Genomic DNA, 56,063 nt, shown 5'->3' with positions numbered 1-56,063 from the left:
ACGACTGGTCGGCCGTCGCCCTGTTCACCGCGGCGCTCTGCGTCCCGCCGGTCATCGCCGCCGTCACGGCCCGCGAGACGCACCGCGTGCCGACCGAAGAACTCGGCGTACGGGTCCCGAACGAGGCCTCGCAGCCCGCACCCGTCTCCGCCTGAATCCCACCGGGGCCGCCCAAGTCCCGCCGCCGGAAGGGTCGTTCGAGGCCCTGCCCCCCTCCGGCCCGCCCAAGTCCACTGCCGTGGAGCACAGTTCCGCACCCGGCGTCCGGCCGTCCGGGAGCCCGGCCCGACGAGCCGCCCCAGGGGTCCCCACAGGCCGCGGCGCCGGGTCACGGGACGATCAAGGCACGTGGACGGGCGGACACCGCCCGCCGGGCGCCGTAGAGTTCACCTTCGCGCACACCGGCCGGATTCAGGGACGGCCGGTGTGCGCGGAGCGCCCCCGGTGACGGCCGTGCCTCGGAGCGCCTTGACGGCGCGTGTCTCCCGCGCGGGGACCGGCATCCTGGCGCGCACGGCGTCCAGGTACTCGCCGATGGCGTCCCGGTTGCGAATCAGGCAGTCGATGCGCTCGGTCATCCGGTCGCGTTCGCCCTCCAGGGTGGAGAGCATTTCCGGCGTCGCGTCCGGGAAGTGGATGACGCGCGGCTTGTCGAGACACGGAAGGATCTGCTTGATGATCCGGGTCGGGAGCCCGGCGTCCAGCAGGCCGCGGATCTGCAGGACCCGGTCGGCACACGACTCGTCGTAGGAGCGGTATCCGTTCGCACACCGAGCGGCGACAATGAGGCCCTGCTCCTCGTAGTAGCGCAGCAACCGCCGCGGGGTGCCGGTGCGTTCCGACAGCTCTCCGATGCGCATGTGACCGCCCTCACACCATCTCGCGTTGACCTTCACACCAATGTGAGGGTTCGAGCATACGCGGCATGCACAGCGAACTGACGCCAACAGACCACGCCGGCACGGGAGTCGGGACCGGAAGGCTGCCCCGGTCCGCGCTGCTCGCGCTGGCCACCTCCGTCTTCGTCACCAGCCTCACCGAAACCCTGCCGGCGGGCCTCCTGCCCTCGATGAGCGGGGATCTCGGCGTGAGCCAGTCCGCGATGGGGCAGTCGGTGACGATCTACGCGGCCGGTACCGCGCTCACGGCGATCCCGCTGTCCGCGGCCACGGCTCGATGGCGGCGCAAGCGGCTGCTCCTCACCGCCATGACGGGGTTCGCCGTCGCCAACACGGTCACGGCGGCCTCGACGTCCTACGCCCTGACGATGGCCGCGCGGTTCGTCGCGGGTGTCGCCGCCGGTCTCGCCTGGGCCCTGCTCGCCGGTTACGCCCGCCGACTGGCGCCCGTCCCGCTGCGGGGCCGGGCGGTCGCCCTCGTCATGACGGGCATCCCGGTCGCCCTGTCGCTGGGCGTTCCCGCGGGCACCTTCCTCGGTGAAGCGGTGGACTGGCGGGTGACGTTCTTCCTCATGACGGCCCTCGCCGTCGCCCTGCTCGGCTGGATCGCCGCGGCGGTCCCCGACCGGCCGGGGCAGCCGAGTGCGCAGGGGCCGGCCCTGCGCCGGACCCTCGCGGTGCCGGGTGTGACTCCCGTCCTGTCCGTCACCCTGGTCTTCGTCCTGGCCCACACGGTCCTGTACACCTACATCGCCGGCTATCTGGACCATCTCGGCATGGGCGGCTCGACCGACCTGGTCCTGCTGGTCTTCGGTGCCGGGTCCCTCGCGGGCATCTGGGGCGTGGGCATGTGCATCGACCGCGGGCTGCGCGGCCCGATGATCGCGAGCACCCTGCTCGTGGCCGTCGCGGCGGCCGTCCTCGCCGTCATCGCCGACAGCTCCGTCCTCGCCCTCGTCGCCGTCGCCCTGTGGGGGCTCGGCTGGGGCGGCGTGCCCACGCTGCTCCAGACCGCGGCGGCCGACGCGGGCGGCGAGGCGGCCGACGCCGCGCAGGCGGTGCTGGTGACGCTGTGGAACGCGGCCATGGCCGGCGGCGGCGTGGCCGGCGGGCTCCTCCTCGACGCCTTCGGGCCTGTCGCCCTCCCGTGGAGCGTCCTCGCCCTGATGCTCCCGGTGCTGGCCGTCGTGGTCGCCGCGCGCGCTCACGGATTCCCCGCGCGGCGCTCCCCCTGACGGACCGAGTGGCCGTCACGGGCCTCAACCGGACAGCGGATCACGGGAGTTCACGCAAAACCCTTGCGCAATGGTCAAGAGTCATTGACCATTGAGGGCATGCCAACCGACGACCTCCCCGAGACGTTTCACGTCACCACCGACGACCAGCTGCGCGCCGTCTCCAATCTCACGCGCCACCGGATCATGGCCATGCTCCGCTTCGAGCCCGCGACGATCACGCAGATCGCCGAGCGGGTGGGCCTCGCGAAGGGGAGTTCGAGCTATCACGTACGACTGCTGGAGCGGGCCGGCCTGGTGAAGGTGGTGCGGACGCGGAAGGTGCGGGGCGTCCACGAGCGGTACTACGCGATGGCCGCGCGGTCCATCACGCTGCCGGATCCGGGCGAAGGAGGGCCGGACGTGCTGATGCGCCACGCGGTGGCGGACCTGGAGGCGTCGGCGGCGGACGGCGAGCGGCACGTACGGATGGCGCATCTGCGGCTCACCGACGAGCAGTTCGCGCAACTGGGGGCGCGGCTGCAGGCACTGGCGGACGAGTACCGGGAGCTCTCCGACCCCTCGCTGCCGGACACCTCGCTCGTCTTCGCCCTGTTCCACCCGGCACCGCGTCGGCAGACCGAAGGAGACGCCAAGTGAAGGCAGAGATGCGCAAGTTGCCGACCGGGTTCGGACGGCTGTGGACCGCGCAGACGATCTCCTCGTTCGGTGACGGAGTGACGCATGCCGCGCTGCCGCTCCTCGCGCTGACGCTGACGCGCGATCCGATGGCGCTCGCCGCCGTCGCGGCCGCCGGGACGCTGCCGTGGCTGCTCTTCGGGGTGCTCGGCGGTGCGCTGGTGGACCGCTGGGACCGCCGCCGCACGATGTGGGTCGCGGACACGGCACGCGCGGTGCTGCTGGCGCTACCGGCGGTGGCAGCCGTGCTTGACGTGCTGAGCATTCCCCTGCTCACGGCCGTCGCCTTCCTGCTCGGCCTCGGCGGACTCTTCTTCGACACCGCCGCCACGGCCTACCTGCCCGACCTGCTCCACCGCGACCCCGCACTCCTGGAGCGCGCCAACTCCCGCCTGCGCGGCGCCCAGACCGCGATGTCCGGCTTCGCGGGGCCGCCCGCGGGCAGCGCCCTGCTCGCGCTCGGACGGGCGGTTCCGCTGCTCACGGACGCGGTGTCGTTCCTGCTCTCCGCACTGCTCGTACGGACGCTGCCCGCCATGCCCCGGCCCGTGCCGGAGGTCCGCGAGTCGCTGCTCAAGCAGGCGCGGGCCGGGGCCTCATACGTCTTCCGGGACCGGGTGCTGCTCGGGCTCGCGCTCCGCCCGGCGGTCGGCAACATCTCCTTCCTCGCCGTGGAGACCGTCCTCGCCCTCTTCGCGCACGACCGCCTCGGCATCGACACCTACGGCTTCGGTCTGCTCCTCACGGCGGAGGCCACCGGGGGCCTGCTCGGCGCGGCCATCGCCTCCCGGCTGGGCCGGCACCTCGGCACCGGCACCGCACTGACCACCACGGCCGCCGTCGAGGGGCTGGCCATCCTGGGTCTGGCCGCTGCCCCGAACCCGTACGCGGCCGGGCTGGCGCTCGCCGTCTGCGGCGCCGGCATGGGCGCCACGATGGTGCTGGCGCCCTCCCTCCGGCAGGCGATCGTCCCCGCCCACCTCATGGGCCGGGTCGCCTCCACCTCCCGCATGCTGGCCATGTGCGCCGCCCCCGTCGGAGCCTTCCTCGGCGGCTGGCTGGCCACCACCTACGACATCCGCACCCCGCTCTTCGCGGCCGCCGCCCTCCTGCTGGCGATGACGGCCGTCACGGCATCCATGACCAGCAACCGCCGGGTCGAAGCGGCACTGCGTGCCGCCGCCCCGGCCGACCGCCCGGATCACCCGGCACCCGAGGATCCCGCCCGGGAAAGCGCACCCGACCCGGTGTGACGCCCGGCCGCGAAGACGGCGCGACGGGTCGGGCGGGAAGCCCCCGCGGGGCGCGACGACCGGCCGGAGCGGCCGGGCGCGCCGACCGACCCGGCCCCTCCTCCCCCTCGGAGGCAAGCAGGTCACGGACTTGACGCCCCGCCCGCACTCACCGACCCCGGTCGACGGCGCCGTCCAGCAGGGGGCCGAGTTCGCGGACGACGGTCGTCAGCGCGCGGACGTCCCGTTCGGCTCTGGCGATCAGGAGAGCCCCCTCCAGGGCGCTGATCATGAGCGTGGCGAGCGGTTCGGCGCGGCCGGCCGGGACGCCCATGTCCGTCAGCGCCTCGGCGACCGGACGGTTCCAGCAGGCGAACGCGGCGGCCGCCGCGGCCCGGGTGGACTCGGTCGCCTCCGCACAGTCCGCCGTCGCGGCGGCGACGGGACAGCCCGCGTCGAAGCCGGAGGACGCGTACTCGTCGGTCCACTGCCGCACCATCTCGGCGAACAGGCCGCTCGGTGCCGGTTCGTCGAGTGCGGCCAGAAAGCGGGCGACGCGCCGGTTCGCGTAACGGCCGGCCCACTCCACCGCCTCGTTGACCAACTGCTCCTTGCCGCCCGGGAAGTAGTGCTGGAGCGACCCGCGGGGTGCCCCCGCGTGCACCGCGACCTCCCGCATCCCCGTCGCGGTGACCCCCTGGCGCCGAATCAGCTGGGCCGCGCTGAAGACCATCCGCTCCCGCGGCCCCCGCCCGGAATCCGCCATGTCCGACCTCCCGCCGTCCCCGCACCGTCGCCCGCCGGGGGCGTCCCGCGATGTGTGGTCCCCGACCGGAGGGAGTCCGCTGCGAGCGGCCCGCCCGGACGGTCCGCCCTCCACTATGACAGGCGTCATGGCGCGGGCTACTATGACAGCCGTCATAACCAGCGAACGGCGGCGGCTTCACGGGTGCGCCGGCCAGAGACGGCGGTGCGTCGTGCAGGTGGGCTTCCTGGGTCTCGGAGTGATGGGGCAGCCGATGGCGCTGAACCTGGCCCGGGCCGGTACTCCCCTGATCGTCTGGAACCGCACCGCCGCGAGGGCCGAACCCTTGCGCGCGGCGGGCGCGGAGGTCGCCGGAACCCCGGCCGCGGTCCTGGCGCGTGCGGACGTCACGTTCCTGATGCTGGCCGACGAGAACGCCACCGACGCCGTCCTGGGCCGCGGCACCCCGGACTTCGCCGCCCGGGTCGCCGGGCGCACCCTCGTGCACATGGGCACGACGTCACCGGAGTACTCGCGCGGCCTCGGGGCCGACGTCCGGGCGGCGGGCGGACGGTACGCGGAGGCGCCGGTGTCCGGGTCCCGGGTGCCCGCGCAGGACGGCCGGCTCGTGGCGATGCTGGCCGGGGAGGACCCGGTCGTGGCGACCGTGCGCCCCCTGCTCGAACCGATGTGCCACGAGACGTTCGACTGCGGTCCGGTCCCGAACGCGCTGCTGATGAAGCTCTCGGTGAACCTCTTCCTCATCACGCTGGTGACCGGCCTCGGCGAGGCCTTCCACTTCGCCGACCGCCAGGGCCTGGACCGCGGGCTGTTCCTCGACGTACTGGACGCCGGGCCGATGGCCAGCGGGGTCTCCCGGATGAAGGCACCCAAGCTGCTGAGCGGGGATTTCAGCGTGCAGGCCGCCGTCCAGGACGTGCTGAAGAACAACCGGCTCATCGCCCGGGCCGCCCGGCAGGCGGGGCTCGCCTCGCCCCTTCTCGACGCCTGCCACGCCCTGTTCGGCGAAACCGTCGCACTCGGGCACGGCGGGGCGGACATGATCGCCGTCCTGCGCGCCATCGAGGCCCGGACCGCCACCCTCGGGGCCGGGGCCGGACACGAGGCCGAAGCACGGACGGGTGCCGGGGCCGGGTACGACGCCGAACCCCGGCCGGGGGCCGAACCCCGGACCGACGGTGCCGGCGGGGCCCCCGCGGAGCGCCGGGAGTCCTTCTCCGCCGACGCCTCAGCGCCCGCGCGGGATGCCGTACGCGCGCTCCACGCGGAGCCGTAGGACGAGGCGGCGGTCCCGGACCATGGCGGCGCGGTAGTCGTCCCAGTCCGGATGCTCGCCCTGCACGTCCCGGTAGAGCCGCACGAGCTCCTCGACCGTCTCGTCGTGCGGATCCCGGGCGACCGGTGTGAGGTCGGCCGTGCCCTCGGCGACGGTGTACGCCCACCGGTCGTCACTGGTCACGTGGTACGAAGCCCGGGGGTCCCGGCGCAGGTTGCGGGTCTTGGCCCGGTCGTCGGTGAGGGAGACCCGGACGGTGCGCTCCTCCGGGTAGTAGGCGTGGTTGACGTTCGACAACTGGGGCCTGCCGTCCCGCTTGAGGGTGACCAGCACGCCGCCGTCGTGCTCGGAGAGCAGTGCGAGCAGGGCCTCCTGCGCCCGCTCCTCCCCGGCGGGCCGCGCGGTGTTCGCCTCGTCGACGTCGTTCGCGTCGTTCGTGTCGTGCGCCTCGTGAGTCATGCCCTGGGCAACGCTTTCCGCCGCTCGGAGCATTCCGGGCGGCAGCCGAGCACCAGCGATTCCCGCCATCGCGTAGACACTGTCTACCCGGCCTGGTAGACAGTGTCTATGGATGCACCGGAACCAGGGCTGCGGGCCCGTCTGATCCAGGTCGGCGTCGATCTGGTCACCACCGAAGGGGCGCAGGCACTGTCCCTGCGCGAGATCGCCCGGCGCGCGGGCGTCTCCCACGGCGCCCCGCGCCGCTACTTCCCGACCCATCTGTCCCTGCTGTCGGCCATCGCCCGCCACGGCTTCGAGGACCTCGGGGCCCGTGCCGTGCGGGCGGACGACACCGGTGCCGCCCCGCGCACCCGCCTCACCGGGTTCGGGCACGTCTACCTGGACTTCGCGCTCACCCAGCCCGGGATGTACGCGCTGATGTTCCGTCACGACCTGTTGCGCAGCGACGAGTTGCGGCTCCGCGACACGAGCCTGCCGCTCTTCGGTGTGCTGGTCGACCTGGTCGGGCAGGCCCGTCCCGGGGCCGACGCCCGGCTGGTCGCCGGCGCACTGTGGGCGAACCTGCACGGCATCGCTCAGCTGTGGACTTGGGGAAGTCTCCAACTCGCATCGGGAGCCGAGGACTTCGAGCCCCTGCTGCGTACGGCGCTGGACGCGCACCTGGGGGCGGAGGCCCGATGACACCGCATCGCCTGCTCACCCTCACGAGCAGCGTCGCCGGCGCCGCGATCGTCGCCCTGGACGGGACCGTGCTGACCGTCGCGCAGCCCACGCTCCGCCGTGACCTGCACGCCTCCTTCGCCCAGGTGCAGTGGACGAGCACCGGCTATCTCATCGCGGTGGCCGGCCTGCTGGTGTTCTCCGGGCGGCTCGGTGACCGCTACGGCCACCAGCGGGTCTTCGCCGCCGGAGTCATCGGCTTCGGCGCGGCCTCCGCGGGCATCGGCCTGTCCTCGGGCATCGGCTGGGTGATCGGGCTGCGCGTGGCCCAGGGGGTCTTCGGGGCGCTGCTCCAGCCGGCCACCCTGGGGATGCTGCGCGCGGCGTTCCCGCCCGACCGGCTCGGAATGCCGGTGGCGCTGCGCACCAGTGCCATCGGGGTCGCGGCGGCGGCCGGCCCCCTCGTCGGCGGCGTGCTGGTCACCCAACTGGGCTGGCGGGCCGTCTTCTTCCTCAATGTCGTCCCCGCGCTGGCACTGGGCGCGCTGGCGCTCGCCGTCCGCGTGCCCGCACCGGCCGCATCGGCCGCGGCGGGCGCGGCGGCACCCGGAAGCGGGGACACCCGCGACGCCGACGACGCGGCCACGCCTCCGGGCGCGGGGAGCGGGCCCACCCCGCTCGACGTCCCCGGCGCCTGTCTGCTCGCCGCCGCCCTCGCCTGCCTGGTCCACACGCTCGTCGGTACCCCCACGGCCGCGGGCGCCGTCCTGGGACTGTCGGTCGTCATGCTCCTGGGCGCGGCCTTCGTCCGCCACGAGCGGCGCACCGCGAGTCCGCTGCTGCCGGCCGCGATCCGCGGCTCGGCGACCATCGGCGCGGCGCTCGGCATCCTGGTCACCGCGTCGGCGGCGATGTTCGGGGCCCTGTTCGCCGGCACGTACTTCCTGCAGGACGTCCTCGGCCTGAACCCGCTGCAGAGCAGCCTGCGCGCCCTTCCCGGTCCGGTGATGATGATCGTCGGCGCACCGCTCACCGCGATGCTGATGCGCCGGTTCGGGCCCCGGCGGACAGCCGTGTCGGGCATGGCCCTCCTCACCCTCGGCATCGTCGTCCTGTCCCTCCTCGGGCCCGACTCGACGGCGGTGCCGATCGGCCTCGGCTTCCTGCTGCTGGGAGCCGGCTTCGGGTCGGTGATGGTCACCGCGACGGCCGTCGTCGTACGCCACGCGTCCGCCGGTACGGCCGGGGTCGCGGGCGGACTCCAGCAGACGGCGATGAACGTCGGCCCGACGGTCGGGGTGGCCGTCGCGACCACGATGATGACCCGCACGAGCGTGGCGATGGGCCCCGCGCTGACGGTGCTCGCGGTCGTCGCCGCGCTGGGGATGCTGCTCGGCCGCGCCCTGCCCGGGCGGCCCGAGGCGGTCGCGCCTCCGCCCTCCGCGCCCGGGACCCGGGAGGCCCCGCAGGTGGAGGGGGTCCCGTAGGACACGGTGATCCGCGGGTACGAGACCATGAGGGTGAGCCAGTCCACGAGCCGCAGTCCGGAGGAGAACCATGGGACTTCTGGAGCAAGAGGTCGAGCCGGACGAGGCCGGACTCGACCCCAAGGCGCTCGCCCGGCTGGACGAGCACTTCGCGCACCTGGTCGACGAGGGCCGGCTGCCCGGGTACCTCGTCTCGGTGGCCCGGCACGGCCGCGTCGCCCATCTGACGGCGTACGGCAGCCGCGACCGCGCGGCCGGCCTCCCCGTCACCGCGGACACCCTGTGGCGGATCTACTCGATGACCAAGCCGGTCACCTCGGTCGCCGCGCTGATCCTGGTCGAGGAGGGGCGCATCGGCCTCGACGACCCGGTCGCCCGCCACCTCCCGGCGTTCGCCGACCCGCAGGTCCACGTGTCGGGTGAGGGCGCGGGGATGCGGACCCGCCCGGCCGCCGGGCCCCTGCTGGTCCGGCACCTGCTGACCCACACCGCGGGTCTGACGTTCGGGTTCTACCACGCGCATCCCGTCGACGCGCTCTACCGGGAGGCGGGCCTGGAGTCGTCGGTGCTGGAGGGTTCGGACCTGGCCGGGACCTGCGAGGTGTACGCGCGCCTTCCGCTGCAGTTCGAGCCGGGCACCCGGTGGAACTACTCGGTCGCCACGAACGTCCTGGGCCGCCTCGTCGAGGTCGTGTCGGGGCGCGACCTGGACGAGTTCTTCGCCGAGCGGATCCTCGGCCCGCTCGGCATGACGGACGCCGGATTCCACGTCACCGAGGAGCAGTCGGGGCGGCTGGCGGAGCTGTACGGGGAGGACGGAGAAGGGGGCATCACGCCGATCGCCGGGCTGCCTCTGCACGGCCGGCCGCGGCTGCTGTCCGGGAGCGGCGGCATGGTCGCGACCGCTCGCGACTACCACCGCTTCATGGAGTTCCTGCGGCGCCGCGGTGAGCTCGACGGCGTCCGGCTGCTGGCTCCGCGGACCGTGGACCTCATGACCTCCAACCAGCTCCCGGGCGGCGTCGACATCCGCACCCACGGCAGTCCCGCCCACGACGACCCCGGCAACGCGGGTCTCGGCTTCGGCCTCGGTGTCTCGGTCGTGATCGACCCGTCCGTCACCGCGACCCCCTCCAGTGCGGGCACCTACGGCTGGAACGGCGTGGCCAGTACGACGTTCTGGGTCGACCCGCGCCGGGACCTGACCGTGCAGTTCCTCACCCAGCTGCGTCCCACCGGCTCGCACACCGTGTTCCCGGACGTGCGGCGGCTGGTGCACGAGGCGGTCGTGGACTGAGGTGCGTGGGCCCGGGTCCGGGGGCCGGACGAACCGGCCCCCGGGACGCCCGGGCCGGGGGCCGCCCCCGGCGTACCGCGCCCGGTGCTCACTCCTCGGTGGCCGCCGTCTGCACCGATCCGCAGAACACCGCCTCCGCCTTGGCGCCGTCCAGGTGGGGCAGGTAGTGGTCGAGCCGCTCCCGCTTGGTGAGCAGGTAGCCGAGGTTCTCCTCGCACGGCTCGATCAGCAGGGGGACCTGCTCGGCGACCCGGATGCCGTGGCGCAGCAGCGCCTCCCGCTTGCGCGGGTTGTTCGACAGCAGCCGCACCGAGCGCACCCCGAGGTCGTGCAGCATGTCCGCCGCCACCCGGTAGTCGCGGGCATCCACCGGAAGGCCGAGGGCCAGGTTCGCCTCGACCGTGTCCAGGCCCTCCGCCTGGAGCTTCATCGCCTGCAACTTGCCCAGCAGGCCTATCCCCCGGCCCTCGTGCCCCCGGAGGTAGACGAGCACGCCACGCCCCTCCGCCACGATCTCGCGCAGCGCCGTGACGAGTTGGGGACCGCACTCGCAGTGCGTGGAGCCGAACGCGTCGCCCGTCAGGCACTCCGAATGCAGCCGGGTGAGAACCCGTTCCTCCCCGATGTCCCCGTAGACCAGGACCATCTGTTCGTCGCCGCGGTGGTGATCCAGGTATCCGACGGCCTGGAAATCGCCGTACACCGTGGGCAAAGGGGCGGTCACGACTCGGGTGACACCCGTGGAGTGGGCATTGCCGCCGAGCACGCCGACGTTCTCTGTCATGATCTGGTTCCTATCTGCTTGAGCGCAAGCGCGGGCGGTACGAGACGAAAGGCCGGGAAACAATGAGCACTTCGGGCATCGAGCCGACGGAGGCCGGGACAGCGCCGGCGGAGATCTCCTCGTCGGCGGCCGGAAATCCGCCGCCGGTCCGCGACTCCCTGCCGTCCCTGCACAACTGCCTTGCGCCGACGGACACTTCGCAGGACGTCCGCGAGCGCGGGGACGGTGCCGTACGGCAGGTCGCCGTCCTGCCGGTGGGGAGTTTCGAGCAGCACGGCGCGTATCTCCCGCTGGCCACGGACACGCTGGTGGCCTGCGCCGTCGCCCGCGAGATAGCCGCCGCCCATCCCGTCCACCTCCTCCCTCCGGTGACGATCTCCTGCTCCCACGAGCACGCCGCCTGGCCGGGGACCGTCAGCATCTCCTCCGTGACCCTGCACGCGATAGTGCGGGACATCGCCGATTCGCTGCGGCGTTCCGGGGTCGATGCCCTGGTTCTGGTCAACGGACACGGCGGAAACTACGTCCTGGGCAATGTCGTTCAGGAATCGGTCGGCACCGGTACCCGAATGGCGCTCTTCCCCGCCCCGGAGGACTGGGAGTCGGCGCGTGTCGGGGCCGGTGTGCAGACCTCCCTGCTGAGCGATATGCACGCCGGGGAAATCGAGACCTCCATCCTTCTGCACTCCCATCCGGATTCGGTTCGCCCCGGTTACGAGACCACCGATTTCCTCGCCGACGACCGCAGGCATCTCCTGACGGCCGGCATGTCGGCCTATACCGAATCCGGTGTGATCGGGCGGCCTTCCCTGGCTTCCGCCGAAAAGGGAAAGGCTCTCCTTGCGGCGCTGGTCGATTCCTTCGGCGCGTATTTCTCCCTGCTCACCTCGGCGGCGGAGCTTCCGGGAGACGCGCCCGCCGACCGGCGCCGGCCGTGACGCGCCGCCGGCTTCGGCCGCGCGGGGGGTGACCGGGGAAAGGGCGCGGGCGACGCGTGGTGGCCGCACGGCGTGCCGGGCGGTTCGTACGCCGGGACGTGCCGCCCCGGCCCGACGACCACGGCGGCACGGACGGCGACCGGCTCCGTGACGGCGTACGGGACGACGGGGCGGGCGCCCGCGGCGGCCGGACCCGGGAGGTCCACGGCGGCGACCGGACCGGCGCGGTCAGCCCCCGGGACCGGATCCGCTGGGTCCGCCCCCGGGACCGACTGCGCGAGGTCAGCCCCCCGGACCGAAGGCGCGAGGTCCGCCGCCGGGGCCGGGTTCGGGGCGGGCTCCCGTTCCGCGGAGGCATCCGCAGGATCCGCCCCGGTGCGGGCGGAATCCCCGCGTGCGCGCCGAACTCCCCCGTACCAGCGGGCGATCAGCACGAGGACACCCGGCAGGGCCGCGGCAAGGCTGAGTACGCCGTACACGACGGCGACGGTCAGTCCGGTGTCCGCGCCGAGTCCGGCCGCGCCGAAGGCCCACGCCGTGACGCCCTCCCGGGGACCCCAGCCGCCGACGTTCAGGGGCAGGCCCATGGCCAGCAGCGCCAGCAGCGCGAGCGGCAGCAACTCGGCCGCCGACGCGCCGGATCCGGCGACCCGGGCGGCGAGCAGGAACATCGCGAGATGGCCGGCCAGCACCACGGCCGAGGAGACGAGCACGCCGGGCCAGCTGCCGCGGGCGAGCAGCGCCCGGCGCGCCTCGGCGAGGGCGGCGCGCACGGCACGGCGCCGCGAGGAGGAACCCGGGGCCCGGCCCATCCGGACGGCGGCCACGACCGCCAGCGCGCCCAGCGCGGCGAGGGCGAGCAGTCCGGTGAGCCGCCGGGCGTCGGCCAGGACCGGCGACGGCTGCGTGAGGAGGACCACCGCGCCGACGGCGACCAGGACCGCCTGGCCCGCCGTCCGTTCGAGGACCACCGCACGGACCCCGCGGCCGATGTCACCGGCGCTCTGCCCGTGCCGCACCGCGCGGTGCACGTCCCCGAGGACGCCCCCCGGGAGCGCCGCGTTCAGGAACAGGGCGCGGTAGTAGTCCGCGACGGCCGCGCCGAGCGGCAGCCGGATGCCCAGACCCCGGGCGACCACGCACCAGCGCCAGGCGCTGAACACGGTCGTGAGCAGGCCGAGGCCGAGGCCCAGGAGGAGGGTCGGCCCGTCGACCCGCCGCAGCCCGTCCAGGAAGACACCGGTACCGAGCCGCCACAGCAGCACGGCGAGGATGGCCGCTCCGGCGACCGTGCCGGCGTGGGTCCGCACCGTCCGGGAGCCGATCCGGCGGCGGGCGCCCGGCGTGCCGGTCCGGTCCGCGCGGGCCGTCCGCGGTGCGCGCGGACCGAAGCCGGTGCCCACCGCGGCCGACGGCTTCCCCGTCCACTGCGCGCCGGGCGCCTCCTCGTGTGCCGGCGCCCCCGCCGGTCGCGTCGCGACGTCCGCCCCCGGCGCCCTCACGCGGTTCCGCCCACCGCTCCCGGCAGCGCCAGGAGGTCGCTGTGCTGGACCACCACGCGCAGCTCGCCCGCCTCGCACTCGGCCAGGCGGCGCCGCAGAAACGCTTCGGCGGGAGCGGCCAGTTCGGGTCGCTGCTCGACGGCCGCCGCTACCCAGCCGCGCAGCCACTCGGCGGTCAGGGCGGCGTGCGCGGCGCCGAGCCGCCAGGGGCTGGGGTGCACGCTCACGGTCGCGCCCCGGCGGGCGAAGGCCTCACGGGCCGCGGCGACGGCGTCAGGGCCGAGCAGTTCGCCGCGGCGCTGATGCGCGTTGAAGGCGGCGGCGATCTCCTCGTCCAGCGGATCGGCGGGGGTGAGCCGGACGTCGCCGGCGACGGAGAGCGTGAGCAGCGCCGGGCAGCCGGCACCGGCGCAGGCCGCGGCGAGCACGTCCACCTCGTCCCGGGTGAGCACGTCCAGCAGGGCGGACGCCGTCACCAGGGACGCGCCGGCCAGACCGTCCGCGGTCAGCCGTCCCAGGTCGCCGCGTTGCGTGGTGACGGTGACCCGGCTGCCGTCGGCGGAGGCACGGGGCGCTCCCACGGTCGCGAAGTGCAGCAGGTAGGGGTCGCGGTCGTGCAGCACCCAGTGCTGGGGGCCGTCCAGGAGGGGCGCGAGCCAGCGGCCCATGGATCCGGTGCCGCAGCCGAGGTCGTGGACGACCAGGGCGTTGCCGCGCCGCGGGAGGTTGGCGAGCCGCATCCGCAGCGGGTCCAGCAGGTCGTGCGCCCGGGCGTCCGCGTCGGCGCCCTCCCGCAACTGGAGCCAGCGGGGCGCGAATCGGGGGACCTCGACGGAGCCCTCTCCCACGGAGACCTCATCCCGGTCGGAGGCGTCGGCCGCCGTCGCCGGGTCCGGCGCAGGCGCGGACTCGCCCGCCGCCGACGCCGGAACCGCCGCACCGGCCCCGGTCGTCGGGTCCGGCGCACCGGCCCCTGCCGGGTCGTCCGTCGTGGCCGCCGCCGGCCGGCCCGTGGCACCCGCCGCCGGCGTCTCACCGGCGGTGGGAGTCCGGCCCGGTGTGTTCGCACCCGGCGTCTGTTCCGGTGCCCCGGACGGAGTCGTCGTCACGTTCATGCCGCCCTCCGCGGTTCCTGCCGAAGCCGTCCGAGGACACCGGCCAGACTCCGCGCCGTCGCGGCCCAGCCGCCCAGCGCGGCGCGGCGGGCCCGGGCGGCGGACTTCAGCCTGCGGCGCACGTCGGCCTCGCCGAACCAGCCGCGCAGCTCCGAGGCCAGGGCCGCCGGATCCTCCGGTGGTACGAGGATGCCGGGCACCCCGCCGTCGGGCGCCCGCCCGACCGCTTCGGGGACACCGCCGACGTCCGTCGCCAGCACGGGGATGCCACGGGCGAGCGCCTCGGTCACCGCCATGCCGTACGTCTCGGCGTACGAGGTGAGGACCATCAGGTCGGCGGCGGCGTAGCTCGCGTCGAGCTCGGCGCCGGCCCGGGGGCCCGCGAGGTGCAGCCGGTCACCGAGGCCGAACCCGTCGATCAGCCTGCGGAGTTGGGCGACGTACTCCGGATCGTGGCCGAGTCCGCCGACGCAGACGCAGTTCCAGGGCAGGTCGGTGACGGTGGCGAGGGCCTCGACCAGCCGGTGCTGCCCCTTGCGGGGGGTCACCGCCGCGACGCACAGCAGTTGCGAGACCCCGTCGGTGCCGGGGGCGAGCGGCGCGATGTCGGCGCCGGGGACGGCGACGTGCACGCGTTCGGGAGCGAGCCCGTGGTGGGCCACGAGCCGGCGGACCGCCCACTCGCTGGTGGCCACGACGGCGGACACGGCCCGCAGGGTGGTGCGCTCCAGGGCGTCGAGTTCCGCCGCGACGGAGGGGGCGAGGCCCCGCTCGTCGCCGAGCGGCAGATGCACCAGGACGGCCAGACGCAGCCGCCCGGCCTCCGGTACGACGACCTCGGGCACCCCGCAGGCGACGATTCCGTCCAGCAGGACGACGGTGCCGTCCGGCAACTCGGCCAGGGTGCGCGCGAGTTCGGCGCGCGCCGCGGGCTCCGGCCGGGGCCAGCTGCCCGCGACGGCGTGACGGCGGACCTGCCAGCCGAAGCCGGGGAGGTCGAGGCAGACCCGCCGGTCGTAGGCGTTGCCGCCGCTCGGCGCGGTGGGGTCGTCGACGCCGCCGGGCATGACGAAGTGCACGGAGCTCAGGGACATGGGGATGATCTCGGCGTTCTTGAGAGCCGTGTGCTGCACGGGCACGTAGTCCAGCGCGGCCGGGCCGGCGGCGGCCTGTTCCAGGGTCACGTCGGTCACAGGGCACGCTCGTAACTCGCCCAGGCGATGTGCGACTCGTGCAGCGCGACGGTGATGCCGGCGAGGCCGCGGGCTCCTTCGCCCAGCGCGCCGGCGTGCACCCGGTCGGCGAGGCGGTCGGCGATCACCTTGGCCAGGAACTCCGTCGAGGTGTTGGTGCCTGCGAAGTCGGGCTCGTTGTCGAGGTTGCGGTAGTTCAGCTCGCTCACCACGGCGCCGAGCTCCTGTGTGGCCAGTCCGATGTCGACGACGATGTTGTCGTCGTCCAGCTCGGGGCGGCGGAAGGTGGCGTCCACGAGGAACGTCGCACCGTGCAGGCGCTGTGCGGGTCCGAAGACCTCGCCGCGGAAGCTGTGGGCGATCATGAGGTGATCGCGGACGGTGATACTGAACAACGGACGACCCTCCAGGTGCGGTGCGTCTGATCCCCTGCCGGGGGCCATGCCGTGTAGTACGGCTGCCCCGTGCGCGTTGTTCAGCCGCCCATTCCTCTTCTTTTCCGGGGCCCTTGCGGGTTTCCCCTGAGGTCAGGCGGCTGTCCGGGGGCTCAGTCGGCGTGGTAGCGGACTCGGTGGCAGAGCCCCGGGATCTCGCCGGAGGCGAGCCGGGGCAGGACGTCGGGCAGCTCCTCGAAGGCGCACTCGCCGGTGATCAGCGCGTCGAAGGCGGGGTCGGCGAGCAGTTCGAGGGCGAGGGCGAGCCGGTCTGCGTAGCTGCGGCTGCCGCGCCGGGCCGGGGAGACGGAGCCGACCTGGCTGCTGCGCAGGACGAGCCGCCGGGAGTGGAAGGCCTCGCCCAGCGGCACCGCGACCCGCCGGTCCCCATACCAGCTCAGTTCGAGGACGGTCCCCTCCGTGGCGGCCAGCTCCAGCGACCGTGCCAGTCCGGCGTCGGTGGCGCTGGCGTGGACGACGAGGTCGCAGTCGCCCGCGGCCTCCTCGGGCCGGGCGAAGTCGGCCCCGATCGCCCGGGCGACGTCCGCGCGCGCGGGATCGGCGTCGACCAACTGCAGCCGTACGCCGGGGAACCGGGCGAGCAGCGCCGCGACGGACGAGCCGACCATGCCGCCGCCGACCACCGCGATCCGGTCGCCGATCAGCGGGGCCGCGTCCCAGAGGGCGTTCACCGCGGTCTCGACGGTTCCGGCGAGGATCGCCCGCTCGGCCGGGACCTCGTCGGGCACGACGGTGACGGCGCTCGCCGGGACGACGTACCGGGTCTGGTGGGGGGCGAGGCAGAAGACGGTCCTGCCGACGAGGGCGGCCGGCCCCTGCTCCACCTGCCCGACGCTCAGGTAGCCGTACTTCACCGGGCCGGGGAAGTCGCCCTCCTGGAACGGCGCCCGCATCGCTGCGTACTGGCTCTCGGGTACGCCGCCCCGGAAGACGAGGGTCTCCGTGCCCCGGCTCACACCGGAGTACAGCGACCGCACCAGGACCTCTTCCGCGGTGGGGCGGGACAGGCCCGATTCCCGGATCTCGCCGTGCCCCGGGGACCGGAGCCAGAAGGCGCGAGCTGTGGGTTCCATGTGCGTCCTCCTGAACGATCGGCCGACTCCCCACGTACGCAGCTACGAGAAGTCGCGCACAACGTACGCGGCGTTGATCGAATCTGTCACTCGGCCGGAGGGTGAGCGGTGGCCCTGAACAACACGTACGACGCAAGGCTCGCGCAACAGGAGACGGCGGTGGGGGCGGGCGCGCAGCTGCTGCTCCTCGCGCTCCTGGGGACGGCGATCGGGATGGGTCCGGCGGGCTGGCTCACGGGCCTGGCCTTCGGAATCGCCACCTGGGCCGTCCTCAACCGGGCCCTGCGCCGCTCGGGACCGCTGCCCTTCGGGCCCGCGAACCGTGTCACCCTCGGCCGGGCGATCCTGGTCGGCGGGGTCACGGCGCTGGTCGCCGACTCGTTCGAGAGTTCACCGCCGCTCACGCTGTTCGTCGGGCTGACGGCGGTGGCGCTGATCCTGGACGGCGTGGACGGCAAGGTCGCCCGCCGCACCGGGACTTCGTCCGCGCTGGGCGCCCGCTTCGACATGGAGGTCGACGCGTTCCTGATCCTGGTGCTGAGTGTGTACGTCGCGATGGCGCTGGGCCCCTGGGTGCTGCTGATCGGCACGATGCGGTACGTGTTCGTGGCGGCGGCGCGGGTGTGGCCGTGGCTGAACGGGGCGCTGCCGCCGAGCATGGCGCGCAAGACGGTCGCGGCGCTCCAGGGGATCGTGCTCCTGGTCGCCGGTGCCGACGTGCTGCCCCGCCCGGCGACCTTCGCGCTCGTGCTGCTGGCGCTGGCCCTGCTGTGCTGGTCCTTCGGGCGGGACATCGCGTGGCTGTGCCGGACGGCCGCCCGGGAGGGGCGGCCGACCTGGCCCGAGGCGGACGGGGCGGACGGGGCGCCGGAGGTCCGGCCGGTTGAGGTCAGCGCTGCCGGGCGAGGAAGGCCTTGACCTGCTCCCACACCGCCGGCTGCTGGAGCAGGATGTCGTTCCCGTGGGCGGCTCCCGCGACCAACTGCAGTTTCCCGCCAGGGGACTTCTTCGCCAGCTTGTGCAGGTCCTTCGCGTCCTGGCCGAACTGCCCGTCCCCGTCGGCCGCCAACAGGTAGAGGGGCATGGTCAGTTCGGGAACCGTCTCGGTGGCGTCCAGGCTGCGGTAGTAGCCGGGGCCCGACAGCGAGACCACGGCCGCGACCTTCGGCTCGATCTCCGCGGCGGCGACGAGCGAGGCGGTGCCGCCCTTGGAGGCGCCCATCAGGAGGATGTTCTTCGCCCCCTTGCCCCGCAGGCGGTCTGCGGCGGCGACGATCTCCGGCACCTCGGAGCCGCTGCTGTCGACGGCGAGCACGCGGTAACCGTCCGCGGCCAGTTCGTCGGCGGCGGGCACCCAGGAACAGACGTTGTTGTTCGACTGGTGCGCCAGGACGACGCCGGTGGTGCCGGTACCGGTCTCGTAACCGCCGACCTCGTTGCCCTCGGTGTCCTCGAACGTCACCGACCGCTTGAGCTGCTTGCCCGCCAGGCACCCGAAGTCGTCGGCCGCGCTCTGTGCCGCCGAGGCGCTCCCCGCCGGCGCCGGCGGGTCGCCGTCCTTGTCGCCGTCGCCGCACGCCGTCAGCGCCAGCGCTCCGGCACAGGCCGCCGTGACGGCAGCCAGAATCGATCGGTTCATGCCCTCTCCCCCCGCGCGAGAACTCGCCGCAAGCTAACGGCCTGACGGGACCGCGTCAACGGAATCGACGAGGGCCGGGCCTGGTGGCCGTACGGGGGCGGGGCTCGGCGGGCCGGCGCACCTCTCGCCCGTCCGCGAGCCGACCGCGCAGGTGCGCCCGAAGGCCCGTCCGGTGATCTCCGGGCGCCCGGAGATCACCGTGTCGAAAGCGGCGAGCCGGGTACCGGAATGGGTACCCAAGTGTCCATAACGGGCTCGGGACACGGAAACGGAGCAGCAATGACGCAGAACGCGGACGACGCCGCTCTCGACCAGCGGCAGATCACTCCTGAGCTGCGCCTGGCGGCGGTACGCCCCCACGAGGCCGGCCCCCTCGACCCGCACGAGCTGAACCTGCCCCGCGACCGCAATCAGGCGATCCTGGAGGCGGCCAAACAGGTCGGCGCTCTCCTCAAGAAGCACCAGTACGAGTTCGCCCTGGCCGGCAGCGTCGCCGTGTACGCGCACGGCGGCACGGGGAATCTCCAGCACGACGCCGACTTCTGCATCAAGCCGGAGGACGCCGAGCCGGTCGCGTCCGCGCTGCGCGCGGCGGGCCTGGAGGTCTACGCGCCGCCGGAGGACTGGCTGCTGAAGGCCAAGTGCCTCGGCCAGGACATCGACCTGATCTTCGAGCTGGCGCACCAGCCGGTGGACAGCGATCTGCTGAGCCGGGCCGGCGTGCTGTCGGTGGATTCGGTGCAGATGCCGGTGCTGGCCGCCACCGACCTGATGCGCAGCCTGCTCTCCGCCTTCTCCGAGCACCACTGCGACTTCGGCGCGGTCCTGCCCATCGCCCGGGCGCTGCGCGAGAAGGTCGACTGGGAACAGGTGCGCGAGACCTGCGGGAACGCGCCGATGCCGGACGCCTTCCTCTACCTGCTGGAACGCATGGAAGTGATCGCACCGCAGAAGGAGGGACGATGAGCGAGCACGCCGCAGAGCACGCAGGGCCCTCCCCGGCCGCGCCGGGCGGCGCCGCGGCGCAGAACATCGAGTACCGGGTCGCGCACCTGAGCGACCGGCTGGCGGCCGACGACCTGGGTGAACTGGGCGTACGGGCCGAGATCCGGTCCGGGGCGGTCATGCTCACCGGCACCGTCCCCTCGGCGCACTGCCGGGACGAGATCCTGCGGATCGCCCAGGACGAGCTGGCGGGGACGGCGGTGCACTGCGACATCGTGGTGGCCGAGGCCACCGCCCCCGACCACACGGAGGAGCTGGCATGATCCGGGTCGCAGCCGTCGGGGACATCCACATGGGGCCCGACAGTCGGGGCCTGCTCAGGCCGGCCTTCGACACCCTTCCCGAATGCGCGGACATCCTGCTGCTGGCGGGTGACCTCACCCGGCACGGCACGCCCGAGGAGGCCCGGGTGGTGGCCGACGAGGTGCGGGGACTCGGCGTCCCCGTCGTGGCCGTCCTGGGCAATCACGATCACCACGACGAACGGCCGGAGGAGGTCACGGCCGTCCTCCGAGAGGCGGGCGTGCAGGTTTTGGAGGGGGACGCCACCGTCGTGCCGGTCGGTTCGGCGCGCGTCGGCGTGGCCGGCACCAAGGGGTTCGGCGGCGGGTTCGTCGGCCGCAACGCCGGGGAGTTCGGCGAACCGCTGATGAAGGAGTTCGTCCGGTACTCCCGCAGGTGCGCGGACGGCCTGCGCACCTCGCTGGAGAAGCTGGCGCGGGAGGACTGCGACGTGCGGATCGCCCTGACGCACTTCTCGCCGGTGCCGGACACGCTCGCCGGGGAACCGCTGGAGATCTACCCCTTCCTCGGCAGCTATCTGCTCGCCGAGGCGGTCGACACCGCGGGCGCGGACCTCGCCGTCCACGGCCACGCCCATGCGGGCACCGAGCACGGGATGACCAGCGGTGGCGTGCGGGTGCGCAACGTGGCGCAGCCCGTCATCCGGCGTGCCTTCAGCGTGTACGAGCTGCACGCCCGCAGCCGGGCCGGCGAGGGCGTCCCGACCGGCACGCCCGTCTGAGCCCGCCGGTCCTCCTCCGGCGTACGGCGTCCGCCGCCGGGCCTCCTTCCGGGCCTCGGCTGCGGACGCCGTGATGTTGATCGCCGGTCGGTTCCGCACGGCGGACGGCTCGGGCGGAGCCTCGGTGAGCGCCGGGTCCGCGGCCGCGCGGAGCGCGCCGGGGCGGCGGCGGGTCCGCTGGACGGGCCCGGGCAGGGCGGCCAGGGCGGCGCCGAGGCAGAGCGGGACGAGCAGGCCGAAATCGTGCGTGTATCCGGAGGCGTAGGGCAGGCCCGAGGTTTGCGGCCGTCCGGTGACCAGTACGGCGTCCGCACCTCCCGCTGAGCCGGCCGCCGCGACGCCGTCGAAGCCGTCACGCCGGCCACCGGAACGGCCGTACCCCGCGGGGCAGTTGCGCGCCCGGCGTACGCACCCGGCGAGCCCGGCGCACGCGCCGTCGGCGGGCGCCCCGCACCCGTGCGGCGAACGCGGACCCGCGACCAGGGCGTTGATAACTTTCTGTTTTGATTCAGGTACGTTGCGTATATGAGTGCCCCAACTACAGCGGGAGCCCCCGGTCCTGGCACCGTCGCGGTCCTGACCGGCGTGGGCTCCTGGCTTCCGTCCCGCCGGGTGACCAACGAGGAGCTGTGCGCGCGGCTGGACAGCAGCGACGAGTGGATCCGGGAGCGGATCGGGATCCGGGAACGCCGTCGCGCGGAGGCGGGCATGTCCACCGGCGACCTGTCCGTGGAGGCCGGGCGCCGGGCCATGCGGTCGGCGGGAGTGGACACCGTCGACGCGGTGGTACTGGCCACCACCACCCCCGATCACCACTGCCCCGCCACCGCGCCCGCCGTCGCGCACCGGCTCGGGCTGCGGGAGGCGGTCGCCTTCGACGTGACCGCGGGCTGCGCCGGATTCGTGCACGCCGCGGCCGTGGCCGCCGGGCTGATCGGGGCCGGCAGCGCCCGCCGGGTCCTCGTCGTCGGCGCCGAAACGATGTCGGCCATCATCGACCCCGACGACCGCGCCACCGCCCCCCTCTTCGGCGACGGGGCGGGCGCCGTGGTCCTGGAAGCGGGCGTCCGCGGCCAGGACGGCGCCCTGGGCCCGTTCGCCTGGGGCAGCGACGGGGAACTCGGCGACGCGATCGCGATCCCGGCCGGCGGTGCCCGTGAGCGTCACCGGCGTCGGTCCGCGCCCGCCGGTGACTTCTTCGTCCACATGCGCGGGAACGAGGTGTTCCGGCACGCCGTGCGCCGGATGAGCCAGGCCGCCCGGGACGCGGTGGCGGCCGCCGGCTGGACCCTCGACGAGGTCGACCGGCTGATCGTCCACCAGGCCAACGGGCGGATCAGCGCCTGCGTCGGCGACGCCCTCGGCATCCCCGCCGAGCGCACCCCGTCCAACATCGCCCGGGTCGGCAACACCGCCGCCGCCTCCGTCCCGCTGCTGCTGGCCCACGCCGCGGACGAGGGGCAGGTGAAGCCGGGACACCGCGTCCTGGTCGTCGCCTTCGGCAGCGGACTGGCCTGGGCCGCGACGACCCTCGTCTGGCCCCCGGGGATCACCGCGGAGCTGTGACGCACGACCGTTCGGTACACAAGGAGACGCACACGTTGCTGGAAGAACTCAAGGGCATCCTCACGGCGCAGGCGGGCCTGCCCGGCGCCCCGATCACGCCGGACGCGACGCTGGCCGGCGCGGGCATCGACTCCATGGCGGTGACCGTGCTGTCCATGCATTTGGAGGACCGGATGGGACTGGTCATCCCGGAGAAGGAGCTCGCCGGCGTCCCCACGGTCCACGCCCTGGCGGAACTCATCGCCGGGCGGGCCGCGGGGACCACGTGACGCTCCCCGCCACCACCGCCGCGTGGACCGCGCCGCCCTGGATCCCGCCGGAGCACACCCGCGAGGAGGTCGTCCGCCTGGAGTGGCGCGGCCTGCGCTACACCTGCCGCGTCATCACCTCCGACACACCCCCGGTCACCGAACCGCTGATCCTCCTCGGCGGCGCGCTGCAGGACATGTACGCGTGGCCCCGGCTGGAGCGCAGGCTCACCGGCCACATGCCGCTGGTCCTGGTCGACCTGCCCGGCACCGGCACCGCCGACGACCTCCCCGCCGAGGAGGGCTTCGACGTCCTGGCCGACGCCGCCCTGCATCTCGCGGACCGCCTCGGCCACGCGCGGGTGAACCTCCTCGGCGCCTCCTACGGCGCGCCGATCGCCTACCGCGCGGCCCTGCGCAGGCCCGACCGGATCGCCCGGCTGGTGCTGGTCGGCGCGGCCCGCGGGATGAACGCGCGCCTGAGGTCGCTCTGCGAGGACATGCGGGGCGCCGGAGAGGCGCTGGGGCGGGAGGGGGCCGGCTCGGACCCGGCGGTGGAACCGGCCGTCGGCCGCGCCGTCGCCGGGCTGCTGAACACGGAGCGCGCGGACCGGGTGGCGCAGGCACCGGCCGTGGCCCGGCTCCTGCGGCGTCAGTTCACGGCCATCACGCCGGCCGAGGCGCGGCGCCACGCGGTCTGCCACGAGCGGCTGCTCGCCGCCGATCCGATTCCGCCCGAGGGCATCGACTCCGTCCCCGCGCTGGTCTTCACCGGCGAACACGACCACACCAGTACGCCCGAGGAGAACCGTGCCGTCGCGGCGGCCATCGCCGGCTCGACCTTCCTGCTCGTCCGGGACGCCGACCACATGGTGCACCTCGAACGGGAGGCCGAGTACGCGGATCTGCTGCTCCGCTTCCTGACGGACCTCCCGCTCGACGACCTGCCGTACGCCACGCCTCCGGAGCGGTGCGGTGCGCGCGGCGGCCCCGAGGGGTGACGGGCCGGCCTTCCGCGCCCGTCCCGGTCGGCCGGGCACCGGCGGACGGCGCCGGGCCGCGGGTCAGGCCGTCTCCTCCAGCAGCTGCTCGGTCCAGATGGTCTTGCCCGCGGCGGTGTACCGGCTGCCCCAGCGATGGGTCAGCTGCGCCACCAGGAACAGTCCGCGGCCGCCCTCGTCCGTGGCGCGGGCCCGCCGCAGGTGCGGCTGCGTCTGGCTGGGATCGGAGACCTCGCAGACCAGCCGCTGTCCTCGGATCAGCCGCAGCCCGACGGGCGCGCCCGCATAGCGGATCGCGTTGGTGACCAGTTCACTGACGATCAGCTCGCTGGTGAACACCAGATGCTCCAGGCCCCACGAGGTCAGCTGCTCGGCGACGAGCTTGCGGGCGCCGGCGACGATGCCGGGGTCGGCGGGCAGCTGCCAGGTGGCCGTGGCATCGTCGGGCAGCCGGCGCACCTGCGCCACCAGCAGCGCCAGGTCGTCGTCGAAGGGCTCCTGCAGAAGGCCCTGCACGATCCGGCCGCCGATCTCCGTGACGGGGCGGCCGTCACCGGCGCCGTCCCGCACCAGGGCCCGCCCGCGCCCCGTGTCGCGCGGCTCCCGTGCCAGGGCGCCGGTGCCGAAGAACAGCACGTCCCCCGGATCCAGTTCCAGCTCGGTGGTCTCGAAGGGCTCCGCACCCCTGCCGAGGGGCGGCCCCGGGCGTACGGGCACGGGTACGGCCCCGTTCCCGTCCCGGGCCGCCAGCACCGGCCCCGGATGGCCCGCGCTGGCGAGGACGCAGAGACAGGTCACCGGGTCGTAGACGGCGTACAGGCACGTCGCGCCGTGCCCGCTGCCGACCGGGACCGTGGTGCCCCGGTGCTCCTCGTCCTCGGCCAGCCGGACCACCAGGTCGTTCAGGCGGGAGAGCAGCTCGTCGGGGCCGAGGTCGAGGTCCGACAGGGTCTGCACGGCGGCCCGCAGCCGCCCCATGGCCGCCGTGGCGTTCATGCCGTGTCCGCCCGCGTTGCCCACCACGAGCGCCACCCGGCTGGAGGACAGGGCGATCACGTCGTACCAGCTCCCGCCGACGCCGGTCGACGAGCGCGGCGGCAGGTGGGCGCCGAACGTCGTCGCCGCCGCGACCTCCCGGACCGGGCGGGGCAGCAGGTCGCGCTGCAGCGCGTCCGCGGTCCGCCGTTCGAGGGTGTAGCGGCGGGCGTTGTCGAGACTCAGCGCGGCCCGGGTGCCGATCTCCTCCGCCAGGGTCACGTCCGCCGCGTCGAAGGGGGCGCGGTCCCCGGTGCGCCAGAGTCCCACCGCTCCCAGCACCCCGCCGCGTGCGAGCAGCGGCAGCGCCATGAGCGACGTGGCGTCCGGGGGCAGTATCAGCGCGGACCGCTCCGCGTCGTCCCGCAGCGCCGCCCTGGCCAGCCGGAGGTCCGCAAGGACGCGGGGAGCGCCCTTGCGCATGTACGCGGTCTCCTCGCCGCCGAGCCGGAAGGTGGCGCCGGCGGCGTGGCTCTCCGACGGCCAGTCCCCACGGGCCGCCGCCACGGCGACGCGCCGCAGGGGGATGCCGGGCGGGAAGGACGTCGGCTCCTCGCCGAACAGCACGCTCTCGGGCAGGTCCACCGCCCCGAGGTCGGCGAAGGCCGGCACGAGCACGTCCAGCAGCTGCTCGGCGTTGCGGGTGATGTCCAGGGAGTCGCCGATCCGGGTGGCCGCCTCGTGCAGCAGCTCCAGCCGCTCCAGCGCGCGCGGATCGGCCGCCAGCACCTGCTCGGGGCTGGGCGCCGGGCGCCGTACGGTTCGCGGCCCGGGGTCCGCCGGCTCCGCCGGGGCGACGCGCAGCAGGAAGCGGCCCTCGGCCCCGTCGGCGAGCGCGGTCGCCGACGCCACGGCGGAGAACGACGCGCCGCGGACCCGGCACAGCTCGGCGCGCGTGCTCAGCACCGCCCCGCCCAGGGCGCCGGAGACGAGCTCCGCCCACACGGACGGATCGGCGAAGAACGTGGCGGCCGCGGCGCCGCGGATCTCGTCGACGGACCCCTCGAACAGGCGCAGCGCGGCGGGCGTGCAGGTGAGAACGGTCCCCCTGACGTCCAGCACCAGCACGGCCGGCTCTTCGGCCATGGCTTCGGCCGCGGACGGGAGCTCGTCGGGCACGGTCTCTCACTCCAGCACGGTGGACGGGGCTCCTGCTTCGGCAGGCGGGTCGCAGGCGGGTCCGGTGGTCGGTGCGGCTGTTCCGCGCGGGCACGACGCCCTTCTCCATATGGTCATCCACTTCCGTGACGACCGCCGCCCGGGGCCTCACGCGCGAGCGAACGCGGACTGCATTCCGTCTACGACTGCGCCTCCCGGCGCGCCCCTGCGCGGAGGAACCGTGGCAGAGCCGAGCCGCCGGCAGCCGGCAGCCGGCAACCGCAGAAAAAATGCATCGCCCGGATGAGAAATACGTGTGCGAGACACGGCGCGACACTCGAAAAGTCGTACTTGCCGCGCCCGGATCCCCTCACCATGCTAGGCTCGATCTCAGTTGCAGTTGTGGTTCCCGTAAACTTCAAGTGCCTTGGACGACATATCGTCGTCGGGCACTTTTGTATTTCCGGTGCTGTTTTCCGGACGGGGTTCATTACGGCGACGCCGGGGCCCACACAGTGCGGGCCTCTGGGCACTGCCCCTGAAGGAGAATGAAACATGGCTACTGGCACCGTTAAGTGGTTCAACGCGGAAAAGGGCTTCGGCTTCATCGAGCAGGAGGGTGGCGGCCCGGACGTCTTCGCCCACTACTCGAACATCGCCGCCCAGGGCTTCCGCGAGCTCCAGGAAGGCCAGAAGGTGAACTTCGACGTCACGCAGGGCCAGAAGGGCCCCCAGGCGGAGAACATCACTCCCGCCTGACGCTGACAGCGCACCAGACAGCTGGGGCCCACACCTCGCGGTGGGGCCCCAGCTTGTTGCGTTCCACGGGTGGGCCGCCCGACGCGTACCGGACCGGCCGCGTCACTCCGACCGACTTCCCGGGCGGGGCGGTCACCCATTCCAGTGGATTTCCGGCTCTCCGACGCCGGGGCCGCTGAGCCCACGCCGGGAAACCGGCCCGATTTTCTGTCTTGCATTCGGCTCGTTCTTGCAATTCGTTCGGCGTACCGCTGCCGAGAATTCCTCGATACGTGCCATATCGAGGAAGGTTCTTCATGAACCGTTCAGCTCGCACGAACGACCGTTACTCCGGGAACCGCAAGGGCGGCTCCGCCGGTGGCGACCGCGGCGCCCGCTTCCGCCCGCAGGGCCAGGGACGCCCCGTCACCCGGTCGGACGGCAACGGGCGCCGTCCTTCCGCGCCGCAGGGCGAGTTCGCCCTGCCCGTCACCGTCACCCCGGCCCTTCCCGCCGTCTCGGCCTTCGCGGAACTGGACCTGCCCGCCGAAGTGCTCACGACGCTCACCGACCTCGGCATGCACGAGCCCTTCCCCATCCAGGCCGCCACCCTGCCGAACTCCCTCGCGGGCCGCGACGTGCTGGGCCGAGGCCGGACCGGATCCGGCAAGACGCTCGCCTTCGGCCTGGCGCTCCTCGCGCGCACGGCGGGCCGGCGCGCCGAGGCCCGCAAGCCGCTGGCCCTCGTGCTCGTCCCCACCCGTGAGCTCGCCCAGCAGGTCACCGACGCGCTCACCCCGTTCGCCCGGCTGCTGAAGCTGCGGCTGGCCACCGTGGTCGGCGGCATGTCGATCGGGCGGCAGGCGAGTGCGCTGCGCTCGGGCGCCGAGGTGGTCGTGGCCACCCCGGGCCGCCTCTCCGACCTCATCGAGCGCAAGGACTGCCGGCTGGACCGGGTGCGCATCACCGTCCTGGACGAGGCGGACCAGATGGCCGACATGGGCTTCATGCCCCAGGTCACCGAACTGCTGGACCAGGTGGTCCCGGACGGCCAGCGCATGCTGTTCTCCGCCACGCTGGACCGCAACATCGACCTCCTGGTCCGTACGTACCTCCACGACCCGGTCGTCCACTCGGTCGACCCGTCGGCGGGCGCGGTCGCCACGATGGAGCACCACGTGCTGCACGTGCACGGGGCCGACAAGTACGCCGCCGCCACCGAGATCGCCGCCCGCGACGGACGCGTACTGATGTTCCTCGACACCAAGCACGCGGTCGACCAGTTCACCCGGCACCTGCTGAGCAGCGGGGTCAAGGCGGCGGCCCTGCACGGCGGCAAGTCGCAGCCCCAACGCACGCGCACCCTGGCCCAGTTCAAGTCCGGCGGTGTCTCGGTGCTGGTGGCGACCAACGTCGCGGCCCGCGGCATCCACGTCGACGACCTCGACCTCGTGGTCAACGTCGACCCGCCCGCCGACCACAAGGACTACCTGCACCGCGGCGGCCGCACCGCCCGCGCCGGCGAGTCCGGCAGCGTCGTCACGCTCGTGCTGCCCAACCAGCGCCGTGAGATGACCCGGCTGATGTCCGTGGCGGGCATCCGGCCGCAGGTCACCCAAGTGCGTTCAGGTGAGGCCGAGTTGAGCAGGATCACCGGAGCGCAGGCACCCTCCGGGGTGCCCGTCGGCGGCAGTGCACCGGTCACCGAGCGCCCCAAGCGCGGCGGCGCCCCCTTCCGCGGCATGGGCACGCGCCCGGGACGCGCCGGCGGCGAGTCCCGCCGGGCCGCCGAGGCCCGCCTGACCGCCGAGGCCCGCAAGGCCGCCCGGGTCCGTCGCGGCGCCTAGGCAGGCGGTGCGGCCGGTGACCCGGGCGTCACCGGCCGCCCGCGCCCACACCTCGCAGTCCGCCGCTCAGCCGTTCCCCGGCGCCCCGCCCGGGGCGATCAGCCCCGTCTCGTAGGCGAGGACGACGGCCTGGACACGGTCGCGCAGGCCGAGCTTCGACAGGATGCGGCCCACGTGGGTCTTGACCGTGGTCGGGCTCAGCGACAGGCGGTCCGCGAGCTCGGCGTTGCTGAGTCCCGTGGCCAGCAGGCGGAGCACCTCCAGTTCGCGCGGGGTCAGCCCGGACAGATCGCGGTGCGTGCCGGCCGGCGGGGCCTCCTCGCGCGGGGCGAACCGCTCGATCAGCCGGCGCGTGATGACCGGTGCGAGGAGGGCGTCGCCGGACTGCACCAGGCGTACCGCGGCCACCAGGTGTTCGGGCGTGACGTCCTTGAGCAGGAAGCCGCTCGCGCCCGCGGTGAGCGCGTCGTACACGTAGTGGTCGAGGTCGTACGTGGTGAGGATGATGACCCGCGTGCCGTCCGGGCCCGCGCCGCCCAGGATGTGCCGGGTGGCCTCGATGCCGTCCATGTGCGGCATCCGGATGTCCATGAGGACGACGTCGGGCCGGGTCCGCCGGACGGCGGCGACCGCCTCGGCACCGTTCGCCGCCTCGGCCGTCACCTCGATGCCGTCCGCGGCGAGGATCATCCCGAACCCGGTGCGGACCAGGGCCTGGTCGTCGGCGATGACGGCGCGCAGGGCAGGCCGGTTCACCCGGTCCGCCACGGCACTCGGGCCTTGATCCGGTAGCCGCCGGCCAGGGTCGGTCCCGCGGTGAGGTCGCCTCCGTAGACGGTCAGCCGCTCCCGCAGGCCGATCAGCCCGCGGCCGTTGCCGTCCACCGGTGGACGGTCGTGGGCCCCGCCGGTGTCGGTGACCTCGATCTGCAGGCAGTCGTCGGTGTACCCGATCACGACGGACGCCTCGGCGCCGACCGCGTGCTTGAGCGTGTTGGTCAGTGCCTCCTGCACCACCCGGTACGCCGCGAGGTCCACGCCCGGCGGCAGCGGATCCGCGGGCAGCGACACCGCGACGCCGACCGGGGTCCCGGCCGCGCGCACCCGCTCGGTCAGCGCGTCGAGCTGCGCCAGGCCGGGCTGGGGTTCGAGGCCGTCGGCGGGGGTGTCCGGGCGGCCGGCGGCCGGACCGGCGAGCAGGCCCATGACGTGCCGCAGCTCCGCCATGGCGGCCCGTCCCCCGGCCTCCACCGCCAGCAGGGCCTCCTTGGACCGCTCGGGCGCCGCGTCCATCACCGTGCGGGCCGCACCCGCCTGAATGACCATCACGCTCACATTGTGGGTGACGACGTCGTGCAGTTCGGCGGCGATCCGGGCACGTTCCTCCTCGACGGCCCGGCGCATCGCCTCCTGCTGCCCCTGCTCCAGCTCCGCGAGCCGGTCCCGGCTGGCGGCCAGCCGGCGCTGCCAGAAGCGGACCAGACCCGCCAGCAGGCCGGAGACCAGGAGCACGACCGCGGGACTCGACCACCCGGGCAGCATGGGTTCCGTCTCCCGGAACGCGAAGCCCGCCAGGACGGCCGCGACGAGCAGGCCGACGACGGCCCGCGTCCGGTAACGGCTGTGCACCACGGCGCTGTAGGCGCCGATGACGCACGTCAGCACGTTGATCCAGGACGCGTCGTCGCCGATGAGCAGGGCCGCGCCGAGCACCACCGCGAACACCGCCAGCGGACAGCGGCGCATGAACGCCAGCGGCAGCGCCGACAGGACGACCAGCGGCCAGGGCACGGCCGGTGGCTCCTCCATCACGGGCAGGCCGGGTGCGGGAGGCGGCGGCGGGGGCATGGCGCCGTGGTCGGCGCGCGGACCGATCCGTACCGGCCCGTCGCCGGGGTAACGCGCCGCGACGTACAGCGCGATGACGGTCAGTACGACCGCGAGCGCCACGTCGGCGTACACCACGTGCCGAGGTGGCGGGGCGGGCTTCGCCTCCGCCCTCAGCGCGTCACGCAGATGCTGCCGCCATCCCTGTCGGCCCTCCGTCTCCATCGGGTCATTGTGAGGTCCGCTCCCCCGTCGGCGCGTCCCCCTGCGCGACCGGAAGCCCGTCCCGCAGGTGTACGTCGCGGGGATGACCCCGGGGCCGGGTCGTCCGCGGGGAGGGGCGGATGTCGGTGCCGCGGCCGACGCGCCCCGCGACGCCCCGCGCCTACGGTGACCGGGCCGGCACCGACACCCCCTCCGCACCGACCCGAAGGACGGACCCCTCCCATGACCCAGGTGATCCAGCTGGAGGGCGCGGCCAAGCGCTACGACAGCGCCGGCACACCCGCGCTCGGCCCCCTCACCCTCTCCGTGGACCAGGGCGAGGCCCTCGCCGTGACCGGTCCGTCCGGCAGCGGCAAGTCCACGCTGCTGAACCTCGTCGCCGGCCTGGACAAGCCGACCGAAGGCACGGTGACCGTGGCCGGGCGGCGGATCGACGATCTGAGCGAGCACGCGCTGGCACGCTTCCGGCGCGAGCGGATCGGCATGGTCTTCCAGTTCTTCAACCTGCTCGACGACCTCACCGTGGCCGACAACATCCAACTCCCCGCGCAGCTCACCGGCACCGCCCGGCGCACGGCGGCGGCGCGGGCCGCGGAACTGATGGAGCTGCTCGGCATCCGGAAGCACGCCCGTGCCTATCCGGGGCGGCTCTCCGGCGGCGAGCGCCAGCGGGTGGCGGTCGCCAGGGCCCTGGTGAACCGGCCGGCGCTGCTGCTCGCCGACGAGCCGACCGGCGCCCTCGACACCGCCTCAGGCCAGGACGTACGCGAGCTGCTGGTCGATCTGCACCGGGGCGGGCAGACCGTCGTGCTGGTCACGCACGACCTCGCGCTCGCGGAGGCCTGCGCGAGCCGCACGATCCACCTCGTCGACGGGCACCTCGCCCTCGACACCCGTGCGGAGGCCGTCCGTTGAGGGGCTTCGGCACCGGCGCGCTCGGCCGGGTCGTCCGATCAGGAGTGGGCCGGCGCCGGGTGCAGACGGTGGTGATCGCGGTGGCCACGCTGATGGCGGTGGCCTCGGCCGTGGTCGCCGGATCGCTCATGGTCGCCGCGAGCGCCCCCTTCGACCGCGCGTTCGCCCGGCAGAACGGCGCGCACCTGACCGTGCAGTTCGACCCCGGGAAGGTCGGCGACGCCCGGCTCGCGGCCACCGGTCGGCGCTCGGGCGTCACCGCGAGTGCGGGGCCGTACCCCGCCACGACGATCAGTCCGGTGGACGGGGGCGGCGGGCATCTGCCGGCACTGACCCTGGTGGGGCGGTCCGCCGCCCACGCCGACGTGGACGACCTGGACCTGAAGTCGGGCCGGTGGGCGGCGAAGCCGGGTGAGGTCGTGCTCTCCGCGTCCTTCGCCGGTCCCGCGTTCCGGCTCGGCACCGTCCTCGACACGTCGGAGGCGGCGGACGCCACGGCGCTGACCGTCGTCGGACTTGCCGTGTCGGCGAGCAGGACCGCCGACGCCTGGGCAACTCCCGCCCAGGTGCGGGCACTTGCTTCCGCCGGCAGCCCGCTCACCCGTCAGATGCTGTACCGCCTGGACTCCGCGGGGGCCGGCGGACACCTCGCCGCATGGCGCAAGAGCCTGACCGCCTCGGTACCGTCCGGCGCGGTGCTGGGCAGCCAGTCCTACCTCGACACCAAGCGCGACGCCGACCAGGGCGCGGCGCCGACCATCCCCTTCCTCGTCGCCTTCGGGGTGCTGGGCATCGTCATGTCGGTGATCATCGTCGGGAGTGTGATCGGCGGCGCGGTCGGCACCGGCCTGCGCAGGATCGGCATCCTCAAGGCGATCGGCTTCACGCCCCGCGAGGTCGTACGCGCCTATGTGGCCCAGGCGTTGATCCCCTCGGCCGTCGGAATCGCCCTCGGGGTCCTGCTCGGCAACCTGCTGGCCGTACCCCTGCTGCGGGACACCGGGCAGGCGTACGGCACCGCCTCGCTGTCGGTGGCCTGGTGGGTGGACGTGGTGGTGCCGGCCGCCGCGCTGCTCGTGGTCGGGGTGGCGGCGCTGGTGCCCGCGCTGCGGGCCGGGCGGCTGCGGACGGTGGAGGCCATCGCCGTCGGCCGGGCGCCGCGGACCGGGCGCGGCCAGTGGGCCCACCGCCTCGCCGGGCGGCTGCCGCTGCCCCGCGCGGTCACCTACGGTCTCGCCGGACCCTTCACCCACCCGGTCCGTACGGTCGCGATGCTGCTCGCGGTGGCCTTCGGAACGGTCGCCGCCACGTTCGCGGTGGGGCTGACGGCCTCGCTGAACGCGGTCGGTGACGCGCAGGACCCCGAGGACCGGGCCGCGGTCACCGTGATCGCCGGCGGTGCCGGGCCCGGGGCCGAGGGCGTACGGTTGCGCTCCGAACGCGGCGGGGCGGGGTCCGCGGACACCGCCGATCCTGCGCGGGTGCGGGCCGCCGTGGAGGCGCAGCCCGGCACGGCCTCCGCCTACGGCACCACCGAGGCGGACGTCACCGTGACCGGGATCTCCGGCTCGACGCGGGCCACCCTCTACGAGGGCGACACGGAGGCCGCGGGCTACGAGATGATCTCCGGGCACTGGATCGAACGGCCGGGGCAGATCGTCGTCCCCACGCGGTTCCTGGAGAAGACCGCCACCCGGATCGGTGACACGGTGAAGGTGACCTACGCACGGCACACGCGCAGCCTGCGGATCGTCGGCGAGGTCTTCGACACCTCGGACGGGGGCCTGCGGATGCACGCGGACATGGCCGACTTCGGCGGCGCCGAACCGCGTGCCTTCTTCGTCGATCTCAAGCCGGACGTGGCGCCCGCCGAGTACGCCGGGAAGCTCGGCGCCGCGGTACGGCCGCTGGGGGGCGACGTCCTGGTCAACTCCCCTTCACAGAAGGAGAACATGATCCTGATCCTGGAGGGGATGGCCGTGCTGCTCACGCTGATGCTGGTCTCGGTGGCCGGTCTCGGCGTGCTCAACTCCGTCGTCATCGACACCCGGGAGCGCGTGCACGACCTCGGTGTGTGCAAGGCGCTCGGTATGTCGCCGCGGCAGACGGTGAGTCTCGTCCTCGCCTCGGTGGCCGGGATCGGCGTCCTCGGCGGGCTGCTCGGTGTGCCGGCGGGCTTCGCCCTGCACGGCCATGTCCTGCCGGTGATGGGGCGCGCCGCCGGCACCCGCCTGCCGCCGTCGGTCCTCGACGTGTACGACCTCTGGCAGCTGGTGCTGCTGGGCGTCGCCGGTCTCGCGATCGCGCTTCTCGGCGCCCTGCTCCCGGCGGGCTGGGCGGCGCGGACCCGCACGGCGACGGCACTGCGGACGGAGTGACCCGGGCCGGCCCGAGGCGGCTCACCGGGATCCCGGCCGTGGGCGCGGACCGGGGTCTCGGGCGGCCCGACGCCGCTCACCTGCGCTTCTCCGCCGAAGGGCCGCCGAGCGGCGGGTCATCGCTCGATAGGGTGACGGGGACCGCACATCGTGGAACGGAACTAGGAGCAGTCGTGAGTGAGCCGGCGTCCGCCGCCCTGCAGCAGGAGATCGCCCGGGACCTCCAGGTCGCCGACACCTTCGACGCCGAACGGGAGATCGAGCGCCGGGTGGCCTTCCTCGCCGGGCGGCTGACCGCCACCGGGCTGCGCTCCCTCGTGCTCGGCATCAGTGGCGGCGTCGACTCGACCACCACGGGCCGGCTGTGCCAGCTCGCCGTCGAGCGGGCCCGGGCCGCCGGGCACGAGGCCCGCTTCTACGCGATGCGCCTGCCCTACGGGGTCCAGGCGGACGAGCACGACGCCCAGCTCGCCCTCTCCTTCATCCGGGCCGACCACGTGCTGACGGTGGACGTCAGGCCCGCGAGCGACGCCGCGTTCGACGCCGCGCTGGCCGCCGGCGTCGGCTTCCGCGACGCACACCACCAGGACTTCGTGCGCGGCAACATCAAGGCCCGGCAGCGCATGATCGCCCAGTACGCGGTGGCCGGCGCGCACGACGGCCTGGTCGTCGGCACCGACCACGCGGCCGAGGCGGTCTCCGGCTTCTTCACCAAGTTCGGCGACGGTGCAGCCGATCTGGTTCCGCTGACCGGACTGACCAAGCGCCGGGTGCGCGCGGTCGCGGGCGCGCTGGGTGCGCCCGCGGAGCTGGTGTGGAAGACCCCGACGGCCGACCTGGAGACACTGGACCCGGGGAAGGCCGACGAGGACGCCCTCGGCGTGACGTACGACGAGATCGACGACTTCCTGGAGGGCAAGCCGGTGGACGAGCGGGTCTTCGAGAAGATCGTCGGCCGTTACCGCCTGACCGAGCACAAGCGTCAACTGCCCGTCGCTCCCTGAGGACCTGCCGCCCGGCCGGGCGAGGCGGGGGCTAACCGGCCGGTGTCGCCTCGGCGATGAGGCGCTGGAGGTGGAGGCCTCGGCGCGCGTCGAGTTCCGTGCTCCGGCCGGTCCGGACGGCGTCGGCGAAGTCGCGGCGCAGCACGGGCCAGCACTCCTCGTGGTCGAGTTCGGCCGTGTCGTAGAGCAGCGGGGGGTGCGCGCCGAAGAGCTCGACGCGGGTGACGGCGTGCGGCACGTTCACCGAGCCGGACAGGGACGCCTGGCTCACCGCGCCGCTCTCGTGCTCGCAGGTGAGGTCGATCCAGCGGCGCGGGTCTCCCGTGCCGCGGACCCGGGCGACGGGTCCGACGGCGGCGTCGAGCAGGTCCAGCAGGTGCGGGCCGAGGTCGAGCAGGGCGCCGTGCTCCAGGCGCCAGGTGGTGGCGAAGTCGCCGCCGAGGAAGGCGCCGTGCAGGTAGCAGGAGCGTGCCCCCGCGACGTCGAGCTGCCGGGCGGCCCCGATGAAGGCGCGGGTCACGGGGTGGTAGCGCTTGGTCAGTACGAGCTGGGAGACCACCCCGGCCTCGTCGATCGCGTCGGCCAGCCGCTCGGCCGCGACGAGGTCGGGCCCGAGCGGCTTCTCCAGGAGGAGGGCCTTGCCCGACTTGGCCGCGCGCAGGGCGAGTTCGGCCTGGACGGCGGGCGGCACCGCGAAGGCGACGGCCTCGCAGCTGTCGAGCAGTTCCCCGAAGTGCTCGACGGCCCGGGCTCCGTAGGGGGCGGCGGTCTCGCGCGCGGCATCCGGCCGGCGCGCCCACACGGCGGCGAGGCGGGTCTCGGGCCCGGCGGCGAGCATCCGGGCGTGCATGGCGCGGGCCCACGGTCCGGCCCCCACGAGCCCGACCTCGACGGGGCGTTCCTTCCACGCTGCGGGTACGGCGGTCACGAGTGTCCTGTCTGTACGGGGTGCGGGCGCCGTCAGCCGGTGTGCGCGGTGAGGCGGGCGTCGGCGCGTTCGGGAGAGTAGAGGAACTCCACGACCATGGCGGCGGCTCCGATGAGGCCGGCGTGGTCGCCGAGGCGGGAGGTGACGATCTGCAGGTTGGCGGTGGTACGGGGCATGGCGCGCTGGTAGAGCAGTTCGCGCACGCCGGTCATGAAGGGGACACCGGACAGGTCGCCGGCGAGCATCAGGACCCCGGGGTTGAGCAGGGTGACGACGGTGACGAGGACCTCGCCGGCCCGCCGGCCGGCCTCCCGGGCCAGCCGGATGGCGTCCGGGTGCCCTTCGGCGAGCAGGCGTTTCACGTCGGAGCCGGAGGCCGTCGCGAAGCCGAGGGCGGCGAGCTGCCCGGCGAGCGCGCGACCGCTGGCCACGGCGGCCAGGCAGCCGTGGGAGCCGCACATGCACAGGGCGTCCGGCCGGTCGTGCAGACGGATGTGTCCGATGTCGCCGGCCCCGCCGTCCACACCGCGGTAGACCTCTCCGTTGACGACGACGCCCGCGCCGATCCCGGTGGAGATCTTGACCAGGACGAACGCCGAGCAGTCCCGGTGGTTGGCCTGGTACTCGGCCAGCGCCATCAGGTTGGCGTCGTTGTCGACGAAGACGGGCACCGGCCCGTCCTCCAGGCTGCGCCCCACGTGGAGGGTGTAGGCCTGCTGCATGCGCTCGCGGATGGGGTACTGGTCCCAGCCCGGCATGATCGGCGGCTGGACGACCCGGCCGGTCTCCCACTCGACGGGGCCGGGCACCGACATGCCGATGCCGCAGATGTGCGCGGCGTCCGTACCGGCGGCGGTGATGAGGTCGGGGAACCAGCCGGCGAGCCGGTCGAGGACCTGGTCGGGGCCGTCGCTGATGTCCAGGGGCGCGGTGTGCTCGGCGAGGATGGTGCCGGCCAGGTCGAGCACGGCGGCGCGGGCGTGCCGGGTCTCCAGGTCGATCGCGATGACCGAGGCGTGCGTCGGGTCGAAGACGAGCCGGTGGGAGGGCCGGCCGCCGGTGGAGGTGCCGCCGGCGTGCCGGAGCCAGCCCGCCCGGTTGAGGAGGTCCAGGCGCTGGCCGACGGTGGAGCGGGACAGGCCGGTGACGCGTTGCAGGTCGGCACGGGTCTGGGCCCGGCCACTGCGGATCAGATCGAGCAGTTCACCCGGACTGGCCTGGTTCGGCGTCATCATGTGCTCCCCCACTGTTCAGCTCTTGTCGGCGCCGCTGGTGAGGCCTTCGGTGAGGAGGCGTTCGGCGGCGAAGAACAGAAGTACCACGGGGATGGTCAGCACCACGGAACCGGCCATGAGGACGGTCTTGGGCACCTCGATGCCGTTGGAGAGCTGGGCGAGACCCAGCGAGACGGTCCATTTGGCGGGGTCGGCGGCGAGGAAGAGGAGTGCGAAGAGGAACTCGTTCCACGCGATCATGAACACGTAGAGCCCCGTCGCCATGAGGGAGGGCAGGGCGAGCGGCAGGATCACCTTGCGGACGGTCTGCAGTCGGCTGCAGCCGTCGAGGGCGGCGGCCTCCTCGATGGAGTACGGGATGGTGACGAGGTAGTTCTTCAGCATGTAGATGGACACCGGCACGGTCTGGGCGACGTAGACGATGGCGAGGCCGCCCAGGCTGGAGGAGAGTCCCAGTCTGGCGAACATGACGAAGAGCGGCACCGCCAGCAGCGTCGCCGGGAACAGGTAGACGGCGAGGAAGAGCGCGCTGACCTGGCGGCTGCCGAAGAACTTCAGGCGGCTGATGGCGTAGGCGCCGGGGACGGCGGCGAGCAGGGTCAGCACGACAGTGCCGAGGGAGACGAGCGCGGAGTTGAGCAGGAACTCCAGGAAGCCCTGACCGCCGGCGTCGGTGGACTGCAGCACGTTCTCGTACGTGGACAGGGTGAAGTCCCTGCCCGCCACCCACAGGGAACCGGGGTTCAGCAGCAGGGCGTCGATGGGCTTCACCGACAGCAGCAGCATGTAGTAGAAGGGCACGCAGGTGATCAGTACGAGGAAGGCGATGACGACCCGGCGCAGGACGCCGAACAGCCCCTCCTCGAACCGGGCCCGTGTCATGGCCGCTTTCTGCGTCACGATTCCTCCTGCACCTTGTTGCCGAAGAGCTTGAAGTAGAGGCCCAGCAGGATCATGAGCGAGAGGGCCAGCACGAGGGCCTGTGCGGCCGCGGCGCCCACGTCGTAGCGGGCGGTGAGGAAGTCGTAGACGCGTACGGCGGCGACGTCGGTGCCGGCCCCGCCTCCGGTCAGGAGGTACACGTCGTCGAACTTGTTGAAGGTCATGATGAAGCGCAGGACGCACAACAGCGCGATCACCGGCATCAGTTGGGGCAGCATGATGTAGCGGAAGCGCTGGGTGGGGGTCGCGCCGTCCACCTTCGCGGCCTCTTCGAGACCGTCGGGCACGGCCTGGAGGCGGGCGAGGATGAAGAGGAAGGCGAACGGGAAGTACCGCCAGCACTCGAAGGCGATCACGGTCAGCAGGGCGAGCGGGATGTCGAAGTGCAGGCCGAGCAGGTGCACTTCGTACGCGCGGGTGGAGAGGAAGGCGATCGGGTCGTCCCACCCGAACAGGCGCCGGCCCCAGTCGTTGACGACGCCGTACTGCGGGCTGAGCGCGACCTCCCAGACGAAGGCCACGGCCACGACGGGGGCGACGTAGGGCAGGAGCATCGCGGCGCGCAGCAGGCCCCGTCCGCGGAAGGGCTTGCGCAGGGCGAGGGCGGCGACGAGTCCCAGCAGGACGGAGCCGAAGGTGGCGCCCACGGTGTAGAGGAGCGTCGTCCAGAGGCTCGACCAGAAGCCCGCGGAGCCGAAGACCTGGCCGAAGTTGTCCAGGGACCAGTGGCCGAACAGGCCCATTCCCTGGATGTCGACGAGCTTGGCGTCCTGGAAGGCGAGCAGCACCGTCCACAGGATGGGCAGCACCACGACGACGAGCACGACGAGGAAGGTGGGTGAGACGAAGGCGAGTCCTGCGCGGTTCGCGCGCCGGGTGGCGGTCATCGGCCGGCGGGCGGGTGCGGGCGCGTCCGGTTTCCGGCCGGACGGGGCCGGGGGCTGGGGGCGCTGCTTCGCGCCCGTGGGGGCTGTTGTCATGGGGAGACCTTTGGTGGCGTGCGGCGAACGGCTACTGCAGGGACTTCTTGAGGGCGGCGACTTCGTCGTCGGCTTCGCGGGCGGCCTCGGCGGGTGAGATCTGTCCGCCGGTCATGGCGCCGATGGCCTTCGGTACGGGCAGTTCGCCGTTGGTGGCGCCGACGAGGGCTCCTTCGCCCTGGGTGATGCCCCAGCGGCGCATGTGCGTGACTCCGTCGGCGAGTCGGGTGAGGAGCCGGTCGGAGTAGACCTCGTCCAGGGGTTCGCGGGTGTCGACGCCGAGGTCGCTGTGGCGCCAGGCGTCGAGGTACTTCCGCGGCTCGGCCGCCGTGCCCCGGCGGACCGGGATCTTGCCCTCGGGGGCCATGCCGAACCAGGACTCGTAGCCGCTGCCCATCATGTACTCGATGAACTCGCGGGAGGCCGCCGTCTCGGCGGTCTTGGTCGTCACCCAGGAGGTGATCTCGCCGAACTGGGCGGGCTCGGCGGCGTCGGGGCCCTTGAGCGCGGTGACGATGCCGCTGTGGTCCGAGAGGTAGCGGGGGTCCTTCTTGCACTGCGGGCAGCTCGGGAGGGCGTCCTTGCGCAGTCCGGCGAGTTCGTCGAGCAGGAACGAGGACCAGATGACCATGGAGGAGCGGCCCGCGAAGTAGGTGGCGCGGGTGGAGTCCACGGTCTGGGTGCCGGGGGCCCCGTAGTCACGCGCGAGCTTGTCGTAGGTGTCGAACGCGGTGGCGCACTGCGGGGAGTCGAGGGTGACCTCGTGCCGGTCGTTCACGAGCCGGCATCCGTTGGCCAGGGCGACGCTCTCGAAGCTCTGGGAGGTGAACACGTCGCTGGGGTCCGTGGCTGCGGACATCCCGTCGTGGCCCTGCGTGGTGAGCTTCTTCGCTGCCGTCAGGGTGTCGGCGTAGGTGTCGGGAGCCTTCAGGCCCGCCTTGCCGAACTGGTCCTTGCGGTAGACCAGGAGCTGCAGCCAGGCGTCGGAGGGGACGCCGAGGCTGGTGGCGCCGTCCGAGGTCAGGTCGAGGGCGTTGGCGTTGAACGTGTCCCGGCCCAGCTCACCGATGATCTGCCGCGGGATGTCGGTGTTGAGCAGACCGTTGGTGTACATCTGCCAGGTCTGGCCCATGGGCGCCGCGCCGATGACGTCGGGCAGGTTCCCGGCGGCCGCGGCGGACATGATCAGCTGGGGCATCTGACCCTCGTCGACGCCCACCAGGTGGACCTTGATCCCGGTCTTCCGCTCGAACCCGTCGATGATCTTCCGGGTCGCGCCCACCCGGTCGGGGAGGTTCTCCTGGGACCAGACGGTGATCTCCCGGTCCGGTTTCCCGGGTCCGGTACTGCCGGCACAGCTGGTGAGCAGTCCGAGTGCCAGGGCTGCCGTGACACCGGCCGCGGTCGTCCTCGACCGCCGGGTCCTCGTGCGCATTGCATGTCCTCATCGCCGACTTACGTCTACTGAACACGCATCTCAGCATTACTTTTGCTGGTTGACAAGACATAAGTGGGAGATATTCTCGACGCAACCCAACCCCGCAACTCTTCCGGAGCCGTCCGTGGAACGCGTCGTCCAATTCACCGCCCCACGCCAGGTGGAGGTGGCCGAGCACACCCGTGCCGAACTTCCGCCCGGCCATCTGCGCGTGCGTACCCGCTACTCGGGTATCTCCGCCGGCACCGAACTCACGGCGTACCGCGGCACGAACCCCTATCTGACGCGCACCTGGGACGCCGAGGCACGGCTCTTCCGCGAGGGCTCGGCAGGCATCGCCTACCCCGTGGCGGGCTGGGGATACTCCGAGGTGGGCGAGGTCACCGAGGTCTCGTCCGAACTGGCCGGCACCCCGGGACTGCCCGCCGTCGGCGACCTGGTCTGGGGCATCTGGGGACACCGCAGCGAGGGCATCGTCCCCGCCGAGCGCATGCTCGGCCACACCCTGCCGGCCGGTCTGGAGCCGCTCGCCGGCGCCTTCGCCCGGGTGGGCGCCATCGCGTACAACGCCGTGCTCGCCGGCGACATCCACGTCGGCGAGGACGTCGCCGTGTTCGGGCAGGGCGTCATCGGTCTGCTGACCACCCGCCTCGCCCGGCTGAACGGCGCCCGCGTCACCGCCGTCGACGCCCTCGACGGACGGCTGGAGACGGCCAAGCGGTACGGCGCCCAGTACACCCTCAACGCCCGCACCGACTCCGTCGCCGAACGCGTCCGCGAGGCCACCGGCGGCGCGGGAGCCGACCTCGCCATCGAGATCAGCGGCGCCTACCCCGCCCTGCACGAGGCGCTGCGCTCGGTCGCCGTGGGGGGCCGCGTCGTGGCGTCCGGCTTCTACCAGGGCGACGGCATCGGACTGCGGCTGGGCGACGAGTTCCACCACAACCGTGTCCAGCTCGTCTGCTCGCAGATCGGCGGCGTGCCCCCGCAGCTGTCCGGCCGCTGGACGGTCGAACGGCTGCAGCGGACCTTCCTGCGGCTGGTCGCCGAGGGCCAGGTGGACGTCGCGTCCCTGGTCAGCCACGTCGTACCGGCCGCCGAGGCGGCCGACGCGTACGTGCTGCTGGACGAACGCCCCGCCGACGCCCTCCAGGTCGTCCTGGAATTCTGAGAGGCCCCCCGATGCTCAAGACCGCCGCACAAGAACAGCTCCTGCCGGGCGGGAGCCTGCAGGAGAAGTGGGAGTTCGCGCAGAACGCCGGCTACGACGCCATCGAACTGCGGGCCAAGGGCGACCTGCACTTCGCCTCGCGCCTGCCCGAACTCCGGCGGGCCCGCAAGGACGGCGTCGTCATGCCGACCGTCTGCGTGGACATGCTCCACTTCTTCGGCGCCTTCGACGACGACCTGCGCCGCGACGCGCTCGCGCAGATGAAGTCCCAGCTCACCGTCATCGCGGAGATCGGCGGCCTGGGGGCGCAGACACCCGCGTCCTACGGGATGTTCTCGCGCCGCCTGCCGCCCTTCGAACCGCCGCGCACCGAGGAGCAGGACCGCGAGGTCCTGCTGTCCGGACTGACCGAACTGGGCGAACACGCCCGCGCCGAGGGCGTCACCCTCTTCCTCGAACCGCTCAACCGCTACGAGGACCACATGGTCAACCGCCTCGAGCAGGCGGCCGACCTGATCCGCGAGACCGGCCTGGACTCGGTACGGATCGGCATCGACAGCTACCACATGAACATCGAGGAGAGCGATCCCTCCGCCGCGATCCTGGCGAACGCCGAGTTCATCGGGCATGCACAGGTGTCGGACTCCAACCGCTTCCAGCCCGGCGCCGGACATCTCGACTGGCCCGCCTGGCTGGGCGCCCTGCACACCATCGGCTACGACGGATACCTGGCCGCCGAATGCCGGCTGACCGGTGACCCCGTCGAGGCCGTCCGCTCCGTGCCCGCCTTCCTCGAGAGGTCCGGCGCGTGAGGGGAGTCCTGGACCGGCCCGCGCCCACCGCCACCGCAGACCTGACCCTGCGACGCGGTGCGGCGCGGGTCCTCATCGACAACTGGACCGGCACCTCCACCGTCCCCTCCCGCACGCTCTACCCGCACCAGTGGAGCTGGGACTCCGCGTTCATCGCGATCGGCCTGCGCCACCTGTCCGTACGCCGGGCCCAGCGCGAACTCGAAGCGCTGCTCGCCGCGCAGTGGGCGGACGGCCGCATCCCGCACATCGTGTTCAACCCGGACCTGCCGTGCGACGCCTACTTCCCCAGCCCGGACTTCTGGCGGTCCTCCCGCGCCGGCCGCGACGCCGGGGCGCCCGAGGCCGCCGAGACGTCGGGCATCGTGCAACCGCCCGTCCACGCCCTCGCGGCCTGGCTCGTGCACCGGGCCGACCCCGCGGAGTCCCGGCGCCGCGAGTTCCTCGCCCGCCTCCACCCGCAGCTCGCGGCCTGGCACGACTACCTGCTGTCCCGGCGGGACCTGGCGGGCGGCGGCCTCGCCGCGGTCGTGCACCCGTGGGAGCCGGGCATGGACAACAGCCCCTGCTGGGACGGTCCACTGGCCCGTGTCACCCCGGCGGCACCCGGGACGTACCGCAGGGCCGACCTCGACCACGGCCATCCGGCGGACCGGCCCACCGACCTCGACTACGGCCGGTACGTCCGACTCGCCACCGACTACCGCGACGCCGGCTACGACGACACCGCCGTGCACGGCTTCGCCGTCGAGGACCCCTGCTTCAACGCCCTGCTCATCGTGAGTGAACTGGCGCTCGCCCGGATCGCCGCCGAGCTGGGCGCCGACCCGGCGCCGCACCGAGCCCGCGCGCGCGACCTCACCCGGGCCCTGGTGGCACGCCTGTGGGACGAGGACGCCGGGCTGTTCCTGGCCCGCGACCTGGTCGCGGACCGGCTCGTCCCGGAGCACAGCGTGGCGGGGCTCGTCCCGCTGCTCGTGCCGGACCTGCCGGGCCATGTCGTCGAGCGGCTGGCCGACACCCTGGACGGCCCCCGCTTCCACGCCGGGTCCGCCTCGCTCGTGCCCAGTTACGACTTGACGGGGCACGCCTTCGACAGCACCCGCTACTGGCGCGGCCCCGCGTGGTTCAACACCGCCTGGCTCATCGAGCGCGGACTGCGCGTGCACGGCCGCGCGGCCCGTGCCGACCGGCTGCGCTCCGCCTTCCTCGCCGCCGCGGGCGGCTCGCGGTTCGCCGAGTACGTGGACGCCACCACCGGCGAGGGCCGCGGCACCCGCGACTTCTCGTGGACCGCCGCACTCACCCTCGACCTGCTCAGCGCCGACGACCTCGACCTGCCGGGCGCCGACGACAAGGAGCCCGCGTCATGACCGCTCGCCACGTCCGGCTCGTACGGGACGGGACCTTCGCCGTCCTCGGCGACGACGGCGGCGTGACCGGCAGCCGGGGCGCCGATCCGGACGGCCTCTTCCTGCGCGACGCCCGGCACCTGAGCCACTGGCGGCTCACCGTCGACGGCGACACCCCCGGCACACTGGTGCCCGCCCTCCCCCGGCCGGACGGCACCGCCGAGTGCGTCCTCACCCCGCCGGGCACGCGCGACGAACCCGCGGCGTACACGGTCTTCCGCCGGCAGGAGGTCACGGCCGGCACGTTCACCGAGCATCTGCGCCTGGTCAGCAACCGGCCCGAGCCCGTGACCGCGCGGGTCGAGATCACCGTGGACGCCGACTTCGCGGACCTGTTCGAACTGCGCGCCGACAACCGGCACTACCCGAAGCCGGACGGTGTCCGGCAGGCGCACGGCACCGCACAGGGCGCGCGGTTCGACTACCGGCGCGGCGACTGGCACACGGCGACCGCCGTCGGCGGCAGCCCGCACCCCGACACCGTGACGGCGGTGACGGACGGCGGCGGGACCGCACACCGGATGCGCTGGGCACTCGCACTGCCTCCGCACGGCGAGGGCGAGCTGCGGCTGACGGTCGAGGCCCTGCCGCACGGAGTCCCCGGGCCCGCGGCCGTCCCGGCCGCACCCGCCCGGCCCGCTCCCGCGCCGACGGGCTGGGACGACCTGGACCGGGCCTGCGAGCAGGGCCTGGCCGACCTGGACCTGCTCACCGTCACGGCGACCGGGGTGGACGGCGACCCGGTCGGGGTGCCCGCGGCCGGCATCCCCTGGTTCCTCACCCTCTTCGGCCGGGACTCCCTGCTGACGTCCTTCTTCCTGCTGCCCCACCGCCCGTCGGCGGCCGCCGGAACGCTCAGTGCGCTGGCCGCCACCCAGGGCCGGCGCCACGACACCTTCAGCGGCGAACAGCCCGGCCGCATCGTCCACGAGATCCGGCACGGCGAACTCGCGCACTTCCGCCAGATCCCGTACGGCCGCTACTACGGAGCGGTCGACGCCACCCCGCTCTTCCTGGTCCTGCTGCACGCACACCACGAGACCACCGGGGACACCGCGACGGCCCTCCGGCTGGAACGGCACGCCCGCGCCGCCGTCGACTGGATGCTCGGCGACGGCGGGCTCACCGAGCACGGCTACCTCGTCTACACCCCGGACCCGGGCGGCCTGGTCAACCAGAACTGGAAGGACTCGGCGGGCGCGATCTGCTTCACCGACGGCACCCAGGCCGAGGGTCCCATCGCCGTCTCGGAGGCGCAGGGCTATGCCTACGACGCCCTGCTGCGCACCGCCCGCCTGGCGCGGGAGGTGTGGCACGACGAGCCCTACGCCGAGCAGCTCGACCGGCACGCGGACCGGCTGAGGGCGCGGTTCACCCGGGACTTCTGGATGGCCGAGGCGGACTTCCCGGCGCTGGCCCTCGACGGTGACGGCCGCCAGGTGGACGCGCTGGCCTCGGACGCCGGGCACCTCCTGTGGTCCGGCATCCTGGACGAAGAGCACGCCCACCGGGTGGGCCGACGTCTCCTCCGGCCGGACTTCTTCTCGGGCTGGGCCGTCCGCACCCTCGCCGCGGGCCAGCGCCCCTACCACCCGCTGTCGTACCACCGCGGCAGCGCCTGGCCGCACGACAACGCGGTCATCGCCCTCGGCCTGGCCCGCGCCGGCCTGCACGACGAGGTGCGCACGGTGGCGGAGGGGCTCGTCTCCGCGGCGGCACGACACGGCCACCGCCTGCCCGAGGTGATGGCGGGCTACGACCGCGCCCGCGCCTCGGGCCCGGTCCCGTACCCGCACGCGTGCTCCCCCCAGGCCTGGGCGGCGGCGACGCCGCTCGCACTGCGCACGGCACTGTACGGAACCGACGCGCCCTGACCGGACGGGGTGCGGAGTCCACGCGCCGCGCCGGGCTCCGCACCCCCGCCGGAACCCTGCCGCGGCGTCCTCCCACGTGGCTTCGGCGGTCGTGCGGTTCCAGGTGATTTATGGTGACTCAAGGAGTTTGCCCCTACCGGAGGTGCAAAGATGCGCGCCGCGGCAGCGATTGTCTCTCTGGCCGTCAGTGGGGCGCTCATCGTCGCGACATCGGCCTGCGACCAGGACAGGCCGGAGTCGTCGAACGCCCGCTACGGCGACTGCGAGGTCTCGGGGCGCTACGGGGAGTTCGAGCTGTCACCCCGGACGGCGGGCGCCCTCACGGTCATGACCACCCTTCCCGCGCCCGGCTGGTGGAACGGCGACTCGCCGGACTCCGTCAAGAGCGGATACGAGTACTGCATGGCCGCCAACATCGCCTACCGGTCGGGACTCGACCGGGTGAAGGTGGACAACGAACCCTTCCCGGAGGTCGTGTCCGGCCGGACCGAGGACTTCGACCTGGCCCTGGCACAGATCACGATCACCCCGGAACGGAGCAAGGTCGCCGACTTCTCCCCGCCCTACCTCTCCTCGACCCTCGGCGTGCTGGTCAGGGACGACGAGAAGATCGACGAGAACAACATCCGTGACGTCCGCATCGGCGTGGCGGAGGGCACCACGGGTGACGAGTTCGTCGAGGACCGCCTCGAACCGACCAAGCCCGTCACCACGTTTGCCAACGACCCGGAGATGGTCACGGCGCTGGAGGAGGGCCGGATCGACGCGGTCGTCCACGACACGACGATCCTGCTGGCGTATCCCCAGAAACGGGAGGGCAGGGTGCGGCTCGCGGGACAGTACCGGACCGACCAGGGGTACGGCGCCCTCTACCCGAAGGGGTCACCGAACAAGAAGGAACTCGACCGGATCATCAGGCAGCTGATCGACGACGGCACACTCGCCAAACTGTCGGTCGTCTACCTCGGGGCGGCTTTCGGCCAGGACCCGGCCAAGATCCCGTACTTCACGGTCGACGGCGGCTCCTGACCGCTCCGGACGGCCGCGCACCCCGGGCGGGCGGCGATCCGGACTCCGTCCCGCCTCACAGGTCCGCCATCAGCAGAGCGCCCAGATCCGCGGCGGATCCGGCATCGAGCGACTGCTCGGCCCAGATGATCTTGCCTCGGTCGGTGTAGCGGGTCCCCCAGCGGCGGGACATCTGCGCCACCAGGAACAGGCCGCGGCCCCCCTCGTCGGTGGAGGCCGCGCGGCGAAGGTGCGGGGAGGTGCTGGTGCCGTCGCCGACCTCGCAGATCAGGCTGTCGCCGTCGCGCAGCAGCCGCAGACCGATGGGGCTCCCTCCGTACCGGATGGCGTTCGTCACCAGTTCGCTGAGGATCAGCTCGGTCGTGAAGGCGGCCTCGCCGAGCCCCCAGGCTTCCAGCCTGCGGGTGGCCTCGGCGCGGATCCGGGAGACCGCGGCCGGGTCGTCGGGCACCTCCCACTCCGCGACCTGCTCCGGGTCGAGCAGCCGGGTGCGTGCGACGAGCAGGGCGACGTCGTCGCTCGACCTGGTGCGGAGCATCGCGTCGAGCACCGCCCGGCAGGTCTCGTCCGGGGTGTCGCCGTCCGTGCCGGCGAGCGCCTCCTCCAGCATGGTGAGCCCGACGTCGATGTCACGGCCGCGGGCCTCGACGAGACCGTCGGTGTAGAGGACCAGGCGGCTGTCGGCGGCCAGCCGGAGCTCGGCCGTCTCGACCGGCAGGCCCCCTCCCACGCCGAGGGGCGGGGCGACGGGGACGTCGGGGAAGGTCACGGAGCCGTCGGGCGAGACCAGCGCCGGACCGGGATGACCGGCCCGGGCGAGAACGCACCGCCCGGAGACCGGGTCGTAGACCGCGTAGAGGCAGGTGGCACCGGTGACGGTCTCGGTGTTGCCCTCGGCCGCCGTGTCCTGGTCGATCCGGGCGATCAGGTCGTCGAGGTGCGCGAGAAGCTCGTCCGGAGGCAGATCCAGGGCGGCGAAGTTGTGCACCGCGGTCCTCAGGCGCCCCATCGTCGCGGCGGCGTGCAGTCCGTGCCCGACGACGTCGCCGACCACCAGGGCCACCCGGGCCCCCGGCAGCGGGATGACGTCGTACCAGTCGCCGCCCACCCCCGCCTGGGCGGGCAGATACCGGTGCCCGACGTCCAGGGCGGACAGCTCCGGGAGCACGCCGGGCAGCAGGCTGCGCTGGAGGGTGACGGCCGTGGTGTGCTCGCGGGTGTAGCGGCGGGCGTTGTCGATGCACACGGCCGCCCGGGCGGCGAGTTCCTCGGCGGGAGACAGGTCGTCCGACTCGAAGGGAGCCTGGTCCGAGCGCCAGAACTCGACGACCCCCAGGAGCTGGCCTCGGGCCCGCAGCGGCACGGAGATCATGGAGTGGATGCCGTATTCGACCACCCTCCGGGCCCGCTCCGGATCCTCGGCCCGCCATCCGTCGGCCGTGGCGAGGTCCGTCACCAGGACCGGCCGGCCGGTGGTCATACCGACGGCCACGGGGTTGCCGGGCGCGTAATGCATATGCGTCCCCACGGGAAGGAGGGGCGCGTCGTCCCGGATGCCCGCGGCCGCGACGCGGCGCATCTCCGTGCTCGCCTCCGTCGGTTCACCACCTTGCAGCACGGGCTCCAGCAGCTCGATGGTGGCGAAGTCCGCGAAGCGCGGGACCGCCACCTCGGTCAGCTCCTCGGCGGTGCGTTCCACGTCGAGGGTGGTGCCGATGCGCGTGCTGGCCTCGTAGAGCAGTTGCAGACGGCCGCCGGCCACGTCCGCCCGGCCCGCGAGGGCGCGCAGCTCGGTGGTGTCCCGCAGGGTCGCCACGCTGCCGCTCCTGGCGCCCACCGGTCGCACATTGACCGCGAGGAGGATGTCTCCGGCCAGGAAGACCTGGTCGGTGGCGGCCCGGCCCGATCCCAGCAGCCCGGCCAGGGCCGGGCTCAGTCCGAGGGCGGTGACCGCCCTGCCCTCGGCCTCCGGCGGGAGTGCGAGCAGCCGGCGGGCCTCGTCGTTGACCAGCAGCAGCCGTCCGTCGCCGTCCAGAATGATCACGCCTTCACGGACCGCGTGCAGCACCGCCTCGTGGTGCTCGTACATACGGGTCATCTCCACCGGGCCCAGGCCCCGGGTCTGGCGCCTCAGACGTCCGCTGACCAGGGCCGACCCTCCCGCGGCCAGCAGCAGCGCGACACCGCCGGCGGCGAAGATCACGGGCAGTTGGTCCTGCACCACACCGGACACCTTGTCGACGGTGACCCCCACGGTGATGAGTCCGACGGCGGTCCCCTTCTCGTCGAAGACGGCCACCGTCGAGTCGACCGCCTTGCCCAGGCTGCTGTCGAACGTGGTCTGGTGGGGCTCGCCCCCGAGCGCCTCGTCGTAGGAGGTGGAGACGTGCTTCCCGATCTGATCCGGGTCCGGGTGGGTCCACCGGAAGCCGTAGGGGCTCAGCGCCACGACATAGTCGACCCCGGTCTTCTTGCGCACCGCCTCGGCGTGCGGCTGGAGTGCCGCCGTCGGGTCATCGCTCTTCATCGCCGACGCGGTGCCGGGGGCGTTCGCGAACGCCTCGGCCGCCACCAGCGACCGGTCGCCGGCCTCGTGGATCGCGCGGTTGCGGTCCTGGACCACGAGCACCGCCACGGCCGTGGCGATGAGCAGCAGGACGACCACCAGCTGCAGCAGGAAGACCTGACCGGCGACACTGCGCGGCTTCAGCATCGACCGGACCCGCCGGCCGGTCGAACGGTGACGGGCTTCCGGGTCGGCTTCCGGCGGCCCGGCCTTCGGCGGCACCCGGTCGCCCCGGTGGATTGCCGGGCCGTATTGCCCAATTTTGCCCATTTCCTCAGTATCGGTGACCGACCCGTAGGACGCGGCTCAGGACGGGCCGGTCCGGTGCCGCCCGACCCGGCAGGCGTGGCCCGACGGCCGGTCCCAGGAGGCCTGGTCGACGGACATCCGGTGCCGGCCCTTCCCGGCGGGGCGCTGGGTCGACCACGTCCCGGGAACGGCAAAAAACCGGCGAGTCGCATGACTCACCGGTTTCCTTCAGCGCATGGAGACGATCTCGTGAACGTCGTCCTGTGTCTATGTGTCCGAGGGGGGACTTGAACCCCCACGCCCGATAAAGGGCACTAGCACCTCAAGCTAGCGCGTCTGCCATTCCGCCACCCGGACCAGGTGTCTGCCGCCAGGGCGGGGGTGCTCCCCGCGCGGCGACATGGACAACAATACCAAGCTTTCAGGGTGCCTTTCACCTGCGTATCCGGGCCCCCGGAGCGGTGCCGCGGGGGCGGCCGGGGGTCGGCCTACAGTCTCACCATGGGTGACTGGATGACTACGGCCGACCTGCGGAAGGGGCGTCGGGCACGTGCACTGTCGCCGTGGCGGGAGCATCTGCGCGACACGTTCTGGTTCGCGCCGACCGCCGCGATGGTGCTGGTCTTCGTCGTCTGGGCCGGGGCGGCCGAGCTGGACGCGATGATCGTCGCCTCGCTGCAGGAGTCCGGTGACTACGACGCCCTGGACTCGCTGCTGAAGATCGCCGACGACGCTCGGGTCGTGGTGACCACCATCAGCTCCGCCATGATGACGTTCATCGGAGTCGTGTTCAGCATCTCGCTCGTCGCCCTCCAGATGGCGAGCGGGCAGTTCAGCCCGCGCGTGGTGCGGATCTTCGTACGGAGCCGGATCACCAAGGCGACCTTCGCCGTCTTCCTCGCCACCTTCGTGCTGTCGCTCCTCGTGCTGACCGGCTTCGACGGCGAGCGCGACGCCCGCGTGGTCACGTCCGTGCCGCTGCTGCAGTCGGTCCTGACGCTCCTGATGGTCGGACTCAGCCTGCTGCTGTTCGTGATGTACGTGAACACGATGCTGCGGCTCATGCGGGTCGGCCACGTCATCGACCGCATCAGCCGGGAGTCGTCCCGCGTGATCGCGCGGATGACCGTCCCCTTCTCCGGGCGGGAGGGGACCATGGCCGACGTGACGGCCGAGTTCGGGGCCGAGACCGCGCTGATCGTGCACCGGGGGCGGGCCGGAGTGCTGCGGGACGTGAACGTCGGGCGGCTGGTGCGGGCGGCGCGACGGCAGGGTGTGGTGCTCCGGCTCATCCCCCGGATCGGCGACTTCGTCGTGCCCGGCACGCCCGTGCTGGCCGTGCACGGCGGGACGGCTCCCGACCCGCGGCTGCTGGGTTCCGCCGTCTCCGTGGGCGTCGAGCGCACCTTCCACCAGGACCTGGGGTTCGGGCTGCGGCAGCTGTCCGACATCGGGCTGCGCGCGCTGTCCGCAGCGGTCAACGACCCCACGACCGCCGTCCAGGCCCTGGACCGCATCGTGCAGTTCCTCGCGTCCGTGTCCGGTCGGCAGCTCGACGCCTGGCTGCACCGCGACCGGAAGGGGGCGGTACGGCTGGTGCAGCCCGTGCCGGGCTGGGCGTCGCTGGTGGATCTCGGGTTCGCCGAGATCCGGGTGTGCGCCGTGGGCACCCCCCAGGCGACCCGGCGCCTGATCGCCGGGCTCGACGATCTGCTGCGGATCACCCCCCGGGCGCGGCACGCGCCGCTGGTGCGGCACCGCGCGCTGCTGACCCAGGCCGTGGAGCGGGCGGTGCCGGAAGCCGCGGACCGGGCGTTCGCCCTCGGTGCCGACCGCCAGGGCATCGGCTAGGGCGGGTGCCGGGTGCGAGGCTGCGGACGGCGTCCGCCGCCTCGCACCACCAGCGTCACCTCACGGCATCAGGTGGTACTCCGGGGAGTTCCCGGGCAGTCGCTCCCCGGTCGGCCCGTGCGTCACCGCGCGCACCCAGCAGCTCGCCGCCCACGAACGCGCCGCAGCCGCCGAACAGTTCGTCCCGGTCGCCGCCCGAACGCGGTGTGCCGTGGCCCGCCTCGGGGCCGCCCGATGTGCGCGGCGGCCCACCCGTCCCCGCCGAACCGCCCGGCCCCACGCGGGCAGCCCGGATGGGCCGCGGCGGGCCCCTCCCTGCTGCACCCCGGCCGGTCCCCCGCAGGCGGCTCAGCCCACCGCCTGCTTCACCAGCGCGCCGATCCGCTCCTCCACCTCAGGCGTGACCTCGGTCAGGGCGAAGCCGGCCGCCCACATCGTGCCCTCGTCCAGCTTCGCCTGGTCGCTGAAACCGAGCGTCGCGTAGCGCGCCTTGAACTTCGCCGCGCTCTGGAAGAAGCAGAGGACCTTACCGTCCAGCGCGTAGGCGGGCATGCCGTACCAGAGCTTCGGCGCGAGGGCCGGGGCGGCGGCCCTGACGACGGCATGGACGCGCTCGGCCATGATCCGGTCCGGGTCCTGCATCTCGGCGATCTTCGCGAGCACCTCGCGCTCGGCCTCCGCCGCCTTGTCCGCGCGCGAGCCGCGGCGGGCCGCGGTCTTGAGTTCCTCGGCGTGGTCCTTCATCGCGGCCCGTTCCTCGGCCGTGAATCCCTCGTGCGTGCCGCGTCCACTGCTGCTCATCGCAGATCTCCCCCTTGCGGATCCGACGTGCGGGCGTGTGCCAGGGGAGGACTTTATCCCGGGGGCACCGACACCGGTCGCTGAATGATCGAGCGCGTCTCCGCGCGCCGCGACACGGGTGCGGTACCCCCCGGGGCTCTCGTCCGTCAGGTCCGGGTTCCCTTGCCGCGTGTCCTGCGCAGCGCCGCGAGGTTGTCGTAGCCGGTCCTCGCGTGGCGCAGCGACTGGGCGGGGTCGGTGGGGCTCGGAGCGTTGTCCTGCTCGACCATCGGATGGTGATGGTTCCGGGCGCCGACGCGGGAGAAGAACGTCGTGTAGTCGATGACGCCCGTGCCGAAGGGCACCATGTCGTACCCCATGCCGTTGGTCGTGTTGACGGTGCCGTCCTTGGCGTGGAAAAGGGGGTAGCGCTTGTTGTGGCGGGCGACGAGTCCCGCCGGGTCGAAGACGTCCTCCTGGGCCGAGCCGTCGTGGGCGGTGTAGGTGTGGAACTTGTACTGGGCCACGTGCGCCCAGAAGACGTCCATCTCCAGCCAGACGGCCTTCGGATCGGTGATCCGCAGGAAGTACTCGAGCTTGCGGATGCCGGAGCTGCGGGTCGGACGGCCCTGCGCGTCCGGCGGGCCGCCGTCGAGCAGGAAGCCGTAGGCCGCGTCGTGGTTGTGGGTGTAGAGCTTGATCCCCTCACGGCGGGCGATCGCGCCGAGGGCGTTCCACTTGTCGGCGGCCACGTCCCAGTCGGCGCGGTAGGAACTGCCGGTGGGGTCGCCGCCGGTGCCCATGTGGTTCATGCCCAGGATGTTGGCGATCTCCAGGTGCTTCTTGAAGGTGTCCAGATCGGGTGCCGTCAGCGGCCAGGAACCCGGTATGAAGCCGTGGTTGCCCTGGGCGCGCAGCCCGTGGTCGTCGAGCCAGGACCGCAGCAGCCGGGCGCCTTCGACGGACTCCAGGTTCGCGCCGCCCGGCGCGTTGGCGTGCTGCCCGTAACCGGCGAACTCCACCTGCCGGTATCCGTACCGGGCGAGCTGCCTGAAGACCTCGAGGAAGCCGGAGGGCAGGTCGGTGGAGAGCGGGTCGCGGCCCGTCGCGTCCCGGACGGTGTAGAGGATGATGCCCCGCCTCGCCGCCGGTACGAGGACGTCGCCGCCGTGGCCGTGGCCTCTGCCGGAACTCTGCGCGAGGGCGGGCGGCGCGCCGAGGACGGGCGCGGCGATCGCCGCGGTCGCGGCGGCGGTGCAGGTGCTGAGGAAGCGGCGGCGGTTGACACCGAGTGTGCGGCGCAGGGCGTCGCCGGTGTCGGATGTGTGGTCGAACGCGGTCACGGTGTCTCTCTTTCGGGTCGGTGTACGGCTCGGACGGGTGCCGGACGAACTGCGGCCGGAGGGTGTGCGGGCCGCTGTACGGATCGCGTTGTCAGTGGCGGGTGTTTCACTTTCCGTAGTCGCTCGTCACGTCGGCCGGACCGCCGGCGAGGCCGAGCAGCAGGGATTTCACGTCGGTGGCCGCGACGCGGCCCGTGATCGCACGGGGGGTGGAGCAGATGATGAGCGGACCGTCGTCGTCGCTCGTCGGGAGGCGGCCGTGGCTGCCGCGCACGGGCGAGGGGTCGAGAGGCACGACGGCCATCCGGTAGCGCATGCCGAGTTTCTTGCGGGCCAGTGCCCCGGCGGCCTTGAGCCTGACGTAGGGGTCCTCGGGGTCGAGGAAGAGTTCGGCGGGGTCGTAGCCGGGTTTGCGGTGGATCTCGACGAGCTGCGCGAAGTCGGGAGCGCGGGTGTCGTCCAGCCAGTAGTAGTACGTGAACCAGGCGTCCGGCTCGGCGAGGGCCACGAGCTCGCCGGAGCGCGGGTGGTCGAGCCGGTGGGCCTTCTTGCCCTCGTCGTCGAGGAGTTGCTCGATGCCGGGCAGCCCGGCGAGCACCTCCTTCACGGCCGCGAGGTCCTCGGGCCGGCGCACGTAGACGTGGGCGATCTGGTGGTCGGCGACCGCGAAGGCGCGGGAGGCCGTCGGGTCGAGGTACTCCATGCCGTCCTGCGTGTGCACGTCGAGGAGGCCGGCGCGGCGCAGGGCGCGGTTGATGTCGACGGGTCGTTCCACTCGGGTGATGCCGTACTCGGACAGCGCGACGACGGTTCGGCCCTCGGCCCCGGCGTCGTCGAGGAGGGGGGCCAGCGCCGCGTCGAGGTCCGCGGCGGCCCGCAGGGAGCGGGGGTCGTCGGGGCCGTAGCGCTGCAGGTCGTAGTCGAGGTGGGGGAGGTAGCAGAGCGTCAGGTCCGGCGCGCGGGTGCGGTTCACGTGGCGGGTCGCGTCGATGATCCACTGGCTGGAGACGAGGTCGGCGCCCGGCCCCCAGAAGTGGAACAGGGGGAACGTGCCGAGTTCCGCGGTGAGTTCGTCGTGAAGGGCGGGAGGGCGGGTGTAGCAGTCGGGTTCCTTGCGGCCGTCGGCGTAGTAGACGGGACGGGGCGTGACGGTGATGTCGGTGTCGGCGCCCATGGCGTACCACCAGCAGATGTTGGCGACCGTGTAGCCGGGGTACGCGCGGCGGGCCGCGTGCCACAGCTTGTCCCCGGACACCAGGCCGTTGTGCTGGCGCCAGAGGAGGACGTCGCCCAGTTCGCGGAAGTACCAGCCGTTGCCGACGATGCCGTGCTCGTCGGGGTGGGTGCCGGTGAGGAAGGTGGACTGCGCGGCGCAGGTGACGGCGGGCAGGACGGTACCGAGCGGGGCGCGGGAGCCGGACAGGCCGAGCCTCTTCAGGTGCGGCATGTGGTCGAGGAGGCGGGGGGTGAGGCCGACGACGTCCAGGACGAGGAGAGGGGTGGGCCGGGGGTGTCCGTGCGGTGGCCGGGTCACGGCAGCTCCTTGAGTCCGAGGTCGGTCAAGAGGTCTCTGGCGAGTCCGAGTTCGGCGGCGATCCCGTCGGCGAGCCGGGCGCGGGCACGGGGCCGCAGTGCGGGCGGGAGTGCCTGCCAGGTGTAGGTCTCCACCTCCAGATGGCGGGTGAGGGGGTGGGGTCCGCCGACGAGCCGGGTCAGTGCGGCCCGGAGCACCGGGAGGGTGGAGGTGAGGGGTGCGGCGGGGGCGGCGTGCAGGGGCACGTGGAAGTGGGCGCGCCAGGGCGAGCCGTCGGGCAGGGCGTCGCCGCCGAGTGCCTGCCCCAGGTCGTCGGTGCCGCGCAGGCCGCCGCTGGTGCGGGTGCGGGTCTGGTGCAGGAAGCGGGGCTCGTCGAAGGAGGCGAGGGCCGTGCGGACTTCGGGGAGATGGGGGTGCTCGGCGTGGAGAGCGGCCGACAGCTGTGCCTTGACGACGGGGACATCGGCCTGCGCGAGGGCGTCCAGGGCGGTGTGCGGGTCTTCGAAGGAGGTGGCGAGGTGACAGGTGTCGACGCAGACGCCGATCCTGTCGTGGCCGACAGCGGTGAGCGGGGCGATGGCGTCGTGGGTGGTCTCGACGATGCAGCCGGGTTCCGGTTCCAGGCCGACCCGGATCGAGCGGCCGGTCAGTTCCTCCAGGGCGTCGAGGCGTTCGGCGAGGGTGGTCAGCGCGGTGTGCGCGGCGGCCGCCCGCTCGTCGCCGTGGGCGGTGCGCCAGGCCAGCGGCAGGGTGGAGATGCTTCCCTCGGTGACGTCGTCGGGCAGGAGCCGGGCGAGGACGCGGGCCAGGGCGGTGGTGTGCCCGAGGCGCTCGGGGTCGGCCCAGTCGGGGCGGTACACGCGGTACTTGACCTCTTCGGCGCCGAAGCCCTCGTACGGGAAGCCGTTGAGGGTGACGACTTCCAGGCCGCGGCGGTCGAGTTCGGTGCGCAGGCCGCGCAGGGCGGAGGGGTCTCCGACGAGGGCGTGGACGGCGTCCTTGGCCAGCCACAGGCCGATGCCGAGACGGTCGCGTCCCAGGCGGCGGCGGACGGGTTCGCAGTGGTCGCGGAGCTGGGCGGTGACCCCGTCGAGGGTTTCGGCCGGGTGCACGTTGGTGCAGTAGGCGAGGTGGACGGTGGAGCCGTCGGGGTGCCGGAAGCGCATGGGTCACGCCCCCGTGGCCGGTGCGCCGTCGTGCGCCTCCTCGGGCCGGGCCGGCCGGGGGGCGCCGCGGAGGACGGAGTTGCCCTCGTGGGTGGCGGCGGTGCCGGCGACGTCGAGGCTGAGGCGTCCGCTCAGGGAGTAGAAGGCGACCG

The 56,063-nt window shown here is 73.4% G+C and carries 49 protein-coding genes, 1 tRNA gene and 3 pseudogenes (1 of these 53 running past the window's edge); 27 read left to right on the top strand and 26 right to left on the bottom strand.

Annotated elements, in window-relative coordinates; all coding sequences use genetic code 11:
* On the top strand, positions 1-155 hold the final stretch of the coding sequence (locus ACZ4NT_RS34000; protein ID WP_121407148.1) for an MFS transporter. The gene continues 1,198 nt to the left of window position 1, outside the view; 155 of the gene's 1,353 nt are visible here — the last part of the coding sequence; the start codon falls outside the window, past its left edge; the stop codon is at positions 153-155.
* A 231-nt stretch (positions 156-386) separates the two neighbouring features.
* Here ACZ4NT_RS34000 and ACZ4NT_RS33995 read toward each other — a convergent pair whose 3' ends face one another.
* Positions 387-860, bottom strand: a complete 474-nt coding sequence (locus tag ACZ4NT_RS33995) for a MerR family transcriptional regulator (protein ID WP_467728958.1) — start codon at positions 858-860, stop codon at positions 387-389.
* Between the two features lie 65 nt (positions 861-925).
* Here ACZ4NT_RS33995 and ACZ4NT_RS33990 point away from each other — a divergent pair, with 65 nt between their 5' ends.
* From ACZ4NT_RS33990 to ACZ4NT_RS33980, 3 genes are all read left to right on the top strand, one after another.
* Positions 926-2,134 (top strand): MFS transporter, encoded by a 1,209-nt coding sequence (locus ACZ4NT_RS33990; RefSeq protein WP_467728956.1) that lies wholly within the window; start codon positions 926-928, stop codon positions 2,132-2,134.
* A 99-nt stretch (positions 2,135-2,233) separates the two neighbouring features.
* Complete coding sequence (locus ACZ4NT_RS33985; RefSeq protein WP_121407145.1) at positions 2,234-2,773, top strand: transcriptional regulator; 540 nt, start codon at positions 2,234-2,236, stop codon at positions 2,771-2,773.
* A gap of 17 nt (positions 2,774-2,790) precedes the next feature.
* On the top strand, positions 2,791-4,065 hold the full coding sequence (locus ACZ4NT_RS33980) for an MFS transporter (RefSeq protein ID WP_121407571.1): 1,275 nt from the start codon (positions 2,791-2,793) through the stop codon (positions 4,063-4,065).
* A gap of 148 nt (positions 4,066-4,213) precedes the next feature.
* On the opposite strand, the gene ACZ4NT_RS33975 is transcribed toward ACZ4NT_RS33980, so the two are convergent.
* The gene (locus ACZ4NT_RS33975) at positions 4,214-4,810 is read right to left on the bottom strand and encodes a TetR/AcrR family transcriptional regulator (RefSeq protein ID WP_467728953.1); all 597 of its coding nucleotides are present in this window, start codon (positions 4,808-4,810) and stop codon (positions 4,214-4,216) included.
* Between the two features lie 211 nt (positions 4,811-5,021).
* On the opposite strand from ACZ4NT_RS33975, the gene ACZ4NT_RS33970 reads away from it, so the two are divergent.
* Positions 5,022-6,086, top strand: coding sequence for an NAD(P)-dependent oxidoreductase (locus ACZ4NT_RS33970; RefSeq protein ID WP_467728951.1), 1,065 nt, complete (start codon positions 5,022-5,024; stop codon positions 6,084-6,086).
* Here ACZ4NT_RS33970 and ACZ4NT_RS33965 read toward each other — a convergent pair.
* The gene (locus tag ACZ4NT_RS33965; protein WP_121407143.1) at positions 6,039-6,545 is read right to left on the bottom strand and encodes a PPOX class F420-dependent oxidoreductase; all 507 of its coding nucleotides are present in this window, start codon (positions 6,543-6,545) and stop codon (positions 6,039-6,041) included. The two genes, ACZ4NT_RS33970 and ACZ4NT_RS33965, sit on opposite strands and share 48 nt — an antisense overlap.
* Before the next feature lie 108 nt (positions 6,546-6,653).
* Here ACZ4NT_RS33965 and ACZ4NT_RS33960 point away from each other — a divergent pair, with 108 nt between their 5' ends.
* From ACZ4NT_RS33960 to ACZ4NT_RS33950, 3 genes are all read left to right on the top strand, one after another.
* On the top strand, positions 6,654-7,229 hold the full coding sequence (locus ACZ4NT_RS33960) for a TetR/AcrR family transcriptional regulator (protein ID WP_121407142.1): 576 nt from the start codon (positions 6,654-6,656) through the stop codon (positions 7,227-7,229).
* Complete coding sequence (locus tag ACZ4NT_RS33955; protein WP_121407141.1) at positions 7,226-8,695, top strand: MFS transporter; 1,470 nt, start codon at positions 7,226-7,228, stop codon at positions 8,693-8,695. The genes ACZ4NT_RS33960 and ACZ4NT_RS33955 overlap by 4 nt, the downstream gene beginning before the upstream one ends.
* Positions 8,696-8,765: 70 nt before the next feature.
* Entirely contained in the window at positions 8,766-9,992 is a 1,227-nt protein-coding gene (locus tag ACZ4NT_RS33950; protein WP_467728948.1) for a serine hydrolase domain-containing protein, read from the top strand.
* Positions 9,993-10,080: 88 nt separating this feature from the next.
* On the opposite strand, the gene ribA is transcribed toward ACZ4NT_RS33950, so the two are convergent.
* The gene (gene ribA, locus ACZ4NT_RS33945; protein ID WP_121407139.1) at positions 10,081-10,776 is read right to left on the bottom strand and encodes a GTP cyclohydrolase II; all 696 of its coding nucleotides are present in this window, start codon (positions 10,774-10,776) and stop codon (positions 10,081-10,083) included.
* Between the two features lie 62 nt (positions 10,777-10,838).
* Between ribA and ACZ4NT_RS33940 the strand changes: the two genes are divergently transcribed.
* Entirely contained in the window at positions 10,839-11,714 is an 876-nt protein-coding gene (locus tag ACZ4NT_RS33940; protein ID WP_121407138.1) for a creatininase family protein, read from the top strand.
* 314 nt (positions 11,715-12,028) lie between these two features.
* Here the strand turns inward: ACZ4NT_RS33940 and ACZ4NT_RS33935 are convergent.
* The 5 genes and pseudogenes from ACZ4NT_RS33935 to ACZ4NT_RS33915 all read right to left on the bottom strand — a co-directional run.
* Positions 12,029-13,117, bottom strand: a pseudogene (locus ACZ4NT_RS33935) (lysylphosphatidylglycerol synthase transmembrane domain-containing protein); the annotation flags it as partial.
* Between the two features lie 95 nt (positions 13,118-13,212).
* The gene (locus ACZ4NT_RS33930; protein ID WP_467728945.1) at positions 13,213-14,331 is read right to left on the bottom strand and encodes a class I SAM-dependent methyltransferase; all 1,119 of its coding nucleotides are present in this window, start codon (positions 14,329-14,331) and stop codon (positions 13,213-13,215) included.
* Positions 14,328-15,524 (bottom strand): glycosyltransferase family 4 protein, encoded by a 1,197-nt coding sequence (locus tag ACZ4NT_RS33925; RefSeq protein ID WP_121407137.1) that lies wholly within the window; start codon positions 15,522-15,524, stop codon positions 14,328-14,330. The genes ACZ4NT_RS33930 and ACZ4NT_RS33925 overlap by 4 nt, the downstream gene beginning before the upstream one ends.
* Positions 15,521-15,919, bottom strand: coding sequence for a 6-carboxytetrahydropterin synthase (locus ACZ4NT_RS33920; RefSeq protein WP_121407136.1), 399 nt, complete (start codon positions 15,917-15,919; stop codon positions 15,521-15,523). The genes ACZ4NT_RS33925 and ACZ4NT_RS33920 overlap by 4 nt, the downstream gene beginning before the upstream one ends.
* Positions 15,920-16,071: 152 nt before the next feature.
* Positions 16,072-17,052 (bottom strand): zinc-dependent alcohol dehydrogenase, encoded by a 981-nt coding sequence (locus ACZ4NT_RS33915; protein ID WP_467728942.1) that lies wholly within the window; start codon positions 17,050-17,052, stop codon positions 16,072-16,074.
* 108 nt (positions 17,053-17,160) lie between these two features.
* Between ACZ4NT_RS33915 and ACZ4NT_RS33910 the strand changes: the two genes are divergently transcribed.
* Positions 17,161-17,970, top strand: a complete 810-nt coding sequence (locus tag ACZ4NT_RS33910) for a CDP-alcohol phosphatidyltransferase family protein (RefSeq protein WP_121407134.1) — start codon at positions 17,161-17,163, stop codon at positions 17,968-17,970.
* On the opposite strand, the gene ACZ4NT_RS33905 is transcribed toward ACZ4NT_RS33910, so the two are convergent.
* On the bottom strand, positions 17,942-18,691 hold the full coding sequence (locus ACZ4NT_RS33905; RefSeq protein ID WP_121407133.1) for a dienelactone hydrolase family protein: 750 nt from the start codon (positions 18,689-18,691) through the stop codon (positions 17,942-17,944). The two genes, ACZ4NT_RS33910 and ACZ4NT_RS33905, sit on opposite strands and share 29 nt — an antisense overlap.
* Positions 18,692-18,970: 279 nt before the next feature.
* Here ACZ4NT_RS33905 and ACZ4NT_RS33900 point away from each other — a divergent pair, with 279 nt between their 5' ends.
* The 6 genes from ACZ4NT_RS33900 (at position 18,971) to ACZ4NT_RS33875 (ending at position 23,535) form a co-directional block, all read left to right on the top strand.
* A complete protein-coding gene (locus tag ACZ4NT_RS33900) occupies positions 18,971-19,657 on the top strand; it encodes a nucleotidyltransferase family protein (protein WP_121407132.1) in 687 nt (228 codons plus the stop codon).
* Complete coding sequence (locus ACZ4NT_RS33895) at positions 19,654-19,959, top strand: BON domain-containing protein (protein WP_121407131.1); 306 nt, start codon at positions 19,654-19,656, stop codon at positions 19,957-19,959. Before ACZ4NT_RS33900 ends, ACZ4NT_RS33895 begins: the two co-directional genes overlap by 4 nt.
* Positions 19,956-20,720: a metallophosphoesterase family protein gene (locus tag ACZ4NT_RS33890; RefSeq protein WP_467728938.1), complete on the top strand. Its 765-nt coding sequence runs from the start codon at positions 19,956-19,958 to the stop codon at positions 20,718-20,720. The genes ACZ4NT_RS33895 and ACZ4NT_RS33890 overlap by 4 nt, the downstream gene beginning before the upstream one ends.
* Before the next feature lie 525 nt (positions 20,721-21,245).
* Positions 21,246-22,286: a beta-ketoacyl-ACP synthase III gene (locus ACZ4NT_RS33885; RefSeq protein WP_467728935.1), complete on the top strand. Its 1,041-nt coding sequence runs from the start codon at positions 21,246-21,248 to the stop codon at positions 22,284-22,286.
* 35 nt (positions 22,287-22,321) lie between these two features.
* On the top strand, positions 22,322-22,555 hold the full coding sequence (locus ACZ4NT_RS33880; protein ID WP_183117085.1) for an acyl carrier protein: 234 nt from the start codon (positions 22,322-22,324) through the stop codon (positions 22,553-22,555).
* Positions 22,552-23,535, top strand: a complete 984-nt coding sequence (locus tag ACZ4NT_RS33875; RefSeq protein WP_467728932.1) for an alpha/beta fold hydrolase — start codon at positions 22,552-22,554, stop codon at positions 23,533-23,535. The genes ACZ4NT_RS33880 and ACZ4NT_RS33875 overlap by 4 nt, the downstream gene beginning before the upstream one ends.
* Before the next feature lie 63 nt (positions 23,536-23,598).
* Here the strand turns inward: ACZ4NT_RS33875 and ACZ4NT_RS33870 are convergent, their stop codons facing one another.
* A complete protein-coding gene (locus ACZ4NT_RS33870; protein WP_467728930.1) occupies positions 23,599-25,689 on the bottom strand; it encodes an ATP-binding SpoIIE family protein phosphatase in 2,091 nt (696 codons plus the stop codon).
* A gap of 534 nt (positions 25,690-26,223) precedes the next feature.
* Between ACZ4NT_RS33870 and ACZ4NT_RS33865 the strand changes: the two genes are divergently transcribed.
* The gene (locus ACZ4NT_RS33865; RefSeq protein WP_100580096.1) at positions 26,224-26,427 is read left to right on the top strand and encodes a cold-shock protein; all 204 of its coding nucleotides are present in this window, start codon (positions 26,224-26,226) and stop codon (positions 26,425-26,427) included.
* A 296-nt stretch (positions 26,428-26,723) separates the two neighbouring features.
* A complete protein-coding gene (locus tag ACZ4NT_RS33860) occupies positions 26,724-28,253 on the top strand; it encodes a DEAD/DEAH box helicase (RefSeq protein WP_121407125.1) in 1,530 nt (509 codons plus the stop codon).
* Between the two features lie 66 nt (positions 28,254-28,319).
* Here the strand turns inward: ACZ4NT_RS33860 and ACZ4NT_RS33855 are convergent, their stop codons facing one another.
* Together ACZ4NT_RS33855 and ACZ4NT_RS33850 are read right to left on the bottom strand one after the other, a co-directional pair.
* Entirely contained in the window at positions 28,320-29,021 is a 702-nt protein-coding gene (locus ACZ4NT_RS33855) for a response regulator (RefSeq protein ID WP_467728927.1), read from the bottom strand.
* The gene (locus ACZ4NT_RS33850; protein WP_467728925.1) at positions 29,006-30,304 is read right to left on the bottom strand and encodes a sensor histidine kinase; all 1,299 of its coding nucleotides are present in this window, start codon (positions 30,302-30,304) and stop codon (positions 29,006-29,008) included. Before ACZ4NT_RS33850 ends, ACZ4NT_RS33855 begins: the two co-directional genes overlap by 16 nt.
* 222 nt (positions 30,305-30,526) lie before the next feature.
* Between ACZ4NT_RS33850 and ACZ4NT_RS33845 the strand changes: the two genes are divergently transcribed.
* From ACZ4NT_RS33845 to nadE, 3 genes are all read left to right on the top strand, one after another.
* The gene (locus tag ACZ4NT_RS33845) at positions 30,527-31,219 is read left to right on the top strand and encodes an ABC transporter ATP-binding protein (protein WP_121407122.1); all 693 of its coding nucleotides are present in this window, start codon (positions 30,527-30,529) and stop codon (positions 31,217-31,219) included.
* Positions 31,216-33,597, top strand: a complete 2,382-nt coding sequence (locus tag ACZ4NT_RS33840; protein WP_467728923.1) for an ABC transporter permease — start codon at positions 31,216-31,218, stop codon at positions 33,595-33,597. The genes ACZ4NT_RS33845 and ACZ4NT_RS33840 overlap by 4 nt, the downstream gene beginning before the upstream one ends.
* Before the next feature lie 173 nt (positions 33,598-33,770).
* Positions 33,771-34,601: an ammonia-dependent NAD(+) synthetase gene (nadE, locus tag ACZ4NT_RS33835; RefSeq protein WP_467728921.1), complete on the top strand. Its 831-nt coding sequence runs from the start codon at positions 33,771-33,773 to the stop codon at positions 34,599-34,601.
* Between the two features lie 31 nt (positions 34,602-34,632).
* Here nadE and ACZ4NT_RS33830 read toward each other — a convergent pair whose 3' ends face one another.
* Genes ACZ4NT_RS33830 through ACZ4NT_RS33810 form a run of 5 tightly spaced genes read right to left on the bottom strand, consistent with a single transcriptional unit; the run spans position 34,633 to position 40,121 of the window.
* Positions 34,633-35,529, bottom strand: coding sequence for a Gfo/Idh/MocA family protein (locus ACZ4NT_RS33830; RefSeq protein WP_467728919.1), 897 nt, complete (start codon positions 35,527-35,529; stop codon positions 34,633-34,635).
* Positions 35,530-35,561: 32 nt separating this feature from the next.
* Positions 35,562-36,761 carry an ROK family protein gene (locus ACZ4NT_RS33825; RefSeq protein ID WP_183117118.1) on the bottom strand — a complete coding sequence of 400 codons (1,200 nt, stop codon included), beginning with the start codon at positions 36,759-36,761 and terminating at the stop codon, positions 35,562-35,564.
* An 18-nt stretch (positions 36,762-36,779) separates the two neighbouring features.
* Positions 36,780-37,646: a carbohydrate ABC transporter permease gene (locus ACZ4NT_RS33820; protein WP_183117117.1), complete on the bottom strand. Its 867-nt coding sequence runs from the start codon at positions 37,644-37,646 to the stop codon at positions 36,780-36,782.
* 14 nt (positions 37,647-37,660) lie between these two features.
* Positions 37,661-38,686 (bottom strand): carbohydrate ABC transporter permease, encoded by a 1,026-nt coding sequence (locus ACZ4NT_RS33815; protein ID WP_467728917.1) that lies wholly within the window; start codon positions 38,684-38,686, stop codon positions 37,661-37,663.
* A gap of 31 nt (positions 38,687-38,717) precedes the next feature.
* Positions 38,718-40,121 (bottom strand): ABC transporter substrate-binding protein, encoded by a 1,404-nt coding sequence (locus ACZ4NT_RS33810; protein WP_467728915.1) that lies wholly within the window; start codon positions 40,119-40,121, stop codon positions 38,718-38,720.
* A gap of 127 nt (positions 40,122-40,248) precedes the next feature.
* On the opposite strand from ACZ4NT_RS33810, the gene ACZ4NT_RS33805 reads away from it, so the two are divergent.
* The 5 genes from ACZ4NT_RS33805 (at position 40,249) to ACZ4NT_RS33785 (ending at position 46,422) form a co-directional block, all read left to right on the top strand.
* Positions 40,249-41,295 (top strand): zinc-dependent alcohol dehydrogenase, encoded by a 1,047-nt coding sequence (locus ACZ4NT_RS33805; RefSeq protein WP_467728913.1) that lies wholly within the window; start codon positions 40,249-40,251, stop codon positions 41,293-41,295.
* Between the two features lie 11 nt (positions 41,296-41,306).
* Positions 41,307-42,107 (top strand): TIM barrel protein, encoded by an 801-nt coding sequence (locus ACZ4NT_RS33800; protein WP_467728911.1) that lies wholly within the window; start codon positions 41,307-41,309, stop codon positions 42,105-42,107.
* Positions 42,104-43,480, top strand: coding sequence for an MGH1-like glycoside hydrolase domain-containing protein (locus tag ACZ4NT_RS33795; protein ID WP_467728909.1), 1,377 nt, complete (start codon positions 42,104-42,106; stop codon positions 43,478-43,480). The genes ACZ4NT_RS33800 and ACZ4NT_RS33795 overlap by 4 nt, the downstream gene beginning before the upstream one ends.
* On the top strand, positions 43,477-45,393 hold the full coding sequence (locus ACZ4NT_RS33790) for an amylo-alpha-1,6-glucosidase (RefSeq protein ID WP_467728907.1): 1,917 nt from the start codon (positions 43,477-43,479) through the stop codon (positions 45,391-45,393). Before ACZ4NT_RS33795 ends, ACZ4NT_RS33790 begins: the two co-directional genes overlap by 4 nt.
* A gap of 150 nt (positions 45,394-45,543) precedes the next feature.
* Positions 45,544-46,422 (top strand): ABC transporter substrate-binding protein, encoded by an 879-nt coding sequence (locus ACZ4NT_RS33785; protein WP_121407111.1) that lies wholly within the window; start codon positions 45,544-45,546, stop codon positions 46,420-46,422.
* A gap of 55 nt (positions 46,423-46,477) precedes the next feature.
* Here ACZ4NT_RS33785 and ACZ4NT_RS33780 read toward each other — a convergent pair whose 3' ends face one another.
* Together ACZ4NT_RS33780 and ACZ4NT_RS33775 are read right to left on the bottom strand one after the other, a co-directional pair.
* Positions 46,478-49,135 carry a SpoIIE family protein phosphatase gene (locus tag ACZ4NT_RS33780; RefSeq protein WP_467728904.1) on the bottom strand — a complete coding sequence of 886 codons (2,658 nt, stop codon included), beginning with the start codon at positions 49,133-49,135 and terminating at the stop codon, positions 46,478-46,480.
* Between the two features lie 374 nt (positions 49,136-49,509).
* Positions 49,510-49,594, bottom strand: a tRNA-Leu gene (locus tag ACZ4NT_RS33775).
* Positions 49,595-49,738: 144 nt separating this feature from the next.
* On the opposite strand from ACZ4NT_RS33775, the gene ACZ4NT_RS33770 reads away from it, so the two are divergent.
* Positions 49,739-51,088, top strand: a complete 1,350-nt coding sequence (locus ACZ4NT_RS33770) for a DUF2254 domain-containing protein (RefSeq protein WP_467728901.1) — start codon at positions 49,739-49,741, stop codon at positions 51,086-51,088.
* A gap of 60 nt (positions 51,089-51,148) precedes the next feature.
* Here the strand turns inward: ACZ4NT_RS33770 and ACZ4NT_RS33765 are convergent.
* The 6 genes and pseudogenes from ACZ4NT_RS33765 to ACZ4NT_RS33740 all read right to left on the bottom strand — a co-directional run.
* Positions 51,149-51,311, bottom strand: a pseudogene (locus ACZ4NT_RS33765) (aldehyde dehydrogenase family protein); the annotation flags it as partial.
* Positions 51,312-51,436: 125 nt separating this feature from the next.
* Positions 51,437-51,889 carry a hypothetical protein gene (locus tag ACZ4NT_RS33760; RefSeq protein WP_121407108.1) on the bottom strand — a complete coding sequence of 151 codons (453 nt, stop codon included), beginning with the start codon at positions 51,887-51,889 and terminating at the stop codon, positions 51,437-51,439.
* Between the two features lie 146 nt (positions 51,890-52,035).
* Positions 52,036-53,211, bottom strand: coding sequence for a sugar phosphate isomerase/epimerase family protein (locus ACZ4NT_RS33755; RefSeq protein ID WP_467728900.1), 1,176 nt, complete (start codon positions 53,209-53,211; stop codon positions 52,036-52,038).
* A 106-nt stretch (positions 53,212-53,317) separates the two neighbouring features.
* On the bottom strand, positions 53,318-54,745 hold the full coding sequence (locus tag ACZ4NT_RS33750) for a nucleotide pyrophosphatase/phosphodiesterase family protein (RefSeq protein ID WP_467728898.1): 1,428 nt from the start codon (positions 54,743-54,745) through the stop codon (positions 53,318-53,320).
* The gene (eboE, locus tag ACZ4NT_RS33745; RefSeq protein WP_467728896.1) at positions 54,742-55,911 is read right to left on the bottom strand and encodes a metabolite traffic protein EboE; all 1,170 of its coding nucleotides are present in this window, start codon (positions 55,909-55,911) and stop codon (positions 54,742-54,744) included. Before eboE ends, ACZ4NT_RS33750 begins: the two co-directional genes overlap by 4 nt.
* Positions 55,912-55,914: 3 nt before the next feature.
* Positions 55,915-56,063 (bottom strand): annotated as a pseudogene (locus ACZ4NT_RS33740) (TatD family hydrolase); the annotation flags it as partial.

This window comes from Streptomyces sp. NPDC026417 (assembly GCF_055567695.1).
The sequence above is the reverse complement of the archived record's forward strand: the minus strand, read 5'-3'. Positions and strand labels throughout refer to the sequence as shown.

Bases quoted from the DNA above. Each gene is read 5' to 3' on its own strand.
- ACZ4NT_RS33995 (WP_467728958.1), bottom strand. From the start codon at position 860: ATGCGCATCGGAGAGCTGTCGGAACGCACCGGCACCCCGCGGCGGTTG.
- ACZ4NT_RS33990 (WP_467728956.1), top strand. From the start codon at position 926: ATGCACAGCGAACTGACGCCAACAGACCACGCCGGCACGGGAGTCGGG.
- ACZ4NT_RS33985 (WP_121407145.1), top strand. From the start codon at position 2,234: ATGCCAACCGACGACCTCCCCGAGACGTTTCACGTCACCACCGACGAC.
- ACZ4NT_RS33975 (WP_467728953.1), bottom strand. From the start codon at position 4,810: ATGGCGGATTCCGGGCGGGGGCCGCGGGAGCGGATGGTCTTCAGCGCG.
- ACZ4NT_RS33965 (WP_121407143.1), bottom strand. From the start codon at position 6,545: ATGACTCACGAGGCGCACGACACGAACGACGCGAACGACGTCGACGAG.
- ACZ4NT_RS33960 (WP_121407142.1), top strand. From the start codon at position 6,654: ATGGATGCACCGGAACCAGGGCTGCGGGCCCGTCTGATCCAGGTCGGC.
- ACZ4NT_RS33955 (WP_121407141.1), top strand. From the start codon at position 7,226: ATGACACCGCATCGCCTGCTCACCCTCACGAGCAGCGTCGCCGGCGCC.
- ACZ4NT_RS33950 (WP_467728948.1), top strand. From the start codon at position 8,766: ATGGGACTTCTGGAGCAAGAGGTCGAGCCGGACGAGGCCGGACTCGAC.
- ribA (WP_121407139.1), bottom strand. From the start codon at position 10,776: ATGACAGAGAACGTCGGCGTGCTCGGCGGCAATGCCCACTCCACGGGT.
- ACZ4NT_RS33940 (WP_121407138.1), top strand. From the start codon at position 10,839: ATGAGCACTTCGGGCATCGAGCCGACGGAGGCCGGGACAGCGCCGGCG.
- ACZ4NT_RS33930 (WP_467728945.1), bottom strand. From the start codon at position 14,331: ATGAACGTGACGACGACTCCGTCCGGGGCACCGGAACAGACGCCGGGT.
- ACZ4NT_RS33915 (WP_467728942.1), bottom strand. From the start codon at position 17,052: ATGGAACCCACAGCTCGCGCCTTCTGGCTCCGGTCCCCGGGGCACGGC.
- ACZ4NT_RS33905 (WP_121407133.1), bottom strand. From the start codon at position 18,691: ATGAACCGATCGATTCTGGCTGCCGTCACGGCGGCCTGTGCCGGAGCG.
- ACZ4NT_RS33900 (WP_121407132.1), top strand. From the start codon at position 18,971: ATGACGCAGAACGCGGACGACGCCGCTCTCGACCAGCGGCAGATCACT.
- ACZ4NT_RS33895 (WP_121407131.1), top strand. From the start codon at position 19,654: ATGAGCGAGCACGCCGCAGAGCACGCAGGGCCCTCCCCGGCCGCGCCG.
- ACZ4NT_RS33890 (WP_467728938.1), top strand. From the start codon at position 19,956: ATGATCCGGGTCGCAGCCGTCGGGGACATCCACATGGGGCCCGACAGT.
- ACZ4NT_RS33885 (WP_467728935.1), top strand. From the start codon at position 21,246: ATGAGTGCCCCAACTACAGCGGGAGCCCCCGGTCCTGGCACCGTCGCG.
- ACZ4NT_RS33865 (WP_100580096.1), top strand. From the start codon at position 26,224: ATGGCTACTGGCACCGTTAAGTGGTTCAACGCGGAAAAGGGCTTCGGC.
- ACZ4NT_RS33860 (WP_121407125.1), top strand. From the start codon at position 26,724: ATGAACCGTTCAGCTCGCACGAACGACCGTTACTCCGGGAACCGCAAG.
- ACZ4NT_RS33850 (WP_467728925.1), bottom strand. From the start codon at position 30,304: ATGGAGACGGAGGGCCGACAGGGATGGCGGCAGCATCTGCGTGACGCG.
- ACZ4NT_RS33845 (WP_121407122.1), top strand. From the start codon at position 30,527: ATGACCCAGGTGATCCAGCTGGAGGGCGCGGCCAAGCGCTACGACAGC.
- ACZ4NT_RS33825 (WP_183117118.1), bottom strand. From the start codon at position 36,761: ATGACGCCGAACCAGGCCAGTCCGGGTGAACTGCTCGATCTGATCCGC.
- ACZ4NT_RS33820 (WP_183117117.1), bottom strand. From the start codon at position 37,646: ATGACACGGGCCCGGTTCGAGGAGGGGCTGTTCGGCGTCCTGCGCCGG.
- ACZ4NT_RS33815 (WP_467728917.1), bottom strand. From the start codon at position 38,686: ATGACAACAGCCCCCACGGGCGCGAAGCAGCGCCCCCAGCCCCCGGCC.
- ACZ4NT_RS33810 (WP_467728915.1), bottom strand. From the start codon at position 40,121: ATGCGCACGAGGACCCGGCGGTCGAGGACGACCGCGGCCGGTGTCACG.
- ACZ4NT_RS33800 (WP_467728911.1), top strand. From the start codon at position 41,307: ATGCTCAAGACCGCCGCACAAGAACAGCTCCTGCCGGGCGGGAGCCTG.
- ACZ4NT_RS33790 (WP_467728907.1), top strand. From the start codon at position 43,477: ATGACCGCTCGCCACGTCCGGCTCGTACGGGACGGGACCTTCGCCGTC.
- ACZ4NT_RS33785 (WP_121407111.1), top strand. From the start codon at position 45,544: ATGCGCGCCGCGGCAGCGATTGTCTCTCTGGCCGTCAGTGGGGCGCTC.
- ACZ4NT_RS33780 (WP_467728904.1), bottom strand. From the start codon at position 49,135: ATGCTGAAGCCGCGCAGTGTCGCCGGTCAGGTCTTCCTGCTGCAGCTG.
- ACZ4NT_RS33770 (WP_467728901.1), top strand. From the start codon at position 49,739: ATGGGTGACTGGATGACTACGGCCGACCTGCGGAAGGGGCGTCGGGCA.
- ACZ4NT_RS33760 (WP_121407108.1), bottom strand. From the start codon at position 51,889: ATGAGCAGCAGTGGACGCGGCACGCACGAGGGATTCACGGCCGAGGAA.
- eboE (WP_467728896.1), bottom strand. From the start codon at position 55,911: ATGCGCTTCCGGCACCCCGACGGCTCCACCGTCCACCTCGCCTACTGC.